The organism is Streptomyces venezuelae ATCC 10712, from assembly GCF_008639165.1.
Classification (GTDB): Bacteria; Actinomycetota; Actinomycetes; order Streptomycetales; family Streptomycetaceae; genus Streptomyces; species Streptomyces venezuelae.
Genome location: NZ_CP029197.1, coordinates 3,574,695 through 3,631,037, shown reverse-complemented (window position 1 = coordinate 3,631,037; position 56,343 = coordinate 3,574,695). Strand labels below are relative to the sequence as shown.

Genomic DNA, 56,343 nt, shown 5'->3' with positions numbered 1-56,343 from the left:
TCGAGGCGTACGGCGTGGACGAGGAGCGGCTCGACCGGCTGCGCCGGGTCCCGGGCGTGCGGGGCGTGGCCGCCGAGGACCGGGGCGCGCTCCAGACCGTGACCGTGCAGACCGGCCGGGGGGCCGCTGAGCTGCACGGACCGGTCCTGGCCGCGCTCCAAGGCGTCCGGCTCGGGCGGGTCACGAGCCGCGAACCGTCCCTGGAGGACGCCTACATCGCGATCGTGGAGGGCGCGGACGCGGCCACGGTCACGGGCACGGCCACGAGCGCGGGCACGCACACAGGCACGAGCGCGGGCACGGTCGGTGGCGGAGCCGGAGCCGTGGAGGGCACGGCGTCGCAAGGGGCTGCCGTATGAGGCGGCTGCCCCGGCTGATCCTCGTCGGAGTCCGTACGCACGTCTCGTACATGTCGCGCTCCCCCATCGAGATCACCTTCGCCGTCCTCGTCCCCCTCGTCTACGCCACCCTCGCCGTCTATCTGTTCCGGGCGGCCGGGGACCCCGACCGCCTGCTCACCGCCTCCGTCGGCGCCGGACTCATGGGCATCTGGGGCTCGGTGCTCTTCGGTTCGGGCGGCGCGGTGCAGAACCAGCGCTGGCTCGGCACCCTGGAGACCCTGGTGGTCGCGCCGACGCCGCTCGCGCTCGTGCTGCTCCCGATCACCCTCGCGACCGCCGTGATCGGCACGTACGCGATGGGCGCGACGCTGCTGTGGGGCGTGCTGCTCTTCGACGTGCCGCTGGACTTCGCCCACCCCGCCCTCTTCCTGCTCGCCGTCCCGGTGTGCGTCCTCGCCCTCGGCATGACCGGGCTGCTGCTCGCCGCCACGTTCGTCCTGCTGCGCAACGCCAACGCGCTCGCCAACCCGCTCGACACCCCCGTCTGGCTGCTGTCCGGGCTGCTCGTGCCGGTCACCGTGCTGCCCGCCTGGACGCACCCGGTCTCCTGGGCGCTGCCCACGACCTGGGGTGCGCGGGCCGTGCACGCGGCGACCTCCGGCGGCGACGTCCTCACCCCGCTGCTCGCCGCCGCGGCCCTCGGGGCCGGGTACGCCCTGGCCGCCGTCCTCGTCCTCGGGCGGGTGGAGCGCCGGGCGCGCGCCGCCGCGACCCTCGCCCTCACGTGAAAGGCCCGACAGACATGTTCCGTTTCCTCGCCACCGCGCGGCTCGTCGTCGTCGGCGGGGCGATCTCCTACCGGGCCCTGTTCAACTGGACGACCCCGCCCATGTTCATCGGAACCCTGCTGGTCGGGCCGCTTCTCCAGGTCTTCTTCTTCGTCTTCCTCGGCCGCGAACTGGGGGTCGCCGACGACCGCTTCCACCTCGTCGGGAACGCCGTCCTCGCGGCTTCCGCCTCCGGTGTGTACGGCGGCACGATGGCCGTCGCCAACGAGCGCAGGTACGGCACCCTCGGCGCGGTCCTGCTCTCGCCCCGGCACCGGATCCCGCTCTGGCTGGGCCGCGCCCTCCCGTACGTGCTCAACGGGCTGTTCGTCAGCGCGTTCGTGCTCACCGCCGCCTCGCTCGTCCTCGGTCTCCCGCTGCCCGCCGGGGCGCTCGCGGGCCTCCTGCTGGTGCTGCTCGTCGCGGCGGGCGCGTGCTCGGCGTTCGGCCTCGCCCTCGGCGCGCTCGGGCTCCGCTTCCGTGACGTGTTCCTGGTGTCGAACGTGGCCAGTTCCGTACTGCTCCTCCTCACCGGCGCGGCCGTCCCCCGGGACACGCTGCCGGGGTGGATGCGGACCGCGGGGGAGCTGCTGCCGCTCACGCACGCGGCGGACGCGGCGCGCGGGCTGACCGCCGGGGCCGGTCTCGACGCCGGGCTGCTGGGGGCGGAGCTGGCGGTGGGCGCCGGGTGGGGGCTGCTCGCGGTCGTCCTGCTCGGTGTCTTCGAGCGGGGCAGCCGGCGCCGGGCCACCCTCGACACGATGTGACGGAAAGGGAGGGGTGGGTCACTACCGGCCATCTTCGTGAAAGCGTACGGGACGCTCCGCGTCGTTCACCCGGAATTCGCACCCAGGACGCCGGAAGGTGCCAGCCTCGGCTCAGGGAGACGAACCACCGCACGTGGACGGAACGGGGTACGGGCATGGAGAGCGGGCCGGCGATCTTCGCGGGGGCGGCGTTCACGCTGTTCGGAGCCGCGCTGCTGCTGTGGACCGCCGTGCGGACACTGCACCGTGAGCCCGTGGCGTACGGGGTCGGACCGCGGGCGGCGGTCGCGGTGACGAGCCTCTTCGGCGCCGTCTTCCTCGTGCTCGGCGTCTGGTGCTTCGGCCGCCTCTGATCCCTCCCGTCCTCTCCCCCCGATCCTGGCGCGCCCCGCCCGACCGGGAGTCCGGGCGGCAGGAATGCCAGGACTCGGGTTACCGTTCGAGTGGCCGTTGCGGGCTTTCGCCGTTTGACACGGGGGCGGGTTGTACCGTCACACTCCGCAGCGACGGGAGCGTCACCGTCCGTGCCGCTGCCGTGCGTGCCAGCGCCGTACGTGCCCAGAGAGTGTCGAACCGGAGAGAAGAGCGAAGTTGTCCCCGACCAGCGAAGCCGCACACGGCGGCCGCCGACTCGTCATCGTCGAGTCGCCTGCCAAGGCGAAGACGATCAAGGGTTACCTCGGCCCCGGCTACGTCGTCGAGGCGAGCGTCGGGCACATCCGGGACCTCCCCAGCGGTGCCGCCGAGGTGCCCGAGAAGTACACCGGTGAGGTGCGCCGCCTCGGGGTCGACGTCGAGCACGACTTCCAGCCCATCTACGTCGTCAACGCCGACAAGAAGGCGCAGGTCAGGAAGCTCAAGGAGCTGCTTGCCGAGTCCGACGAGCTCTTCCTCGCCACCGATGAGGACCGCGAGGGCGAGGCCATCGCGTGGCACCTCCAGGAAGTCCTGAAGCCCAAGGTCCCGGTCCACCGGATGGTCTTCCACGAGATCACCAAGGACGCCATCCGCGAGGCCGTCGCCAACCCGCGCGAGCTGAACCAGCGCATGGTCGACGCCCAGGAGACCCGCCGCATCCTCGACCGGCTGTACGGCTACGAGGTCTCGCCGGTCCTGTGGAAGAAGGTCATGCCGCGCCTCTCGGCCGGCCGTGTCCAGTCCGTCGCCACCCGTCTCGTCGTCGAGCGGGAGCGCGAGCGCATCGCCTTCCGCTCCGCCGAGTACTGGGACCTCACCGGCACCTTCGGCACCGGCCGCTCCGGTGACGCCAGCGACCCGTCCCAGCTGGTCGCCCGCCTCGCGGCGGTCGACGGCAAGCGCGTCGCGCAGGGCCGTGACTTCGGTGCCGACGGCCGTCTGAAGAGCGAGAGCGTGCTCCACCTGGACGAGGCGAACGCCCGCGCCCTGGCCGCCGCGCTCGCCGACACCGCCTTCTCCGTGCGCTCGGTCGAGTCGAAGCCGTACCGCCGCTCCCCGTACGCCCCCTTCCGGACCACCACCCTCCAGCAGGAGGCGAGCCGCAAGCTGGGCTTCGGTGCGAAGGCGACCATGCAGGTGGCGCAGAAGCTGTACGAGAACGGCTTCATCACCTACATGCGTACGGACTCCACGATCCTCTCCGACACCGCCGTCTCGGCGGCGCGGGCGCAGGTCACGCAGCTGTACGGCGCCGACTACCTGCCGGAGAAGCCGCGCGTCTACGCGGGCAAGGTCAAGAACGCGCAGGAGGCGCACGAGGCGATTCGCCCTTCGGGTGATCGTTTCCGCACCCCGGCGGAGACCGGTCTGACCGGCGACCAGTTCCGGCTGTACGAGCTGATCTGGAAGCGGACCGTCGCCTCCCAGATGAAGGACGCGACCGGAAACTCGGTCACGGTGAAGATCGGCGGCCGCGCCGCCGACGGCCGGGACGCCGAGTTCAGCGCCTCCGGCAAGACGATCACCTTCCACGGCTTCATGAAGGCCTACGTCGAAGGCGCCGACGACCCGAACGCGGAGCTCGACGACCGCGAGCGGCGGCTGCCGCAGGTCGCCGAGGGCGACGCGCTGACCGCCGACGAGATCACGGCGGACGGCCACGCGACCAAGCCGCCGGCCCGCTACACCGAGGCCTCGCTGGTCAAGGAGCTCGAAGAGCGCGAGATCGGCCGCCCGTCGACGTACGCGTCGATCATCGGCACGATCCTCGACCGCGGCTACGTCTTCAAGAAGGGCACGGCCCTCGTGCCGTCCTTCCTGAGCTTCGCCGTCGTCAACCTCCTGGAGAAGCACTTCGGGCGGCTCGTCGACTACGACTTCACCGCCAAGATGGAGGACGACCTCGACCGCATCGCGCGCGGCGAGGCCCAGGCCGTGCCGTGGCTGAAGCGTTTCTACTTCGGTGACGCCGGGGGCGGTACGGCCGCCGCCGGCGGCGCCGCGGACGCCGGGAACGGCGACGGCGACCACCTCGGCGGTCTGAAGGAGCTCGTCACCGACCTCGGCGCGATCGACGCCCGCGAGATCTCCTCCTTCCCCGTCGGCAACGACATCGTGCTCCGCGTCGGCCGCTACGGCCCGTACGTCGAGCGCGGCGAGAAGGACGCGGAGGGCCACCAGCGGGCCGACGTCCCCGAGGACCTCGCGCCCGACGAGCTGACCGTCGAGCTCGCCGAGGAGCTGCTGGCCAAGCCGAGCGGCGACTTCGAGCTGGGCGCCGACCCGGTCAGCGGGAACCAGATCGTCGCGAAGGACGGCCGCTACGGCCCGTACGTCACGGAGATCCTGCCCGAGGGCACCCCGAAGACCGGCAAGAACGCGGTGAAGCCGCGCACGGCCTCGCTCTTCAAGTCGATGAGCCTCGACACCGTCACCCTGGAGGACGCGCTCCGGCTGATGTCCCTGCCCCGGGTCGTCGGCGCGGACGCCGAGGGCGTCGAGATCACCGCGCAGAACGGCCGCTACGGCCCGTACCTGAAGAAGGGCACGGACTCGCGGTCGCTCACCGAGGAGGAGCAGCTCTTCACGATCACCCTCGAAGAGGCGCTCGCGATCTACGCCCAGCCGAAGCAGCGGGGCCGGGCCGCGGCCAAGCCGCCGCTGAAGGAGCTGGGCACCGACCCGGTCAGCGAGAAGCCCGTGGTGGTCAAGGACGGCCGCTTCGGTCCGTACGTGACCGACGGCGAGACCAACGCCACCCTGCGGACCGGCGACAGCGTCGAGGACATCACGCCGGAGCGCGGTTACGAGCTGCTCGCCGAGAAGCGGGCCAAGGGACCGGCGAAGAAGGCCGCCAAGAAGGCCCCGGCGAAGAAGACGACCACCGCGAAGAAGACGGCCACGAAGACGGCGGCGAAGAAGACCACCGCCGCCAAGAAGACGGCCGTGAAGAAGACGACGACGGCGAAGAAGACGACCGCGGCGAAGAAGACCGCGGCGGCGAAGCCGGAGTAGCCGGCCTTCGGTACCTGTGTGACGTGAGGGGCGGAGGATGATTCCTCCGCCCCTTCCGTTCCCCCGGCGTCCGTCCTGTCACAGGCTCGTCCGGATGTTCGGGCGGAGGCCGCGGGGTGTCAGGCCGTCCGGATAGGGTGGACGGATGACGCGAGCAGAGCAGCCAGACCGCCTCGGCGATTCCGACGCCGCACTCGTCGCGGATTCCAGGGAGCGTGCCGTACGCGCCCTCTTGCGCCACCAGCCATTGCGCAGGCTGTGGAGCGCCCACGTCGTCGGCAGCACCGGCGACGCCCTCGCGCTCCTCGTCCTCGTCCTGCTCGGCCTCCAGGCGGCCGTCGCGGAGGGTGCGCTCGGCGGGGGCTACCGGGGGGCCGCGTTCGCCGTGGCCGCCGTCGTCGGCGCCCGCCTGCTGGCCTCGGTCCTCTTCGGGGCCGTACTCCTCGGGCCGCTGACCGCCCTCACCGGGACCGGCGGCGCGCTCGACCGGCGCTGGACCATGATCGGCGCCGACGGTGTCCGGATCGCGCTGCTCGTCATCGCGCCGCTCTGGATCGACTGGACCCCCGACAGCGCCCTCTGGTACCTGCTCGGCACCGTCTTCGTCGCCGGAGCCGCCGAGCGGCTCTGGACGATCAGCCGCGAAGGCGCCGCGCCCGCGCTGCTGCCCGCCCCGCCGATCGAGGGCGGCGCCGTACGGCCGCTGCCCGACCACCTCGGCGCGCTGCGGCAGCTCTCCCGCCGCACCGGCTTCCTCGCCGTCCCGGCGGCCGCCGCCGTCCTGCTCCTCGCCACCCTGATCGGCGAGCTGCTCGGCGCCGGACTCGACTGGTTCTCGCTGCACCAGGCCGCCCTCGCCTCGTACGTCGCCGCCGGTCTGTTCGCCGCCTCCGTCACCGTGCTGTACGCGATGACGCTGCCCGGCGGAGAGACGCCCCGGCCCCGCTCGCCCCTGGAGGGCCTGCGCAGGCCGACCACCGAGAAGACCGGCACCGGCACCGCGGGCGCGCCCGAGAAGGGCCGTACCGGCAGTGGAGGCGCGCCGGAGAAGGGCCGTACCGGCAGTGGAGGCGGGCCCGAGAAGGGCCGCACCGGGGCCCTGCCCCTGCTCGTGCTGACCTGCGCCACCGTCGCCGGGGCCATCGCCGCCGCCGCGTCCGTCGCCGTCCTCCACGCGTACGACCTCGGCGGCGGGCCCGTCACGTACGCCCTCCTGATCCTGGCCCTCAGCGGCGCCACCGCCGTCGGCATCCGCACCGCGGTCCACGTCCTGCCCGTGCTCTCCCGGCGCCGGCTGCTCGCCCTCGCGACCGCCGTCACCGGCATCGCCCTGATCGCCATGGGCCTGGTGCCGGACACGGCCACCGTGCTGTTCCTCGCCGTGCTCGCCGGATACGCGGCCGGAGTCGCCGCCAACACCGGCCACACACTCGTCGACCAGGAGACCGAGGAACCCCGCAGGGCCAGGACCACCGAGCACCTCCAGGCCGCCGCCCGGGTCGCCATGGGCCTCGGCGCGCTCGCCGCGCCGCTGCTCGCCGCCGCGATCGGCCCGCACCGCCTCGCCTCCGACGAGCTCGTCCTCGCGCACGGCGGCGCCGCCTTCACCCTCGCGCTGATCGGCGCCCTGCTGCTGCCCGTCGCCGCGCTCGTCCTCGCGAAGACCGACGACCGGGCGGGCGTCCCGCTCCGCCGCGACCTGCGCGACGCGCTGCGCGGCTCCGACCCGGTGCAGGCGCCCTCCCCGACCGGCTTCTTCATCGCCCTGGAAGGCGGCGACGGAGCCGGCAAGTCCACCCAGGTCCAGGCGCTCGCCGAGTGGATCCGTGCCAAGGGCCACGAGGTCGTCGTCACCCGCGAGCCCGGTGCCACCCCCATCGGCAAGCGCCTCCGCTCGATCCTCCTCGACGTGTCGTCGGCGGGGCTCTCGAACCGCGCCGAGGCCCTGCTGTACGCGGCCGACCGCGCCGAGCACGTCGACTCCCTGGTCCGGCCCGCCCTGGAGCGGGGCGCGATCGTCCTCTCCGACCGGTACATCGACTCCTCCGTCGCCTACCAGGGCGCGGGCCGCGATCTGTCCCCGACCGAGATCGCCCGCATCTCCCGCTGGGCGACCGACGGACTCGTCCCCCACCTGACCGTGGTCCTCGACGTCTCCCCGGAGACCGCGCGGGAACGGTTCACCGAGGCACCTGACCGGCTGGAGTCCGAGCCGCCGGAGTTCCACGCGCGCGTACGGGCCGGATTCCTCGCCCTCGCGGCCGCCGACCCCTCCCGCTACCTCGTCGTCGACGCGGGCCAGGAGCCCGAGGCCGTCACCACCGTCGTACGCCACCGGCTCGACCGGATGCTGCCGCTCTCCGAGGCCGAGGTGAAGGCCGTCGAGGAAGCCCGCCGGAAGGCGGAGGAGGAGGCGCGCCGCAAGGCCGAGGAAGAGGCCGCCCGCAAGGCCGAGGAGGAGCGCCTGGAGCGCGAGCGCCAGGAGCAGCTCGCCAAGCTCCGCGCCGAGGAGGAGGAGCGCAAGCGCCGCGAGGAGGAAGAAGCGCGCCGCCTGGAGGCCGAGCGACAGGCCGAGGAGGCCCGGCGCAGGGCCGAGGAGGCCCGCCTCGCCGCCGAGGCCGCGGCCGAGGAGGAGCGCAGGCGCCTCGCCGCCGAGGAGAAGGCCCGCCAGGAGGAGCAGGAGCGGCTCCGCAAGGAGGCCGAGGAGGAGGCCCGCCTCCGGGCCGAGGCCGAGGAGCGCCGCCTGGAGAAGCAGCGCAAGGCGGAGGAGGCGCTGCTCCGCGCCGAGGAGGCCCGCCGGATGGCCGAGGCCGCCGCTGCCGCGAAGGCGGCGGAGGAGGCCGCGGCGAAGGCCGCCGCGGAGAAGCTCGCGGCCGAGGCGGCCGCGAAGGCCGCGGCGGAGCGGGCGGCCGCCGAGCGGGCCGCCGCGGAAGCCGCCGCAGCCCTCCGGGCCGAGGCGGCCAAGGCCGCCGCCGAGCGTGCCGCCGCCGAGAGGAAGGCAGCGGCGGAGGCGAAGGCGGTCGCCGAGGCCAAGGCCGCCCGGGAGAAGGCCGAGGCGGAGGCGAACGCCGCCGCCGAGCGGGCGGCGCGTGCCGCCGAGGCCGCGGCCTTCGAACTCTCGGCCAACGAGGTCACCCAGCCGACCCCGATCGTGAAGCAGGACGGGACGGGCGGGAAGGCAGCCGGGGCTGATGGGGCCGGGAAGCCGGCCGCCGGGTCCGACGAGCCGACCGTCTCGCCCGACGAGGTCACCGTCGCCACCCCGATCGTGAAGCTCCCCGAGCCGGAGGCCGAGACCAGCGTCCTGCCCCGGATCCGCGAGGAGCGGGCCGCCGACGAGACCGCGGTGCTGCCCCCCGTACGGGACACCGAGTCGACCGCCGTGCTCCCTCCCGTACGGGACACCCGGGCGTCCGACCCCACGGACCGGGTCCCGCAGGGCATCTTCCGGGACGCCCGGCAGGAGCCGCAGGGTGCCAACGACCGGACCCGTGAGCTGCCCCAGCTCGACGAGAACGGCCGGCCGCGGCGCCGCTCCGACTGGGCGGAGGAGACGCCGCTCGACGATCTCCCGACGCTCGCGGACGAGCTGTTCGGCCCGCACGACGACGAGGGCCCTCGGCGCCGCCGCTGACGACCTTCCCGCTGGTTGGGGGTGGAGCTAGCTCCACCCCCAACCAGGAAGCCAGCCCCATACCGTCCTGACCTGCACTTTTCTAGCGTTGTCGCCATGAAGACGACGACAACGGCGACCCGGAGCGGCGCCCTCGGCGCCCTGGACGCGGCCCTCTCCCTCGACGGGGTGGGCCGGACGTACGGCGGACGCGGGGCGCCCGCGCTCGACGGGGTGAGCCTGGTCGTGCCGCGCGGCCGGTTCGTGGCGGTGATGGGCCCGTCCGGCTCCGGCAAGTCCACCCTGCTGCGGTGCGCCGCCGGACTCGAACGGCCGACGACCGGCACGGTACGGATCGGCGGCACCGACCTCGCCACCCTGAAGACGGCCGGTCTGACCCGGCTCCGGCGGGACCGGGTCGGCTTCGTCTTCCAGTCGCTGAACCTCGTCTCCGCGCTCGACGTGCGGGAGAACGTCACCCTGCCGCTGCTCCTCGCCGGGGCCCGCGAAGGGCGCGCCCTCGACGCCCGCGCCCTCGCAGGACTCGCGGCCGTCGGGCTCGCCGACCGGGCCGGGGACCGGCCGGAGGACCTCTCCGGCGGTCAGCGCCAGCGGGTGGCCATCGCCCGCGCCCTGGTCAACGAACCCGACATCGTCTTCGCCGACGAGCCGACCGCCGCGCTCGACCCGGTCACGGCCGCCGGGGTGCTCGCCCTGCTGCGGCGCGCGGTCGACGAGCGCGGCACCACGGTCGTCCTCGTCACCCACGACCCGGTGGCCGCCGCCTGGACGGACGAGGCCGTGTTCCTCGACCGGGGACGGCTCGCCGGGCACCTCGACCACCCCGACGAGCACGGCGTACGACGGATGCTGGGCGCGGGGAACGACCACCGGTTCCGCCCGACGGCCACGACGGCCGCCACGGCCCCGGCGGCTGCTACGGCTTCGAACGCTCCGACGGCCCCGGCCCGTACGGCGGTGATCCGGTGAAGCCGCTGCGGAATCCCGCCGTCCGGCTGCTCGCCAGCCGCTCGCTGCGCGCGCACCGCAAGGCGTGGGCCGCGGTCTTCGCCGCCGTCCTCGTCACCTCCACGCTGCTCGGGGCCCTTGCCCTCGCCGTCGGTTCGGCCGGGCTCGGCCACGCGCGCGTGGAGCGGTACGCGGCCGCGCCCGTGGTCGTCGCCGGTGACCAGGAGGTCAGCTGGCGGACGAAGCCGTGGGGCAGCGAGCCGAGGACGGTCACGGCCGGCCTGACCGAGCGGGTACGGGTCCCCGGCGCGGCCGTCGACGTCCTGCGGGCCGTACCGGGCGTCCGCGCCGCGGTGCCGGACCACCTGTTCGTCGTACGGGCCCCGGGGGCGCCCACCTACCCCGGCCGGTCCTGGGACGCCGCCCAGCTCGCCCCGTACCGGCTGACCGGCGGCCGCGAGCCGCGCGCCGCCGACGAGGCCGTCATGGGCGCCGCGTCCGGCGCGCGCCTCGGCGACACCGTCGCCGGACGGAAGGTCGTCGGCATCGCCGACGGGCCCGCCGCGCTGTACGTCACGGCGGCGGAGGCCCGCAGGCTCGCCGGGCACCCGGGCGCCGTCGACGCCGTGGGCGTCCTCGCCGAGCCCGGCGTCCCCGTGGACACCCTCCACGCGCGCGTACGGGCCGCCCTGGACCGGGCCGGACTCAAGGACACCGCTTCGGGGCAGCCGCTCCGCGCGTTCACCGGCGACGGGCGGGGCGCCGCCGAGCACCTCGCCGCGCCGCCCGCGCGCACCGAACTCCTCCAGCTCCTCGCCGCCGTCTCCGGAACGGTCGTCCTCATCGCCGCACTCGTCCTCGCCTCCCTCGTCGGACAGGCGCTCCAGCAGCGCTCCGCCGAGCGGGAGTTGCTGCTCTCGGTCGGCGCGACGCCCCGTCAGATCAGGGCCTCGGCGGGCCGGGAGGTGACCAGGGTCGCGGGTCTCGCGGCGCTGGCCGGCGCGGTCGTGGCCGTACCGGTGTTCCACGGGCTGTGGTCGGCGCTGCGGGGCCGTACCGGAATCGTCCCCGAGGGCCTCGAACTCCCCGCCCCGACCTGGCTGTTCGCGGCCACCCTCGTCGCCGCCGCCGTCGTGGTCGGGATCACCCGCCTCGTCGTCCTCTTCGCGGCCCGGCGGCCCGGCCGCCCGGGCAAGGGCCACGGGCGGCGCGTCACCGGCATCGTGCTGCTCCTGCTCGGCGTGGCGGCGGCGATCACGGCCACCGCCCAGAGCGGCGACGCGGCCGGCGCCGCCGCGGGAGCCGCCACCGTGACCCTGGTCTCCGGGTGCGCGGTGCTCGGCCCCTGGATCGCGGCAGCCGCCATGAAGGTCCTCGACCGGCCCTTCCGCAGGCTCGGGGGCGCGCCCGGACGGCTCACCGCCGCCGCCGCGAACGCCCACTCGCGGCGCCTCGGCGCGGCGCTCGTCCCCGTCGTCCTCGTCACCTCCTTCGCGCTGGTCCAGCTCTCGGCCGGCATGACGATGGAGCGGGCGGCCGAGACCCAGGCACGGGCCGCGACGACCGCGGACCTCGCGCTCTCCGGCACGACGGCGGAGCAGGCGCGGAAGCTGCCCGGAGTCCGGACGGCCACGGACGTCCTGCGGTCCACGGTCGTCCTGGCCCGCTCGGAGGCCGGTGACCCGCGGCTCGACCGGCTGCCGGTCCTCGGCGTGGACGCGGCGGGCCTCGCCGGCACCCTCGACCCCGGTGTCGTCTCCGGCGACCTGGCCGGACTCGCCGCGCCGGGCACGGTCGCGGTCGGCAAGGACCGGGCCGACTCGCTCGACGTGCGGCCCGGTTCCACGGTCGAACTGCGCCTCGGGGACGGCGTGGAGAAGCGGCTCCGGGTGGTGGCCGTCTACGAACGGTCGCTCGCGCTCGGCGAGTTCCTCCTGCCGAAGGGCGAACTGGCCCCGCACATGAGCGACCCGTACCCGGCGCGCGTACTGGCGTCCACCGGGCAGGGCCCTGCGGGCTCCTCCGTGGCCCCCGAGCAGGTGAGCATGCCGGGAGCCGAGCTGAACGGGATCGTCTCCGCCGCGATCGTCGCCGCGATCGGCGGCCTCACCCTCCTCTCCGTCCTCAGCACCCTCGCCCTCATCGGAGCCGGACGGCGCGGCGAACTCCAGCTGCTCGGCCAGGTGGGCGCGTCGGCCGGTCAGCTGCGCCGGATGCTCGGCCTGGAGGCGGGGTTCCTGACCGGCGCGGGGCTGATCGTCGGGGCCGTGGTGGCCGCGCTCCCGCTGACGGCCGTGGCCTGGTCGGTCACCGGCGGGCTGCCCTATCTGCCGCTCCCGGTGGGCGGGTTGATCGCGGGCGCGGTGGCGGTCACGGTGGTCGCGGGCGTGTTCCTGCCGACGTCGAGGGCGCGGAGGGGCGTCTGAGAGCCCTTCTCAGGCGATGACGGCCGTTCTCAGGCGTGGAGGTGGAGGGCTCTTCTCAGGCGTGGAGGGCCCTCCTCAGGCGTGGAGGGCTCGTCTCTCAGGCGTTGAGGTACGCGAGCACGGCGAGGACCCGGCGGTGGCCGCCGCTGTCGGTCGGCGGCAGGCCCAGCTTCAGGAAGACGTTCCCGATGTGCTTGTGCACGGCCCGCTCGGTGACCACCATCGAGCGGGCGATCGTGCCGTTGTCGTGCCCCTGGGCCATCAGTTCGAGGACCTCGCGCTCCCGTGGCGTCAGGGAGTCCAGGGGGTCGTCGCGGCGCCGGGCGAGCAGCTCGGTGACGACCTCCGGGTCCAGGGCCGTACCCCCGGCCGCGACCCGTTCCAGGGCGTCGAGGAACTCGTCCACCCGCCCCACCCGGTCCTTCAGGAGATAGCCCACGCCCCGCGCGCCGCCGCCCAGGAGCTCGGCCGCGTACGTCTCCTCCACGTACTGGGACAGCACGAGGACCGGCAGGTCCGGCAGCCGCTCACGGGCCGCGAGCGCGGCCCGCAGCCCCTCGTCGCGGAAGCCGGGCGGCATCCGTACGTCGAGGACGGCCACGTCCGGGCGCTGTTCCAGGAGCAGCGGCAGGACCTCGGGGCCGGTGGCCGCGACCCCGGCGACCTCGTGGCCCGAGGTGGTCAGCAACAGCACCAGGCCCTCCCGCAGGAGGGCGTTGTCCTCGGCGATCACCACACGCACGGAAGCTCCACTTCGATCACGGTCGGGCCCCCTTCGGGGCTGGTCAGTCGTACGGTCCCGTCGAGCGCGGCGACCCGGCGGCGCATGCCGACGAGCCCGGAGCCGCCGCGCTCACCGGCCTCCGCCCCGCCGCGCCCCTCGTCCGCCACGCGGACGCGGAGGGCGGCCGGTGCGCGGGTGAGGGCGACGGAGGCGCGGGTGGCGCCACTGTGCTTGGCGGCGTTGGTGAGGGCCTCGGCGACGACGAAGTAGGCGGCGGCCTCGACGGCGGCGGGGGCGCGGGGGGCGTCGGCGGTCGGGGCGGGGGGTTCGGTGGTGGGCCGGAGGTCGGCGCTCGGCCGCTCGCCGTCACCGGCCGGGGGCTGTTCCGGATGTACTGCCGGGGAGTCGGCCAGGCCCGTCACGGAGACCGCCACCTCCAGACCGCTGCTCGCGGCAAGCGCCCGTACGGCTCCGGTCAGGCCCCGGTCGGTGAGGATCGGCGGATGGATGCCCCGGACCACGTGCCGCAGCTCGGCCAGCGCCTCCTCGGCCTGGGTCTGCGCGTCGTCCAGGAGTTTCCGCGCGGCCGCGGGATCGGAGTCGTACACCCGTCTCGCCAGACCGATCCGCATGGAGAGTGCCACGAGGCGGGCCTGCGCCCCGTCGTGCAGGTCGCGTTCGATGCGGCGCAGCTCGGCGCCGTGCGCGGCGATCGCGCCCGCCCGGGTGGCGGTCAGCTGCTCGACGCGGGCGGCGAGCGCCGCGTCCCGCGCGGCCGCCGGGGTCGGGGTGAGCAGGGCGCGCGACCACTCGGCCTCCAGGCCGGCGAGCGCGCCGATCAGCGGCAGGGCCACCGGGCGCCGCCCCGCGAGCCCGGCCACCACCCCGTCGACCAGCAGCGCGGGCACCCACAGCAGCAGCGAGACCCACCACAGGACCAGGCCGTAGAGCAGCTGACCAGCCGCCCAGATCAGGTCCCGCGCCGTCCCGGGATCGGTGACGGCCGTGCGTACGCGCGCGGGGAGAGGCCCTTCAAGCGGCAGATACGCCTCCGGAACCGGCGTCCCGGTCAGGGCGGCGGTCCGACGCCGCTCCCAGCCGGCGAGGCGGCGCAGCAGCAGCACGGTCTCGGGGAGCACGCCCGCGCCGATGACCGTCACGGCGAGGACCGCCGTGAAGAGGGCGAGGCCCACGCCCAGACAACAGAGGAGGGCGATGGCCGCCCCGCCCAGGAGATGGAACGACGCCCGGCCGGCCCCCTTGATCGCGTCGCGCATGCGGACAGGTTATGCGGGAGGGCCCGAGGGCCGCGGTGGAGCTGGCTCCACCTCCGGTCCGGGGGCGGGCACCGCTGTGCCCGGCCGAGATCCGGACGAAGATCGAATCGTTCGGTTCCACCCCTTCCTCCCTCCTCCCACTTGGAGATCCCCATGCGTTTCGTGCTCTGGCTGCTGCTCGCGGCGAGCGTCGTCGCCAACGCCTGCGTCAACACCTTCGCCGGACTGACCGGCGCCGCCCAGATCACCGCGAGCGTCGGCACGGGCGTCGTGCTGCTCGGCTCGGCGGTCGGCCTGTGGCTGACCCGCCCGGCGCGCACCGACGCCTGAGCTCCGGCCTCCCCGTACCGAAGTCTGGCGGGTGGTGTCAGTGGACTGCCCCACAATGGAGGACGTACCTGAGGAGGGGCAGACATGGCCGTATGGGACGACCTGGTCGGACAGGCGAAGGTCGAGGAGCAGCTCGCCGCCGCCGCGCGCGACGCCGACGCGCTCGTGACCGCCCATGCCGCCGGGCAGCCCGATCCCGAGGCCTCGAAGATGACCCACGCCTGGCTGTTCACCGGCCCGCCGGGGTCGGGCCGGGCGACGGCGGCGCGGGCGTTCGCCGCCGCGCTGCAGTGCGTGAGCCCCGACCGCGCGCTCGGCGGCGCGCCGGGCTGCGGGTTCTGCGACGGCTGCCACACGACGCTCGTCGGCACCCACGCGGACGTGGAGATCGTCCGTACGGACCTGCTGTCCATCGGTGTGAAGGAGACCCGCGACCTGGTCCGCCGGGCCCAGCTCTCGCCCGCGGGCGGCCGCTGGCAGGTCATCGTCCTGGAGGACGCCGACCGGCTCACCGAGGGCGCGGGCAACGTCCTGCTGAAGGCCGTCGAGGAGCCCGCCCCGCGCACGGTCTGGCTGCTCTGCGCACCCTCCCTCGAGGACGTGCTGCCCACGATCCGCTCCCGCTGCCGGCACCTGACCCTGCGCACGCCGCCGGTGGAGGCCGTCGCCGACGTGCTCGTACGGCGGGACGGCATCGAGCCGGAGGCGGCGCACGCCGCAGCCCGCGCCACCCAGGGCCACATCGACCGGGCCCGGCGGCTCGCCACCGACGAGCGGGCCCGCGCCCGCCGGGCCGTCGTCCTGAAGCTGCCGCTGCGGGTCGGGGACGTCGGCGGCGGCCTCAAGGCCGCCCAGGAGCTGGTCGACGCGGCGGCCGAGGACGCGAAGCAGGTCGCGGAGGAGATCGACGTCAAGGAGACCGACGAGCTGAAGCAGGCTCTCGGCGCCTCGCAGGGCGGGCGGATGCCGCGCGGCACGGCCGGCGCGATGAAGGAGCTGGAGGACCGGCAGAAGCGCCGCAGAACGCGTACGCAGCGCGACAGCCTGGACCTGGCGCTCACCGACCTCACCGGCTTCTACCGTGACGTCCTCGCGCTCCAGCTGCGCGCGCGCAGCCCCCTCGCCAACACGGACGTGCGGGACGCCCTGGAGCGGATCGCCCAGGAGACGACCCCGGAGCGCACCCTCCGACGCATCGAGGCGGTCCTCGCCTGCCGCGAGGCCCTCGACCGGAACGTGGCACCGCTGCTCGCGGTGGAGGCGATGACGATGGCACTGCGGGACTGACCCCGTGCGGCGGAGGACGAGGACGGGACGATTGGACACGGTCCGTACCCGTCCGGATACGCTCCGGGAATGGATTCCAGGCGCTTGCTCCGTACGTCCGCCACGGCCCTCGCGGCCGCCGGGCTGATCCTCTCCGGCTGCTCGGGCGGAAGCGACGCGGCGGCGTCCCGCACCACGCAGGCCGGGGTGGCCTCGCCGGCCGCCTCGCCGGAGGCGCTGAAGAAGTTCTACGGGCAGAAGCCGAAGTGGCGTGACTGCGGCGTCGCGGGCTTCCAGTGCGCCACGCTGCGGGCACCGCTGGACTACGCGAAGCCGGACGGGGAGGAGATCGAGCTCGCCGTCTCCCGGGTCAGGGCCACGGGCCCCGGCAAGCGGCTCGGCTCGCTCCTGGTCAACCCTGGCGGTCCCGGCGGCTCCGCCGTCGGCTACCTCCAGGGGTACGCGGGCGTCGGTTACCCCGCCCCGGTCCGGGCCCGCTACGACATGGTGGCCGTGGACCCGCGGGGCGTCGCCCGGAGCGAGCCCGTCGAGTGTCTGACGGGGCCGCAGATGGACGCGTTCACGCAGGTCGACCAGACGCCGGACGACACCGCCGAGGTCAATGCGCTGAGCGCGGCCTTCAAGGAGTTCTCGGCCGGTTGCGCGAAGAAGTCGGGGACGATCCTGCCGCACGTGTCGACGGTCGAGACGGCCCGCGACATGGACATCCTGCGGGAGGTGCTGGGCGACGAGAAACTGCACTACGTGGGGGCCTCGTACGGCACGTTCCTCGGCGCCACGTACGCCGAGCTGTTCCCGGGCCGGGTCGGCCGCCTCGTCCTCGACGGTGCCATGGACCCGTCGCTGCCCGCCGTCGACCTCAACCGCGACCAGACCGGCGGCTTCGAGACCTCCTTCGCCGCCTTCGCCGCGGACTGCGTCCGCAAGCCGGACTGCCCGCTGGGCACCGAGTCGGTCGAGGCGGCCGGGCAGGCGCTGAAGAAGTTCTTCCGCGACGTGGACGCCGAGCCGGTGCCCACCGGGGAGAGCCGCCCGCTCGGCGAGTCCCTCGCCACCACCGGGGTGATCGCCGCGATGTACGACGAGGGCGCCTGGCCCCAGCTGCGCGAGGCCCTCACCCGGGCGATCGGCGGGGAGGGCTCGGGCCTCCTGGCCCTGGCCGACAGCTACTACGAGCGCGAGGCGGACGGCACGTACGCCAACCTGATGTTCGCCAACGCCGCCGTGAACTGCCTGGACCTGCCGGCCGCCTACGCGGGCCCGGCCGACGTCGTGAAGGCCGTGCCCTCGTTCGAGAAGGCCTCCCCGATCTTCGGCAGGGGCCTCGCCTGGGCGGCCCTCAACTGCACCTCCTGGCCGACCCCGGCCACCGGCGCCCCCCACCGCATCACCGCCGAGGGCGCGGCCCCCATCCTGGTCGTCGGCACCACCCGCGACCCGGCGACCCCGTACAAGTGGGCCCAGTCCCTGGCCGGGCAGCTCTCCTCCGGAACGCTCCTCACCTACGAGGGCGACGGCCACACGGCGTACGGCCGGGGCAGCGACTGCATCGACACGGCGATCAACACCTACCTCCTCGAAGGCACCCCTCCCACCGAAGGAAAGCGCTGCTCATAGGCCCCGCGAGGGGGTGGTCGGAGCACCCCCCGAAACTGTGTAGACTTGGCGTCGCTGCTGCACCCACCATGGGTCAACACAGTGTGCCGCCTTAGCTCAGTTGGCCAGAGCAACGCACTCGTAATGCGTAGGTCTCGGGTTCGAATCCCGAAGGCGGCTCGGATCAGCCCCAGGACTCACTCGCCGTGACCTGGGGCTTTTTCATGCCCGGGGCATGCCGAGCCGCACGACGGAGATGCCGTGGAAGTGCTTGCGTGAGCGACACCGAGTGGGCCGACATCGCGCAGCGGATCGTCGAGGCCGCGGGCACAGCCCCGCCCGGCGACGACCTCGGCTGCCGCTGGATCGCCGTACGCCATGCGGATGACCACGTCCACATCCTCGCCACCACCGTCCGTGAGGACGGACGCCGCCCCAGGCTCCACGACAGCGGCATCCGCGTCGGCGACGCCTGCCGGCAGATCGACGCGGGGCTCGACGCCGGCGATCTCGCAGGCCGCGAGACGGTTACGGCCGTCGAGGAGGACGCCGCCGGGGTCGAGGACGATCGGCTCATGGTCTGGGCCAACGATCGTCGCCGCCCGCTGGCACCAACGAGCCGATCAGTTCCTCGCAGACCGGCAGGACGCCATCCGCCGGTCCCAGCATGCTCTCCAGCTGATCGCTGAGAACTGGACGGCAGTCCAGGACCTCGCCGCCCGACCCGACACCGCCTACGCGCGGGAAGTCGTGGAGGGTCTCGCGCCCGAAGCCCGCTCCATCACCCTCAGCCTGACCACCCTGGCGTGAAGAAGTGCGCTCTCTCCTGGGACTTCCCCGGAGACAACGCACTTCCTCACTGGTGCCTGCTCCTGGACAGGCGCAACCGAGCTTGCTTCACGACAGATGGGTTCTGCTCACCGGCCGTACGGCGGGCAAGCAGGACCCATCGAAGTGTCGCTCAGGAGGACAGCGAGATGACCTGCCAGGCGACCATGCCCATGGCACCGGACGTTGCGGTGATGTCGATCGGCAACTCGGCCGGGGCGTTCTCCACTCGCTGGGCGGCAGGTACTCCGTCGCAGGGGACGGACTGCGGTGCCTTGTCCGCGATGACGACCTTCACGTTCCCCGTGCCGACGCAGGCCACAGAGACCTTGTATGCCTTGCCCTTCTTGAGCGGGGAGAGGTTGTGGACGCCTTCCCGGACCCGCTCCAGTCCGGATTCCACGAACTCCGGATCATCCAGCGAGACCGTCTCCAACGCGGCCTTCGCGCGCTTTCCCTGCTCTTCCTCGTTCTCCCCCTGGGGCGGCTCTGTCGCCGTCGGCTTCTCCGTCGCCGATGCCGACGGCGTGGCCGACGGCTTTGCGTCGTCGGTGCAGCCAGCCGCCAGGAGGGAAATGAGAACGAGGGGCGCGACCGCTGTCAGCGGCTTGCGCAGCATCGTCATGAGTTCGTCTCCCAGTAGCGCCAGCCAACCTCGGAGGAAGGCAGCTTGGCGGTTCCGCTCTTGATGAGCTTCTTGCCACATCGATCCGCGCTGGTCTCGTACTTGGCCCACTTCACGGAGTAACCCCAGGAGCCGTACTGGAGATGCCCGTACTTTCCGGCGGTCACGTTCCTGCGGTATTCGTGCCCCACGGAGACCCCGACTTCGGTGCCGATTGAGGCCGATATGGAGACCTTGGCCTTGGCGACGATGCCGCTGACCTCCACCTCCCCGCCCGCGCTGACTTCTCGCTTGATCGTCCCCGAATTCTCCACCTTGACCACCATGATGCCGCCCGGCCCGTCCTTGAAGGATGTCCCCCGCCAATTGGCGGGCATATGGATGCCGGTCTTCGAGGTGATCTCGATCCACGTACGGCGAGGGTTGTCGCACGCCTGCGTGCCGGCCTCCGCGTTGGTCGAAGTCTCCGGCAGCTGCGCCAACGAGTCATCCTCGGGTGCGGCCTCCTCGACGACCTCCACCGAAGGAACGGCCATGGGATCCGGTTCCCCGCTTGCCGCGTGGGCCGGAGAAGCCAAGCTGCTCAGCAGAGCCAGAGCGAACACCGGGACGACAGTCCCTCGTGCTGTGAAACGCATACTTCCCCCACGTCAAGACTGGTTGTGAGGCCACCCGTTAGGTCAGTGGGGTGGCCGTGCGTAGAGACCGTAACCGTGTTCGCGGGACATGCGTGAGAAAGGAGCCTTCTTCTGAGTAAGAATTGAGGAAGACGAATTTCGGCCGCCACCGATGACAACCGGCCGTCTGAGCACGGGAGACCTTGGACCGGAAGACCCTTACCTGGCCCACCACTTGATCCCTCAGGATCAGAGCGAGACGCCGGCCCCGAGGGCGATCGCTTACGTCAGTGCCTTCCGGACCGCCTCGGTCAGCGAAGTCGCACGCACGTCGTCGGAGCCGCTGATGATGCGGTTCATCACGTAACCGAAGGCGATGCTGTGCTCGGGGTCGGCGAAGTCGAGAGAGCCACCGCGGCCGGTGTGGCCGAAGGCGTTCGGGCCCGTCATGAGGTTGCCCTCGGTGGGAAGCATGTAGCCGGTGCTGAATCGGCTCGGGGTCACCATCGCCTCGTCCTTCCCGCTGGCCTGTTCCCTTGTCGCCGAGGCCAAGGTCTCAGGGGCGAGCAGGCGCACGCCGTTGACTTCGCCGATCAGTGCGGCGTACATACGGGCGAGTGCCCTTGCGGTGCGGCTGTAGCCGAGTTCGATGAGGCATCGTTCGGCACCAGCCGGGATGATCTTGCGGCCCTCGTCATGCGTAGGTCTCGGGTTCGAATCCCGAAGGCGGCTCGGATCAGCCCCAGGACTCACTCGCCGTGACCTGGGGCTTTTTCATGCTCCTAGGGGGGCTAGAGCTGGAGGTTCAGGCGGGTCAGGTGGGGCTTGTCCGCCAGGGCGTCTACAGCGGTGATGTGGTCCTCGAGGACCGTGAAGGTGAAGACCGTCTCCGGGTCGCCCTCCGGGGGGCATGCCAGGCCGGCCGCGCCGTCCACCAGGGCTTTTCTCGCCGTACTCACCCGGTTGGCCAGGGTCTCGGAGACCGCGCCCGGGCCGTGGGCGGGCGGTAGGCCTTCGCGTACGGCCGTGGCGTCGGAGCGGAGCACCACTTCCGGGTCGAGGAGGTCGTGGAGGGCGGCGGCGTCGCCGTTCCGTGCGGCCGTCAGGAAGGCCTCGACGACGGCCCGCTGGCGGTGGAGGTCCGGGGTCGGCATCTCCTCGGTCTCTCGCAGCCGGTAGCGGGCGCGGCCCGCGAGTTGGCGGGTGGCCGCCGGGGTGCGGTCCAGCACCGGGGCGATCTCCTCGTACGGCACCGAGAACTCGTCGTGCAGGACGTACGCGAGTCGTTCCGGGGGTGTCAGCGCGTCCAAGGGGTCCTCCCCGGTGCCTTCCCGGCGGTCCTGGCCCGCGGCCCAGGGGTCCCACGGGTCCCAGGGGTGTTCGCGGTGGGTCTCGCGGGAGCGGAGCCGGGCCAGGCAGGCGCGGGCGACGGCCGCCGTGGGGTCCGGACGGCCCGAGGCGTCGCGGGCCGCCTCCTCGGCCTCCTCCCGGCTGCCGAGAAGGCGGTACGCCATCGGGAGGGTTTCGGCGACAGCGTTCTCATCCACGGGACGTGCCCTCCGTCGGGCCGGGACTCAGTCGCCGTGGCCCGTGCCCCCGCTGCCGAAGCCGCCGCTGGAGATGCCACCCCACTTGCGCTTCTCCTCGGTCGGCGGCTCGGGCGAGGGCTCCGACCTGTCCTTCAGCTGGTAGGGCATGAGCCGGTGCTCGCCGTCCGTCTGGGGCATCTCCGCCGGCCTGCGGTACTCGGACATCTCGCCGGGGAGCCGGTCGGTCTCGGGACGCTGCGGCTGTTCCTCCGGCTCGGGCGTCTTGGACTCGCGGTCACGGACCCGGAAGCCCAGCCAGACCGCCGCGATCAGCACGGCGACGATGACGAGTCCGCCGATGAACTGTCCGAGGCCTGACTGCCAGACTCCCGCGGCCAGGTTCTGGGCTGCGCTGAGAGTGTTCATACTCCAGGGTTACCCGATTCCTCCCTGTTTGGACGCTTCGGGCGGCAGGACGTCGAAGATTTCCGCCGCGCCCCCCGGATTTCCCGGGGATTCCGCTGAAACATTTGCCCGCCCCCGCCGCGTCAATGAGGTGTACGGCGACCACGCCATGTGACCGCCAGGGGGAGGAGGGACATGAGAAAGTCCCGCGCGGACGAGTTCCTGGAGTTCGCCGCCGCACGCACCGGCCAGCTGTTCCGCTCGGCGTGCCTGCTGACCAGCGGAGACACCCATCTTGCCGAGGACCTCACACAGGAGACACTCGGCCGAATGTACGCCATGTGGGGGCGCATGGCCAGGATCGGGAACCCGGCCGCGTACGCCCAGACCGTGCTCGTCCGCACGTTCCTCAGCCACCAGCGGCGCCGCTCGGCCACCGAGCGCCCCCTGGGCGAGCTGCCCGACCGCGCGCCCGACGACATCGGGGACCCGGCACTCCGGATCGCGCTGCTCGACGCACTCGCCGGGCTCGCGCCCAAGGACCGGGCGGTCGTGGTGCTGCGGTACTGGGAGGACCGCAGCATCGAGGAGACCGCCGACGCCCTGCACGTCAGCTCCGCCGCGGTGCGCACCCGCTCCGTACGGGCGCTCGCCAAGCTGCGGGAACGGCTCGGCGGCAGCATCACCGAGTTCGCCGCGCGCTGACCACCGCGGCACACCCCCTCTTCCACCCGCGCAGTTTCTGCGCACACCCCAGGCTTTCGCCATCCAACGACCGGAGACGGTGAATTCGACATGTCCCAGCACGATGGTTCCCAGCACGAGCGCTTCGAGGAGGAGCTCGGTGCCGTCCTGCGCCGCACCGGTGACGGCTTCGCCGCCGGCGACCGGCGCGAGCTGGTCGCGGGCGGACTCCAGCGCGGCCGCCGCCGGCTGCTCCGCCGCCGCCTCGCGGTGACCGGGGGCGTCCTCGCGCTCGCCGCCGTCGGCGTCGGCGGGGTCTACGGCGGCTCGCTGCTCTCCGCCGGGGACGCGGCGAACGCCTCCGTGGCGGCGCCCCCGAAGCCCCTCACCAACACCACCCCCGCCAGCTCCACCACCCCCAAGGCCGGCCTGGGGGAGAAGGGCGACCACGTCCCGCAGATCCCCGTCAAGGACATCGCGGCCGTCCTCAAGAAGAACACCCCGCAGGGCACCTGGGCGTTCGACTCCCTCGACGGCAACGGCCAGTCCGTCGCCGGCGTCTTCGACGACGGACACGGCAAGGCGGCCGTCACCGTCGGCCTCTACCGCGCCGGCGCCGTGGAGGCGGGCGAGGACCAGGTCGACTGCCCCGACAAGGTCGCCGTCCCCTACGACTCCTGCACCGAGCAGAACCTGCCGAACGGCTCCCGGCTCATGATCCTCCAGGGGTACGAGTACCCCGACAAGCGCGAGGAGACCAAGAACTGGCGGGCGGTCCTGCTCACCAAGGACGGCTTCCTCGTCGACGCGAGCGAGTACAACGCCGCCGCCGAGAAGGGTTCCCCGGTCACCCGCGAGAACCCGCCGTTCAGCCCCGCTCAGCTGAAGACCCTCGTCACGAGCCGTGACTGGCGGCCGCTGCTCGTGAAGCTGCCCCGCTACACGGAGCCGGCCGTCGACCCGGGCACGTCCGGACTGCCCCCGGAGCCGAGCGGCCCCGCCATGCAGGCCACCCTGCGCTCGCTCCTGCCGAAGGGCCTCAAGGTCGTCGACAAGAACCAGGACAGCGGGTACGCGCACATGGTCGTCGACGACGGCAAGGGCAAGAGCCTCGTCGGGGTCAACGTCCAGCCGGACATGTCCGACGTGGCCGACGAGCTGTTCGGCAGCGGGGACGTCACGACGCTCCCCGACGGCCGCAGGGTCAAGCTGACCCAGCAGCCCGGCGAGAAGGGCGGCGCCGGTGTCGTCTGGTGGAGCGTCGACACCATCACCCCTGAGGGCTTCCGGGTCGTCGTGTCCGCCTTCAACTCCGGCGCCCAGCACGAGGCCGCGACGCGCCCGGAGCCCGCGCTGACGATGGCGCAGCTGAAGGCCATCGCGCTGAGCCTCAAGTGGCAGAACGTGCCGATGCGGTAAGCCCCCACACGGGCCTCGGCTGCGGCTTCAGCAGGGGCATGAAGGTGTGAGGGGACGACGGGGCTCGCGCGCGCGGGCCCCGTCGGCCTGCGCCCCGCGCGCGCCCCGCGGCTACTTCGCGTCCGCGTACCGCTCCACCGTCGCCGTCGTGAACGGAAACCGCACCGGTGTCTCCCCGAACGCGATCCGGCCCGCCTCGTCCCCGGCCGCGCGGATCGCCGCCGTGACCGCCTCCGCCTCCTCCGCCGGGCAGTGCACGATCACCTCGTCGTGCTGGAAGAACACCAGCTCCGCCCGCATCCCCGCGAGGGACCGCCGCAGCGCCGCCAGCATCAGCAGCGCCCAGTCGGCGGCGCTTCCCTGCACCACGAAGTTACGGGTGAACCGGCCGCGCGCCCGTGCGTTCCCCGAGGCGTAGCCCGGGACGAACTCGCCTTCCTCCGCCGGCTGCTCGCCGCCCTCCTGCGGCAGCCCCGCCTCCTCGGCCTCGCCGGCGCCCACCGCCCGGGGGCTCGTTCTGCCCAGCCAGGTCCGGACGAGGCGGCCCTCCTCGCCCGCCTTCGCCGCCTCGTCGACATACGCGACCGCGCGCGGGAAGCGGCGCCGCAGCGCGGCCAGGTTCTTCAGGCCGTCGCCGCTGGTCTGCCCGTAGATCGCGCCCAGGAGCGCGATCTTGGCGTGGTCGCGGTCGCCGGAGAACGCCCGGTCCGACAGCCGGGTGTACAGGTCGTCCGGGTGCCCCGCGACCTCCATCAGGCCCGGGTCGCGGGAGATCGCGGCCAGCACCCGCGGCTCCATCTGGTCGGCGTCGGCCACCACCAGACGCCAGCCGTCGTCCGCGACCACCGCGCGCCGGATCACCTTCGGGATCTGCAGGGCCCCGCCGCCGTTGGTCGTCCAGCGGCCGCTGACCGTGCCCCCCGGCAGGTACTCCGGGCGGAACCGGCCGTCCCGCACCCAGTCCTGCAGCCACGACCAGCCGTGCGCCGTCCAGATCCGATACAGCTTCTTGTACGCGATGAGCGGCTCCACCGCCGGGTGGTCAAGCTCCGCCAGCTCCCAGCGGCGGGTGGACTTCAGCCGCACCCCGGCCTGCGCGAAGGCCTTCACCACGTCGGCGGGGAGGTCCGGGCGGACGCGGCGGCCGAAGGCGGCCGACACCTGGTCCGCGAGCTCGGCGAGGCGGCGCGGCTCGCCCCCGCCCGCGTACCGCTCGCCGAGCAGTTCGTTCAGCAGGTCCCGGTGCACGTCCGCGCGCCACGGCAGCCCCGCCCGGTGCATCTCGGCGGCCACCAGCATCCCCGCCGACTCGGCGGCCGTGAGGAGTCGCATCCTGCCCGGGTGCTCCGCCCGGTCGTGGCGGCGCAGCTGCTCCGCGTACACCGTGAGGAGGCCGTCGAAGGGCACGGACACCACGGGGCGCGGCTCGAAGAGCGAGTCCTGCGAACCGGGCTCGGCGGTGCGCTGCGGCGGATCGGGCGGCACCGGGGCGTTCCGCAGGCGGGCCCAGGCCGCCGCGGCCGAACGGGGCTCGCCGAGCCGCCCCTCGTGCCCGAGGAGCAGCTGCTCGGCGTCCTCGATGTCGTAGCACCGCTCGACGCGGACGCCGGCGGCGAGCAGCCGGGGGTACACCTCGGCCGTCGACCGCCACACCCAGCGGGACACCTCGGGTCTGGCCCGTACCGCCGCCACCAGATCCGGCTCGCGCCGCACGTCACCGGCGGGCAGCCCGTCCGGGCCGAGGGGGACGAGCAGTGCTCCGTCCCCCTCCGCCTCGGCCGCCAGCGCCCACCTCTCGCTCATGGGTGCGAGTCTGGCACCCGCCACTGACAGCGGCGGGGTGACGCGGCGGGACGCCCGGCGGCCGCCGCGCCCGCGGGCGTCCTGTGGCCGCGCCGGTCCTGCGGGTGCCCTGCGGTCTCCGCGCCGTGGGTGCCCCGGCTGCCGCGTCCGTGCCCGCCGCGCCCCCGCCCCGGCGGCGTACGCCCCCCGCCTCCGCTACGCCGCCGCGTGGAACAGGGCCGCCGCCTCGCCGCGGGAGCCGACGCCCAGTTTGTTCAGGATGTTGGCCACGTGGAACTTCACCGTCGACTCGCTGATGTGCAGCGTCTCGGCGATCCGGCGGTTGCGGTGGCCGAGCGCCAGGTGCCGCAGGACCTCCACCTCCCGCTCGCCGAGGTCCGCCAGCGGGTGGGCCGCCTCCGCCGGGGCGTCCGGGGTCGCCAGCGGGATCACGGCCGTGATCGTCGTCCCCCAGCTGGGCACCGCGTCCATGTCCAGCCGCCCGCCGAGCACGTCGAGCCGGTCCTTGATCGTGCCCGCGCCCAGGTCGCAGGGGGCGAGCGCGCCCGCGCCGTCGTCCCGAACCGTGGCCCGCAGCTCGTGCTCGGTCAGCTGCCAGCCGACGTGGATCCGGCTGACCGATTTCTGTTCGAGCACGATCAGGAGCAGTGCGCGGACGATGGCCCGCGCGCTGTGCGCCACGTCCGCCGCGAGCGAGCGGTCCGAGTCCGGCGCCCCCAGGTCGAGCCGGATCTGGCTGTGCCGCAGCATGGGCCGCAGCTCGCCGGCGAGCCGCTCGAACGCGTCCTGCACGGGCTCCTCCGCGAGCGCCCGGTCACGCCGCTGGGCGGCCCGCATCTCGATGAGCGCGGCGGCGGCCAGGTCGGTGGCGGTGGCCCGGGCGGTCGTGTCGTCCAGGGCGCGGCTGCGCAGCACCCCGAGGACCCCGGAGAGCGCCGCCGCGTGGGTGGCGGTCAGCTCCGAGATGACCCGGGCGCGGGTGTCCGCGGCGGCCCGCGAGCGGGCGAGCGCGCCCGGCAGCGCCTCCGTGGCGAACCGGTCGAAGTGCGCGGCCACCAGGTCCCACAGGGCCTGGGCCACGCCGAGTTCGGCCTCGCCCACCGGATCGGCGCCGTCCTCCCGTACGAGCACGAGGACCGCCCCGCGCCGGGTCGCGTCGCTGGTGACGGCGACGATCTCGCGCTCCCGGCCGCCGATCGTCGCCACGCCCTGCCAGGGGCTCCCGGGCACGCCCGCCGCGAGCAGCGGCACCAGTTCGGATGCGGTGAGCAGCTCCGTACCGCCGAGTGCCTTGAACGGCGAGTGGGCGCAGTGGGTGGAGAGTTCGGCCGCGTCCACGTGCGGGACGAGCGGGGCGAGGGCCGCCGAGACCCTGGGAAGGATCTCTCCGAGCGGCTGCCGGATGATCTCGTACGCGGTGGTGAGGGTGGGCGCGTCCATGCGGTCGAGCGTACGCGGGGGAGGACAGGTGACGGCCAGTCTTTCGGCCAGGTGGGACTGGCCGTTGGGCGGGCGGGGGGAGGGTGGCGCGGGGCGCAGTCTGGATCACGTCGAGAGCGTTGGCGAGGCGTGATGGAGGCCGAGATGGAAGCGACCGTGTACGAGGAGTTCGGGGGCCCCGAGGTGCTGCGGCACACGAGCGGACTCGCCGTACCGCAGCCCGGCCCCGGCGAGGTCCGGGTGAAGGTGGCAGCCGTCGGCGTCAACCCGGTGGACTGGAAGCGCCGTTACGGCTGGGTCGAGGAGTTCTACCCCACCACCTTCCCCGCCGTCCCCGGCCTGGAGTTCGCCGGCACCGTCGACCAGCTCGGCGAGGGCGTCACCGGCCTGGCCGTCGGCGACGAGGTCCTCGGCTGGACGAAGACCGGCGCCTACGCCGAGTACGCCATCGCCGACATCGTCGTGCCCAAGCCGGCCGGGCTGCCCTGGGGGATCGCCGCGAGCCTCCCGGTGGCCGGCGAGACGGCCCAACGGGTCCTCGACCTGCTCGGCGTACGGGCGGGCGAGACGCTGTTCCTGCACGGTGCGGCGGGGGTCGTCGGCTCGGTGGGCGTCCAGCTCGCCGTCGCGGCCGGGGTCACGGTGATCGGCAGCGCGTCCGAGTCCAACCACGCCTACCTGCGCGAACTCGGGGCGATCCCGGTCGCGTACGGCGAGGGCCTCGCCGACCGGGTGCGGGCCGCCGCCCCCGACGGCGTCCACGCCGTCTTCGACGCGGCCGGGCACGGTGTCCTGCCGGTCGCGATCGAGCTCCTGGGCGGGGGCGACGCGGCGAAGAAGCGGATCGTCACGATCGCCGACGTGGACGCCGAGAAGTACGGGATCACGTTCTCCGGGGTCATAGGGGAGGCCGACGCCGTACGGGCCGGACTCACGGAGCACGCGCGCGGGGCCGCCGCCGGGACCCTCAAGGTCCGGCTCGCCGAAACGCTTCCGCTGAAGGAGGCGGCCCGCGCCCAGGAACTGAGCGAATCGGGGCACGCGCGCGGGAAGCTGATCCTGATCCCGTGACACCCTGCCGAGCGGCGGGCGGATGAGACGATCCGGCCGCCCCGAAGGCTGGTTCCGACCGTGGAAGGCGACGACGATGTACGCGATACCTCTGGGAGACGAGGGCGGGGAGCTGCGCCCGCTCGAACCGTGGCAGGCCGAGGAGTTCCTCGCGCACATGGACCGGGGCCGCGAGTTCATCGGCGCGCGCAACGGACTCCCCGACGTGGTCACCGACCTGGAGTCGAGCCGGGCGTTCCTCCGCCTGTATGCGGAGAAGGCCGCCGCCGACACGGGACGCATCCACGGCATCTGGTTCGACGGCACCCTCGTCGGCGCGGTGATCCTCCGGAAGCTGGACGCCGAGGACGGCACGGCCGAGGCGGGCTGCTGGCTCGAACCGGCCGGTGCCGGCAAGGGGTTGGTGACCCGGGCCGCGCGGCTGCTCATCGACTGGGCGATCGAGGTACGCGGCGTCCATCGGGTCGAGTGGGTGGTCTCCTCGGACAACGAGCCGAGCATCGCGGTGGCCCGCCGCCTCGGCATGTCCAAGGACGGCGTCCTGCGGGCGAGCTACCCCTACCGGGGCAGGCGCCACGACGAGGAGGTCTGGTCGGTCCTCGCGCCGGAATGGCGTGCGGCGAAGTCGGCGTAATCGGCGTAGTCGGCGTAGTCGGCCTAGCTCGCGGGGGCCGGCGGGGCGGGCCCGAGGTGGGCTGGGCCGGGGCGACACGGGGGTGCGCCCCGGCCCTCGCTTGCCCCGGGACCCGGCCAGGGGGTCTCGGGCTACGGCCGTTCGGCTGGCGGGGTCGGCCCCGGCGGTTCGGGGGCCGTCATCGTTGGGCGGGGGTCGCTCTCCGGTGCGCCGGGTGCGCTTTCCGGCGCGTGGGGGTCGCCTTCCGGTGCGTGGGGGACGAAGACGCTCAGTTGGTACGTCGTCGGGTGCGTCGACCGGCCGCAGAGCATGTCGACCCTGATCGCGTCCCAGTCGAGGTCCGGCTCCTCCGTCCGGAGGCGGCCGAGTTCCGCCCGCCACTCCGACTCGTCCCTCGTCGCGTAGCGGAGCTCCCAGCGCCCGGCCTCCGGGCCGAAACGGTCCGCCTGGCCCGAGCGCTCCCGCTCCCGCTGTCTCTTCCGCTTCCGCTGTCCCGGCACGGGACCAAGAATCACCGTCCGGCAGAACGCGCCGCAAGGCCTTCCGCGCGGGTGGACGGGGCGGGTGGACGGGGCGGTGACCCGGCTCCGACCCCGGTCACCGCCCCGTCCGTCCCACCATCGCCGCTCAGCGCGTCAGCCGCCACGCGGGGAGGGCCGACGCGGCGATCGCGACCGTCGCGCACACGCCCGCCGACGCGCCCACCGTGGTCCACGGGAGCGCCAGGGCCACCGGTGCCGAGAGGGCCGCGAGGCCCGCTCCCAGGGTGCCGAGGACCAGCGCGGTGACCGCGAGGCCGAGCAGCGTGCCGATCGCGACGGCCAGCGTCGCCTCGCCCGTCACGACCCGCAGGATCTGGGCCCGGGTCGCTCCGGCGAGCCGTAGCGAGGCCAGCTCCCCGCGGCGTACGGAGGTCGCCATGAGCAGGGTGTTGGCCAGGCCGATCACCGTGTAGACGAGGGCGACGCCGAGGACGAGCACCATGCCGAGCCGGGCCTGCGGGCTGCCGCTCGCCGGGCGCTCGGCCTCGGCCCATGCGGCCGCCGTCCTGACGGTGCCGCCGCTCGCCTCCAGGGCCTGTACCGTCGCCGTACCGCCGCCGCTGGCGTCGATCCGGTCGGGGGCGGAGCCGGGGGCGTTCGCCCGGGTGACGTACGGGCCGTTGTCGCCGGTGCCGAGGGCGAGGACGGCCGCGATCCGGAGCCGTACCGGACCGGTCCCGTCGGCGCGCCAGACCTCGACGGTCTCGCCGACCCGGCGCCGCTCGAACTCCTCGTTGACAACGATCGAGCGGTCGTCGAGGTCCCGCAGGTCGCCCGCGACCACGGGCAGCCGGGCGAGCTCGGCGAACGCCGCCGGGTCGGTGACCGCGCGGGCTCCGTACTTCACGACGGCCGCGTCCCCGTCCCGTACGAACAGGGAGGTCGGCCCGGTGGGGGAGACGACCGCCCCGGGCGGCACGGCAACCGGTCGCGGCCCGCCCGTGCGGTCGGGTTCGTCGACGCCCGTGACCACGTACTGCGCGGCCGTCTGCTCCCTCGCCTCCGTCCCCTTCGCGCGCGTGACGCTCGTCGCCGAGCCGAACAGCGTCCCCGCGAGCGCCACCGTCACCAGGACCGGGGCGGCGACGGCGGCGGTACGGCGTACGGAGGCCGCGCTGTTCTCCCGTACCAGCGTTCCCACGGCTCCCCGCAGCCTCAGCAGCCGGGCCGCCGGCCGGACCAGCAGCGGGGAGAGCAGGGCGACGCCGGTGATCAGGAGCATCGGAAGGGTCGTGTACGTCTTCCGTTTGAGCAGCGCCGACGGGTCCGTGACGCACGTCCAGACCAGCAGTCCGACGCCGGCCAGGAGCAGTCCCGTGCCGAGCACCGCGCGGCCGAGGGGCAGGGCGTCCGCGTCCACGTCGGCCTCGCGGAGCGCGGCCGTCGGGCCGACCTTCCCGGCGCGCCGGGACGCGGCGATGGCCCCCGCGAGGGCGACGGTCACGCCCGTCCAGAACGCGGTGTGGAAGGGCCAGACCGGGCCGCCGACCGTGAACCACTCCGGCGCGAGGCCGCCGTCGACGAGGGTACGGGCGAGCAGCGGCGCCCCCAGGGCGCCGAGCGCGCAGCCGGCGGCGGAGGCGACCACGCCGAGTGCCGCCGCCTCGGCGAGCAGGAGCCGGCGGATCTGGCCGGGGGTGGCTCCGGCGGTCCGCAGCAGCCCGAACTCGCGGCGGCGCAGGGCGACGGCGAACGCGAAGGTGGAGGCGACGACGAAGACGGAGACGAAGGCGGTGACGCCGCCGGAGGTGCCGAGGAGGGCGTTGAGGCCGACGAGCGCGTCGGCGTCCCGGTCGGCGTCGTGGTCGGCGCGCCGCCGCTCGTCGCCGGTGAGGACCTGGGCACGGGCGCCGACGAGGGCGCGGACGTCGGCGGCGGGGGCGTCGACGCCGACGGCGTCGGGGTGGTCGGGGTGGCCGGGGCGGTGGGGCCCGCGGCGGTCGGCGGGTTCCTCGGAGGTGGTGACGGTCCAGCGGGCGCGGAGTTCGCGGAGGAGTCGGCTGTCCACAGGCTGTGGACGGTCGAGCCGCCGTTCGACGGACACGGTCTCGGGCCCGCGCCGCACGTCGAGCGTCAGTCGGTCCTGACCTTGCACGACGACGGGGGAGGACGCGAACCGCTGAGGTGACCGCTCGGGCGCGTGAAAGGTCGCGGACAGGCCGAGACCCATGGTGGCGAGCAGCCCGACGCCGAGCGCGAGCGCGACGAACCCACCGAGGAACGACGCCCAGCGGGCCCGGAGGGAGGAGAGGGCGACGATCAGCATGAGCCACTCCGGGTGGGCACGGGGGCGGCGGGCGTGGGGTCGGTCGGTGCTCGGCAGCCGTCGGTCGGTCGGGTTCCCGCCGTCTCCAGTGCCGTCATCCGGGCCGCCACCGACTCCACCGTCGGGGACCGCAGTTCGGCCGTCACCCGGCCGTCGACCAGGAAGACCACGCGGTCCGCGCGGGCCGCCGCGACCGGGTCGTGCGTGACCATCACGATCGTCTGGCCGTCCCGGTCGACCAGTTCCCGCAGCATGTCGAGCACCTCGCGGCTCGTCGTCGAGTCGAGCGCGCCCGTCGGCTCGTCACCGAAGAGGACGGCCGGCCGGGTGATCAACGCGCGGGCGATGGCGACCCGTTGCTGCTGTCCGCCGGACAACTCGCCGGGCCTGTGCCGTTCCCGCCCCGCCAGCCCCACCCGCGCCAGCGCCTCCCGTACCTCCGTACGCGACGGGCGGCGCCCGGCGAGCCTCAGGGGCAGCGCCACGTTCTGAGCTGCCGTCAGGGAGGGCAGCAGGTTGAACGACTGGAAGACGAAGCCGATTCGGTCCCGCCGCAGCAGGGTCAACCGCCGCTCGCTCAGGCCTTCGAGGGCGGTCCCGCCGACCTCCACCCGCCCGGCGGTGGGCCGGTCGAGCCCGGCCGCGCACTGGAGCAGCGTCGACTTGCCGGAGCCCGAGGGGCCCATGACGGCGGTGAACGTCCCGGCGAGGAAGTCGAGGTCGACGCCGTCCAGCGCCCGGACGTCCCGATGGTGCCGGGTGAGCCCCCGGAGCCGTACGGCAGGCGGGGACGCGGCGGCGGGGGAGTGGGCGAGGGCGGGCGGCGGGGCTGTCGAGGTCATGCCTCAAGCGAACCGTTTCCGCCCTCGCCGATCACGACCACTGAGGGGCGTACGGGGGGTATGCCTGGCCCTACCCCCCCCGGGGCCTCCCACCTTTCGCCCCCCTTACCCCTCCCGGACGGTCTTCACGAACACGTCCAGCGCGTCGAGCGGTTCGCGGCCGCCGAGCAGCGTCCGCAGGTCGCTCGCGATCCCCGTACCGTCCATGAAGCCGTGGGCGATCGCCGAGTACGTGCTCGCCAGCATCGGCACCTGGAACGGCACCGCCCCGGACGCGGCGATCGCGGCGCGGGCCTCGGCGAGCGTCCCCGGGGCGTACGTGGCGCCCAGCGCCTCCGCGAGCTCGGCGCCGCCCAGGGCGCGCTCGCCGACCAGCTCGTACACCCGGTTCCGGTGCGCCCCCGGGTCCGTCGCGACCGCGACCGCGACGTCGGCGAGGTCCGCGCGGGCGACGGCGGCGAGGCGGCCCTCGCCGAGGGGGCCGGTGATCCGGTTCTCGGCGTCGGGCGCCGCGATCCAGGTGAGGAACTCGGCGTAGAGGCCGTTGCGGAGGATCGTCCAGTCGAGCGTGGGGGAGTTCCGCAGCCGCCGCTCGGTCCAGCGGTGGGCCAGCGCGTACGTGAGGTGGTCGCCGTCGCCGGAGAGGCTCGTGTAGACGACATGGCTCACGCCCGCCGCCTCCGCCGCCGATATCGCGGCCTCGTGACGGGCGACGACCGTGTCGTCCTCCCCGTACCCGGCGGAGATGAGCAGCAGTGTCTCCACCTCGGTGAGGGCCTCCGGCAGGGTCTCGGGCGCGTCGAAGTCGAGGCGGCGGGTGCCGGGCAGCCCCGCGCGCGTACCGAGGACGACGTCCTCGCGGCCGGCGAGCCGTTCGGCGACGAGCGCGCCGAGAGCGCCGGAGACACCGGTGACGAGCAGCATGATTCCCCCCGGGGGACCTCGGGCCTGGGCCCTGGGGCCGTGGTGACGACGTGATGGCTGAGACCATCGTGAGGGGGCGGAGAAGATCGCGTAAGGAGGCACATTGATGTCCGAGGGGCACACGGAGGTAACCACCGAACCCTTGGTGAGCTGCGCGGAGGAGTGCGGGGTACGGGACGTCCAGGACCGGCTCGGCGACAAGTGGACCGTGCACGTGGTCGTCGAGCTCGCGCCGGGACCCAAGCGGTTCAGGGAACTCCAGCGGCTCGTCACCGGGATCTCGCAGCGGATGCTGACCCTGACGCTGCGCCGCCTCGAACGCGACGGGCTGGTCTCGCGGACGGTGTACCCGACGACGCCTCCGCAGGTGGAGTACGCGCTGACGGAGACCGGGCACAGCATGACCCACCTGATCAAGCAGCTCGTCGACTGGTCGCTCGACCACCGCGCGGTGATCGCCCGGTCGCGCGAGGCATGGGACGCGAGGACGGCGTGAGTACGAGCAATTCGAGCGGAACGGGCGGCGCGGGCCGGGCAGGCGGCGCCGGTAGGACGGGCGGCGCGGGCCGGGCAGGCGGCGCCGGTAGTACGGGCGGCGCGGGCCGGGCTGGTGGCGCCGGTGGTACGGGCGGCGCGGGCCGGGCACGTGGCACCGGCGGCACCCTCGACCGGGCCTTCGAGGCGTTGTACGCCACCGACGACGGCTCCCTCGACACCGCCGCCTCGCTGCTCGCCGCCGACCGGGGCGCCGACGCGGAGCTGACCCGGCGCGGCGAGGAGTTCGTGCGGACCCTGTGGGCGCGCGGCTGGCAGCCGGCGGACGTCGTGCGGATCGCGCGCCGTGACCTGTCGGAGGACCACCTGCGGGTCCTGACCGGGCTGATCCGGACCGAGACGGCCCGCTACGAGCGGCTGCCGCACCGCTGGCAGGGGCAGCTCGACGCGCTGGACGAGCAGTCCGGCCGTCGCCCCTCGGACCGTTTCTCGTACGCGACGACGGTCCTGGAGCTGTACCGGCTCCTGGTCCGGCTGCCGAGGCTCGACGCGGTGGGCCCGGTCCCCGGTGAGGCGCTGCCGCCGCCGACGGCCGGGGAGCCGCGCATGCTCGGCCGGATCAGGGCGCTGCTCGCGAAGGCCGAGGCGACCGGCTACCCGGAGGAGGCGGAGGCGCTCACCGCGAAGGCGCAGGAGCTGATGGCCCGCCACAGTCTGGACGAGGCGACGCTCGCGGCGGGGACGCCCTCGCCGGAGACGCCCGGCGCGATCCGGATCGGGGTGGAACCGCCGTACGAGCAGGCCAAGGCGATCCTGCTCGACGCGGTGGCGACCGCGAACCACTGCCGGGCGGTGTGGAACGAGGCGTACGGCTTCTCCACGGTGGTCGGCTTCGAGGCGGACCTCGACCCGGTCGAACTGCTCTACACCTCGCTGCTCGTGCAGGGGACGGCGGCCATGACCCGGGCGGAGGCGGAGCAGCGGGCCGGCGGCCGCAAGCGCACGAAGTCCTTCCGGCAGTCGTTCCTGCTCGCGTACGCGAACCGGCTCGGCGCGCGGCTCGCGGCGACCTCCCGGCGGGTCGAGGCCGAGGCCCCGACGCTCCTTCCGGCGCTCGCCTCCCGCGACCTGGCGGTCACGAACCGCACGGACGAACTCTTCCCGGAGACCCGGACCACGCGCGTGCGTGCCGCCTGGGACGAGGAGGGCTGGACGCACGGCGCGTCGGCGGCGGACAGGGCGGGCCTGGGACCGCACCGGAAGGGGATCGACGAGCGGGGGGCGCGGTGATCGGCCTCCGGCCTGGGGTCGGCGGTGATCGGCCGTCGCCCTGGGGTCGGCGGTGATCGGCCGCCGCCCCAGGGCTCGCGGTGATCGGCCCCCGCCCCAGGGCTCGCGGTGATCGGCCGCCGCCCTAGGGTGAGCCGATGCGCGCACACCACATTGACCGGCCCTCAGATCTCGACGTGGTCCGGGAGTCCTACGACCGGGTGGCGGACAACTACGCCGACATGGTGGTGACGACCGGCATCGGAGACATCCGTCGTCATCCGTGGCACAAGGCGTCGATCGACGCCTTCGCCGACGCGGTGGGCGGGCTCGGGCCCGTGCTCGACGTCGGCTGCGGTCCCGGCACCGTGACCGCCTACCTCGCCGAACGCGGCCTCGACGTGTCCGGCGTCGATCTCTCCCCCCGCATGATCGAGAACGCCCGCCGCCTCCACCCGCAGTGCCGCTTCGACGTCGCCTCCGCCACCGACCTCGACCTGGCCGAGGCGTCACTGGGAGGCGTGCTCGGGTGGTGGTCGCTCTTCAACCTCCCCCGTGACGTGCTTCCCCAGGTGCTCGCCCGCTTCGCGCGCGCCTTGAAGCCGGGCGGCCACTTCATCACCGCGACGCACGTCGGTGACGAGGACGTGCGGCGCACGGAGGCCTACGGGGGCGTGCCCGTGCGGTGGACCACGCACAAGTGGCGGCCTGAGCGGTTCGTGGACCTCATCGAGCGGGCCGGGCTGCGGACGGTCGCCGAACTCCGGCTGCCCCCGGAGGAGTACAGCGGTCCGGGTTTGGTGGTCATGGCCCAGCGCCCGGCCTGAGGGGTGGGTGAGGGGCGCCCGAGGCGGGTGGCCGGCGGGGACAGATGGGGCAAATGCCCGTAATCGTGGTGATCGCGGATACGCTCGGGCCATGAGCTGGCTCCGGGCGTTGAAGGAGACCGCCCGCTCCGGGCTCACCGTCGAGCGGCGGCGGCTCGATCCCGTCATCGCCGCCCGCGCGGCCCTCGGCCTCGCCCTGGTCGTCGGCTTCTCCCTCGCCGTCTTCGGCCCGGCCGTCGCCGCCTCCTCGGCCTTCGGCGCCTTCCAGGCGGCGATCGCCACCTTCCAGCGCTCCTGGCGCCCCCGTCCCACCCTCGCGATGGCCTCCGGCGCCAGCCTCGCCGTGTCGACCTTCATCGGCTATCTCGTCGGCGCGCACGAGGGCCTCTTCCTCGCGTTGCTGCTCCTGTGGACGTTCCTGTCGGGGCTCGCCTGGGCCGCCGGTCCCACGGCCGGCATCATCGCCTCCTCCAACGTGGCGATCATGCTGGTGACCGTCACCCTGCCGACCTCCGTCGCCACGGCCGCCGGGCACGCCGCCATGATCTTCGCGGGCGGGGTCGTCCAGGCCGCCCTGGTCGTCCTCCTCCCGGTGCGCCGCTGGGGCGCCCAGCGCGACGCCCTCGCCGACGCGCTCGCCGCCGAGGCCGACTACGCCCGCCGCCTCCGGCACGACCCGGTCGCGCCGTTCGACCCGCTGCCCCTCATGACCGCGCGGAACGCCGCAGCCGTGACGCCCGGGCAGGCCCGTCGCCGTCCGTCGGAGCTCCACGGCGCGCGGGGGCTCGCGGAGCGCATCCGGCCGGTGCTCGCCTCCCTCGCCGACCCGGCGGTGGGCGTCCCGGAGGAAGGCCCGGCACGCGCGCGCGTGCGGGAGCTTCTCGCGGCGGCGGCCGCCGTCCTGGACGCCGCCGCGCACGCGATCCGGCACGGCGAGCCGGTCGTCCTTTCGCCGCCCGCCGTCGCGGCCCTGCGCACCCCCGACACCGGCGCGATCCTCCACGGCCCGTCCCGCCGCGCCGCCCTCCGGCTCGTCGCCCTGCTCGGCGACGTCGTCGAGACGGCGGAACCGAGAACGGAGACCTCGGGACCCGACGCGGAGACCGGCGCAGTGGCCGGCGGGGAGGCCGGCACGGTGGCTGGCGGGGAGGTCGGCGGCGAGGCCGGCACGGTGGCCGACGGGGAGGCCAACGCGGAGACCGGCGCAGTAGCCGGCGGGGAGGCCGGCACGGGCGCCCGCAGGCAGGCGGACGCGGAGGCCGGCACGGTGGCCGGTAGGAAGGCCGGCGCGGATGCCGGCGGGGAGGCCGGCACGGTCTCCGGTGGGATCGCGGGCGGGATCGCCGGCGGGGTCCGGCCGCTCCCCCTGGCCCGCTCCCGCCCCACCCTCCTCCGCCTCGCACCCATCGTCGTGGCGAAGGCGCGCGCCGAGTTGCGCCGGGACTCCCCGATCCTGCGGCACGCGATCCGCGTGTCGGCGGTCACCGCCGCCGGCTACCTCCTGGGCGCGGTCCTCCCCTTCGGCCACGGCTACTGGGCGCCGATGGCCTCGGTGATGGTGATGCGCCCGGACTTCTCGCAGACGTACGCGCGCTCGGTGGCCCGGTTCGGCGGCACCCTGGTCGGGGTGGCCCTGGCCACGGCGGTCGTGCAGTCGGCCCACCCGGGCACGTACCTGTCGGCGGGGCTCGCGGTGCTGTGCGCCTTCGCGATGTACCTGCTGATGCGCACCGGGTACGCGGCGGGCCAGGTCTTCGTCGCCGCGTACGTCGTGTTCCTGCTCGGCATGGAGGGCGTGGGCGTCACCCAGACCGTACGGGACCGGGTGATGCTGACCCTGATCGGCGGGCTCCTCGCGATGCTCGCGTACGCCGTCTACCCGGCCTGGGAGACGCCCCGGCTGCGCGGCAGGCTCGCCGACTGGCTGGCTTCCGTCGGCCGGTACGCGGCGGCCGTCACCGCGCGGTACGCCGACCCGGCCGGGCCCGCGAGCCCCGACGTACGCGAGGCGCTCCTGAACACCCGAGCGGCCCGCGTGGCGTGGCAGGAGGCGGTGGAGCGCGCCACGCACGAGCCCGTGCGGCACCGGGGCCTCTCGCACGCGGCGGTCGAGCAGGCCGACCACGCGCTCGCCGAGTTCGGGCGGGTGGCGATGCTCATGGAGGCGCACCTCCCGGAGCGCGGGGCTCCGCCCGTCCCGGCCGCCGCCGCCCTCGCGGAGTCGCTGCGCCGGGCGACCGAACGGGGCGCCAAGGAGGTACGGGAGCGCAGGGCGCCGCAGTGGGACGACCTGCGCGAGACGGTCGACGGCTGGTCCGACGACCCGCCGGACCACTTCCTGCTGCACAAGGGCGCGGTGCTCCTCCTCCAGGCGCTGGACGAGGTCACGACGGCCCTGACGGATTCCCGGCGACCGCGTTAGACGAGTTTCGCGAGCATGTCATCCGGGGCGGGGTCGGGAGGAGTTGGTAGGGGGAGAGGGCCGTGGACGCAGGCGGTCCCTCCACCGGCACTCGTCTCAGGAGCACGTGGATGAAGAAGTACTGGCTGGCGGCCGCGGGCGTCGTGGCCGCCGTGGCGATCGCGGCACCGTCGGCCGTCGGAGCGTCCGCGCAGACGCCCACCGCGACCCGCCCGGCCGCCCCGGCCAAGCCCGCCGCCCAGGCGAAGCCTGCAACCCCGGCCAAGCCCGCCGCCCCGGCCCCCGTGGTCGCTCCTGCCAAGGCGGCCGTGCCCGCCCCGAACCCGGTCCGCACCGTCCGCGCCGGCCAGCGCGTGGACGCCGGGCAGGGGTACACCGTGTGGCTGACCCGCGACGGCAAGCACTGGAGCGGCCCGGACGGCTACGAGAACTTCCGCAGCGTCGTCGACGGCAACATCGACCGTTCCCAGCCCGGCGTGAGCCACCAGAGCGAGGGGGACGCGACGGGCGTCTTCCACTCCGGCCTCTTCTACGGGACCCGTAACGTGGGCCGGGTCGAACTGACCGACTCCGCCGGCCGCAAGACCGTCGCCACCCTCCTCGCCCTGCCGGGCCGCCCCGACTGGGGCGTCTGGTACGCGAGCACCGGGCCGGTCGACGGGAACGGCGGCGGCAGCCACGGCGTCTCCCTCTACGACCGCGGGGGCAAGCTCCTGGCCGAGCTCCCCCGCTTCGACTTCCCGGCCGGCCGAGGCTGACCTCGGCCGACCGTGGCGGAGACGTGGCGGGGCCCGGCACGGGGCTGGCCCCGCCACACCACCCTCACACCCCTGACGCCGACCGACTCCGACCCATCGCGAGGTCCGACACCGTGACGTACGAGTCCGCCGCCGACGACGACGGCTTCGCCGAGTACGCCGTCGCAGCCTGGCCGCGTCTGGTGCGGACGGCCCAACTCCTCACCGGGGACTTCCACGAGGCGGAGGACCTGGTGCAGACGACCCTCGCCAAGGTGTACGGGCGCTGGCGGCGGGTGCCACGCGGAGAGATCGACCTCTATGTGCGCCGGTCGCTGATCAACAACAACCTCAGCCGGATCCGCCGGAAGCGGGTCGTCCATCTGCTGACCCCGGTCCTGCCGGAGTCGCTCCGCCACACCTCGGCGGGTCATGCCGAGGCGGTCGAGCAACGCACCTCGATCCTGGAGGCGTTAGCCGATCTGACGGCCCGCCAGCGCGCGGTCATGGTGCTCCGGTACTGGGAGGACCTGACCGAGCTGGAGATCGCGAGCGTGCTCAACTGCTCGATCGGCACGGTCAAGACCCATGCCCGGCGGGGCCTTGCGGCGCTTCGCGCCCACCCCAGGCTCGCCACCACCGCCGCCAACGCCGCCGCCCCCGTTTTTCCGCCGCCTCTGCCCGCACCTTCCGGAGCCCGCCGATGACCCCCGCCAGCCCGGCCACGCCCCCCGACCGAGCCCCCGACTCCGGCTCCGGCGACGAAGGCTCCGACGCGACCGGCCCCACCAGCGACGACGGCTCTGACGCGGCCGACCCCACCGGCGACGACGGCTCGTACGCGACCGGCCCCACCGGCGACGACGGCTCCGACGCCGCCGACCTGGCCACCGCCGCCGACCTCCGCGCGGCGTTCGCACGGGCCGCGTTCGACGTGACCCCCGGTCCCGTCCCGCTGGCCGCCGTGCGGAGGGCGGGCCGGGCGCGCCGGAGGCGGCGTACGACGGCCTTCTCGGCGCTCTCGGTGCTGGGCGTCGCGACGGCCGTGGCGGCGGTCGTCGTCCTGACCCCCGTACGGCCGGCCCCGCTCTCCTCGGGCCCGGAGCCCGTCGCCGTACCGCCGACGGGCGTCCCGTCGGCCGCCGCCGCCAGTTCGGCGCCGGCGGTGCGGACGAGCCAGCAGCCGCCTCCGCCGCCCGCGCCGACGCCGATCAAGGTGGTGGCCTCCGGTGAGCGGGTGGCCGCAGGGAAGGGCTGGAAGGTCTGGCTGACGAAGGAGGGCAAGCACTGGACGGGGCCGGACGGCTACGAGAACTCCCGCAGCGTCACCGACGGCAACATCGACCTGGGCAGCCCGGGCGTGAGTCACCAGAGCGAGGGGGACGCGAAGGGGGTCTTCCACTCGGGGGTCTACTACGGGACCCGGACGGCGGGCCGCGTCGAGCTGAGGAACGCGGCGGGGCGCACGATCGTTGCCACCCTGCTCGAACTGCCGGGGAAGCCCGGCTGGGGGGTCTGGTACGCGCACGGCGGGGCGAAGGACGGGGAGATGAGTCCGGTGCTGTACGACCGGTCGGGCGTCCGGCTCGCCGAGCTGCCGCTGATGCCCGCCGGCGACCCGGGGAGCGGAGATCAGAACCCGTAGGGTGAGGGGCGGACGCGGCCCGTACTCGCTGGTAGCACGCTGAGTCGCGTAGCCGCTACGCAACCCCCCGTGCACGTGCATCTGCTCATGCATCGGCATATGAACACAGCTATGATCCGAGGAAGTTGACACCTGCACCAAGCAACTCGGGGAGCTACCAGTGCATCATGCGCATCGTGCGTACAACGGCATGGCGGCCACGGAGCTGCGAGGCGTCGTGTGGCAGAAGAGCAGGCACAGCAACTCCCAGGGATCCTGCGTGGAGTTCGCCAAACTTCCGGGGGGAAACGTTGCCGTCCGCAACTCGCGCCACCCCGACGGACCCGCCCTCGTCTACACACCCGCGGAGATAGAGGCGCTCCTCCTCGGCGTCAAGGACGGGGAGTTCGACCACCTGGTGTGAGACCCGCGTACGTGCGCGTGCCTCCGGAGACGTACACGCGCGCGTGCCTACGGAGACGCGTACGCGCGCGTGCCTACGCCAGAAGGGCCCCGGCGGTGATCACCGCCGGGGCCCTTCCATGTTCCGTACGCGCCGCCCGGGGCGACGCGGCTACTCCGGGCCGATCCGGAACAGCGCCCACACCACCTTGCCGCGCAGGGTGCCGGCGAGTGGATGCCATCCCCAGCTGTCGCTGAACGAGTCGACGAGGAACAGCCCGCGTCCCGACTCGGCGGCGAAGTCCTCCTCGCCCCCGCGCGCCTCCGGGCTCTGCCGGCTCGGGTCGCGCACGGCGCACACGAGGCGCGAGGACCAGCGCATCAGGTGCAGCCGGACCGGCGGGTTCTGGCCTTCCTCCTGGGGCGCGTCCGCGGGCACCGCGTGGCGCAGTGCGTTGGTGACGAGCTCGGAGACGACCAGGGCCACGTCGTCGAAGCGTTCGGTCAGTTCCCAGCGGTCGAGGGTCGCACTGGTGAACTTCCGGGCTCCGCGCACGGCTTCGTACCGCGCGGGAAGCGCGCAGGAGGCGGAGGTGGAGACGGCGCCGGGATCGATCGGCGGAAGGCCCTGCCGTAACGGCTCGAGCACGGTCGATCCATTCGTCCCCATGCGAGGCACTCCCGGGAATCGCGACTGTGGTGCGACAACACGACAACACGAACGAGTACGCGGCTGCGCGGGGTCCATGGTTCCGAATGCGACCACTGGATGCAAGGGCAGATGCACGTGCACGCGCCGGACCTGTCCGCCCCCGTGCCTAATCTGTGCATAAGTCGTCCGGCCCTGGAGGGGAACTTTCCACGTCTGCCCGGAAGTCGCCGTCTTTCCGTAATCGAATGTGTACGCGCTGAAGCGTTTGGTGGCAGAATCCGGGGCTCGACGGGGGCTCGACACCGTAAGGGGAGGCTGGAGCCGTGACCGCAGGCGAATCGGGCGGAGCGAGCGGGAGTGTGGTGCGACGCATCCTGCTGGGCTCCCAGCTGAGGCGGTTGCGCGAGTCGCGCGGGATCACCCGCGAGGCGGCCGGCTACTCCATCCGCGCGTCCGAATCCAAGATCAGCCGCATGGAGTTGGGACGGGTGAGCTTCAAGGCCAGGGACGTCGAGGATCTGCTCACGCTGTACGGCGTCGGGGACGAGGCCGAGCGCGGCTCGCTCCTCGGGCTCGCCCGTGAGGCCAACGTCGCGGGCTGGTGGCACAGCTTCGGCGACGTCCTGCCCGGCTGGTTCCAGACGTACATCGGTCTGGAAGGCGCCGCCTCCCTCATCCGCGTCTACGAAGTGCAGTTCGTCCACGGCCTGTTGCAGACCGAGGCGTACGCACAGGCCGTCGTCACCCGGGGCATGCCCGACGCGCCCGCCGCCGAGATCGACCGCCGGGTCGCGCTCCGGCTCGAACGGCAGAAGGTGCTCGTCTCCGAGCGCGCCCCGCAGTTCCACGCGGTGCTCGACGAGGCGGCGCTACGCCGCCCCTACGGCGACCGGTCCGTCATGCGCGGCCAGTTGAGGCATCTCATCGAGGTCTCCGAACATCCGGGCGTCACTCTCCAGATCATGCCCTTCAGCTTCGGCGGACATGCCGGCGAGAGCGGCGCCTTCACCATGCTGAGCTTCCCCGAGTCCGACCTCTCCGACATCGTCTACCTGGAGCAGCTCACCAGCGCCCTCTACCTCGACAAGCGCGAGGAGGTCGCCCAGTACCAGCGGGTCATGGAGCGGCTCCAGAAGGAAGGTCCGGATCCGGCCGAAAGCCGTGATCTTCTCCGTGGACTCCTCCAACTCATCTAACACATCAGTACGATGACGTGACATCAGTTCCGACGTCACTTCTGTCATCCGTGCGGAAGTAGAGCGGGTAGAGGGGTCTCGATCCATGTCGCACTTCACCGACCTGGCCCACCAGTACATCGACGGCGAGTGGAAGCCGGGCAGCGGCTCGTGGGACATCATCGACTTCAACCCGTACACGGGGGAGAAGCTCGCGTCGATCACCGTCGCGACCGCCGGTGAGGTCGACCGCGCCTACCGCGCGGCCGAGCGCGCCCAGGCCGAGTGGGCCGAGACCAACCCGTACACCCGCCGTCTCGTCTTCGAGCGCGCCCTGCGGATCGTCGAGGACCGCGAGGACGAGATCTCCGAGACGATCGTCGCCGAGCTCGGCGGCACCCGCCTCAAGGCCGCCTTCGAACTGCACCTCGCCAAGGAGTTCCTGCGCGAGGCGGTCCAGCTGGCGCTGCGCCCCGAGGGCCGCATCCTGCCGTCGCCGGTCGACGGCAAGGAGAACCGCGTCTACCGCGTCCCGGTCGGCGTCGTCGGCGTCATCTCCCCGTTCAACTTCCCCTTCCTCCTGTCGATCAAGTCGGTCGCGCCCGCACTCGCCCTCGGCAACGCGGTCGTCCTCAAGCCGCACCAGAACACCCCGATCTGCGGCGGCACCCTCGTCGCCAAGGTCCTGGAGGAGGCCGGCCTCCCGGCCGGACTGCTGAACGTCGTCGTCACCGACATCGCCGAGATCGGCGACGCGCTCCTGACCCACCCGATCCCGAAGGTCATCTCCTTCACCGGCTCCGACAAGGTCGGCCGGCACGTCGCCACGGTCTGCGCGCAGAACTTCAAGCACGCCGTGCTCGAACTCGGCGGCAACAGCGCCCTGATCGTCCTCGACGACGCCGACGTCGACTACGCCGTGGACGCGGCCGTCTTCAGCCGCTTCGTCCACCAGGGCCAGGTCTGCATGGCCGCCAACCGCATCCTCGTGGACCGGACGGTCGAGGAGGAGTTCACCGAGAAGTTCGTGGCGAAGGTGAAGACCCTGCGCGTCGGCGACCCGGCCGACCCCGCCACCCACATCGGCCCGCTCATCAACTCCCAGCAGGCGGAGGCCGTCTCCACGCTCGTCGACCAGACGGTGGCCGCCGGCGCGACCGCGCTCCTGCACGGCACGGTCGAGGGCAACCTCGTCTCCCCGTCCGTCCTCACCGGCTTCGCGCCCGACGCCCCGGTCCTCGGCCAGGAGATCTTCGGCCCGGTCGCCCTGATCGTCCCCTTCGACGGCGAGGAGGAGGCCGTCCGGATCGCCAACGACACCCCGTACGGGCTCAGCGGCGCCGTCCACACCGGGGACGTCGAGCGGGGGGTGCGGATCGCCAAGCGCATCCACACCGGCATGATCCACATCAACGACGGAACCGTGCACGACGAGCCGATCGTGCCCTTCGGCGGCGAGAAGCACTCGGGCATCGGCCGGCTCAACGGCGAGGCGATGGTGGAGAGCTTCACCACCCAGAAGTGGATCTCGATCCAGCACGGCCGCAGCCGCTTCCCGTTCTGATCCCTGATTCTCCGCGGTTCCTTCCCGGCGCGCACTTGCGGACCGTAGTTGTCCGCAAGTCTCCGTAGCGTGGTCCGTGTCGAGAAGGCGCAACTACGGAAGGCGGACATCATGGTGGCTCTCGTCCCCACGGAGACGTACGGCGACGAGCGCGGCGCGCTCCTCAACTTCATCGAGGCACAGCGCGCCGCGATCCGCCGCTCGCTCCTCGGACTCACCGAGGAGCAGGCGGCCTCGCGGCCCAGCGCCAGCGAGCTCAGCCTCTCCGGCCTGCTCAAGCACGTCGCCGAGGTCGAGCTCAACTGGCTCCGGCTCGCCCAGCAGCGGCCGAACGAGCGCCAGCGCACCCAGGACACCTGGGACGAGGCCTTCCGGCTCATGGACGGCGAGACCATCCCGGAGATCGTGGAGTTCTGGGCGGGCGTGGCGAAGGAGACCGAGGAGTACGTCCGCTCGGTGCCGAACCTCGACGACACGTTCCCGCTGCCCCCGGCGCCCTGGTTCCCCGCCGGCGGACGGGTCTCGATCCGCTGGATGCTGCTCCACCTGGTGCAGGAGGCCGGCCGGCACGCCGGGCACGCGGACATCATCCGCGAGTCCCTGGACGGCAAGGGGTCCTTCGAGCTGATCGCCGCGGAGCAGGGGCAGGGCTGATCCCGCCCGGCCCCCGCCGCCGCGCGTACCCTGGTCAAAATTGACTAGGAGGTACGGCGATGTCGGCGATCCGGCTGCTCGTCCTGGGCGCGGTGAAGCAGCACGGCCGCGCCCACGGCTACCAGGTGCGCAACGACCTGGAGTACTGGGGCGCGCACGAGTGGTCCCATGCCAAGCCCGGCTCGATCTACCACGCGCTGAAGCAGATGGCGAAGCAGGGGCTGCTGCACGCGCACGAGGTGGCGCCGAGTGCGGTCGGCGGGCCGCCGCGCGTCGAGTACGAGCTGACCGAGCGCGGTCTCGAGGAGTACTTCGCGCTGCTCCGCGAGGCGCTGACCACGTACGACCAGCGGGTGGACGTCCTGTCGGCGGGCATCGGCTTCATCGTGGACCTGCCGCGCGCGGAGGCCGCCGAGCTGCTGCGGCAGCGGGTGCGGGCGCTGGAGGAGTGGCGGACCGCGGTCACCGAGTACTACACGCCGGAGGGCGGCCCCGGCCAGCTCGGGCACATCGGCGAGATCATGCACATGTGGGTCCACTCGGCGGACGCCGGCAAGGAGTGGACGCTGGGTCTGATCGAACGGATCGAGGGCGGGGCGTACGTGTTCGCGGGCGAGGGGGATCCGTTCGTGGGCGTCCTCGCCGAGGGCGAGGAGAACCCCTTCGCGACCTGAGCGCGGGAAGAGCATGGCGCATCAGCAGCGCTAATCAAGTTTGACTAAGTCTGCGCGAGGGCATAACTTGCTCCGTCGGCGGCGAGTAATCAAAGTTGACTACTGCTGTGGTCAAATTTGACTACATGGATTTCGGGAGGAAATCGACATGGCGGCGACACAGGACGCGATCCTCGTGGAGGGCGCACGCAAGCGGTACGGAGAGAAGGAAGCCCTGGCAGGCCTCGACCTCACCGTCCGGCGCGGCACGGTCCACGGCCTGCTCGGGCCCAACGGTGCCGGCAAAACCACGACCGTACGGATCCTCGCCACCCTCCTCCGGCACGACGAGGGCCTGGTGCGGGTGGCGGGCCACGACGTACGGACCGGGGCGCGGGAGGTGCGGCGGCGGATCGGGCTGCTCGGACAGCACGCGGCCCTCGACGAGGAGCTGGGCGGCCGGCAGAACCTGGAGATGTTCGGCCGGCTCCACCACCTGGGCGCGCGACGGGCCGGGACGCGGGCCGAGGAGCTCCTGGAGCGCTTCGGCCTCACCGACACCGGCCACAAGCCCGTCAAGCAGTTCAGCGGCGGCATGCGGCGGCGGCTCGACCTGGCGGCCTCGCTGATCACGGAGCCCGAGGTGCTCTTCCTCGACGAACCGACGACCGGACTCGATCCACGCGGGCGTGGCGAGGTCTGGGAGTCGGTGCGCTCGCTCGTGGGCGGGGGCACCACGGTCCTGCTGACCACGCAGTACCTGGAGGAGGCGGATCAGCTGGCCGACCGGATCTCCGTCGTGGACCGGGGCCGGGTCGTCGCGGACGGCACCCCCGACGAGCTCAAGGCGCTGGTCGGGGTGGACCGCATCGACGTGGTCGTACGGGACGGGGCCCGGCTCGACGAGGCGGCCGCGCTGCTGCCCTTCGCGCGGGCCGAGGTGACCGTGGACGGCGACCGGCGCCGGCTCAGCGCACCGGTGGCGGACCGGATGGCCTCGCTCACCGAGACGGTGCGGGTGCTGGGGGAGGCGGGGATCGAGGCGGAGGACATCGCGCTGCGGCGGCCGACGCTGGACGAGGTCTTCCTCCGCCTGACGGGCGGCGGGGACACGCCGGACGGCCAGGACGCGACGGGCGGGCCGGACGGGACGGGGGAGCCGGGCACCAAGGGGGCGCCGGGTGGGACGGAGGCGCCGGGTGGGCGCCAGGGACGGGAGGTGACGGCATGAGTGCCGCGTACGTGGTGAGCGACTGCTGGACGATGACCCGCCGGGAACTGGCGCACTGGGCGCGCCAGCCGGTACAGGTCCTCGTCGGGCTCGTGTTCCCGGTGATGATGCTGCTGATGTTCGGCTACCTGGTCGGCGGCGGACGGAGCGTCGACGGGGACTACGTCGACTTCCTGGTGCCCGGGATGCTCACCCTGACCATGGTGTTCGGGCTCGAAGGCACCATGACGGCGGTGACGCAGGACCTGAACAAGGGCGTGATCGACCGGTTCCGGTCCATGCCGATGAGCGACGGCGCGGTGCTGGTGGGGCGGGCCGCCGCCGACATGCTGCAGTCGACGGTGGGGCTGCTCGTGATGGTCGGGGTGGGGTACGCGATCGGCTGGCGGGCCCACGGGGGCCTGGGGAGCACGCTGGGAGCGCTGGGGCTGCTGCTCCTGCTGCGCTTCGCGATGCTCTGGATCGGCATCTTCCTCGCGCTGGTCGCGGGTCGAGCGGAGCTGGTGCAGGCGGTGCAGATCCTGGTGTGGCCGGTCGGCTTCCTCTCCAACGCGTTCGCCTCGCCTGACTCGATGCCGGGCTGGCTCGGGACCTTCGTGGAGTGGAACCCGATGTCGGCGACGGCGACGGCGGTCCGCGAGCTCTTCGGCAACCCGGGCGGCGAGCCGGGGCACGTCTGGGCGGCGACCGTGTGGCCGCTGGTGCTGCTGGGGCTCTTCTTCCCGCTGGCGGTACGGAAGTTCGGGCGGCTGGGGAAGTAGCGGCGCGGAGGTGGGAACCCGGGGGCGGTGAGCGGTGTATTGAAAGCAGCGGTTCACCGCGGACCGCCCGAGGGAGGACAGGGGGACGAGCGATGCGCGGGCCGATGGGAGTGGCGGGCGCCGTCGTGGCGCTGGTGCTGATGGTGGTGACCGGGTGCACGGACTCGGGGGCGAAGCCCGGTGGGGGAGCGGGGAGTTCGGGGAGCCAGGGAGGCCCGGGAGGTTCGGGAGGCTCGGGTGCCTCGGGGACTCCCCGGCCCCCGACGGTCTCGGGGGCCCCGTCTCCGGCGGCCCCCGGTGCCCCGCCCGCGGGGGCGTTCGGGGCGCCGCCCCGGATACCGTCCGCGCCCGCGCTGCCCGGCTGGGCGCACAGTCTGGGCTTCGCGCGGGACGGCAGCGGGTTCGCGCTGCTCGCCGAGTGCGTGGGTGATCAGGCGGCCCCGGAGAGCGGCTTCTGCCGGCAGCACGTGGCCGTGCTGGACGCCGGGGCGCGGGAGTGGGTGCTGCGGCGGTCGCCGCTGCCCCGGGTCCTGGGGACGGAGGGCGTCTCGTCGAACCTCCTGTCGCTGGGTCCCGGCCGGGCGCTGGTCGAGGAGGGCGGGCCCGGTCCGGCCGCGCGGACCTGGTTCACCCAGGACGGCGGCCGGAGTTGGCGGCCGGGCGAGCAGCGCACGGTCGGTACGACCCCGGACATACCCGAGGGGGCGGTGCTCGCCACCGACTGCGCGGACCCTGCCGAGGCACTGCCCGACGCCTGCGAGCGGGAGCGTCTCGTGGTGGTCTCGCCGCGGGACGGGCGGCGCCGGGCGCTGGCCCGGGGGCCTCTGCTGGGGGCGCACCCCCGGCCCCAGGGGCAGCCGGAGCCCGACGGTTCCTGGTGGGTCTCGGGCACGGACCCGCTGTCGGGCCGGGCGGCGGTCGCCTTCTCCCGGGACGGCGGTCGTAGCTGGACGGTGAGCCGGCTGCCGAGCCCGGCCATGGACTCCGGGTGGTACACGGCGGTGGCGGTGGGGAAGGACGCGGTGTACGCGGCGGAGATGGGGGATCTGAGCGGTGGCGGCGAGCCCGTCAAGAACCCGATGCGGGCCCTGCACCGTTCCGTGGACGGCGGCAGGACCTGGCAGCGGATGTGGACGACGGGGCCGAGCGAGGAGCCCCGCACGCTGCTCGGCCTGCCGGTGCCGGGGCCGGGTGGCCGGGTGGAGATCGGCGCGGAGCTCTCGGGGTACCGGAGTGAGGACGGCGGCCGTACGTTCGTCCGGCTCAACGACGGCACGCACCACACCCGCCGCACCCCGCTCGGGCTGCTGCGTGAGGCCTCACGCTGTCAGTACGCGCTGACCGCGGACGGGGTGCGCTGGTCGGAGTTCCGGCTGGCCTGCGACGACCTGGGGCCCGGCTGAGAGGCACCCCCTAGTGGTGGAAGGAGGTCGCGGCGTCCTTGTCGTGGGTGAACGGGCCGGACTGGCGGCGCAGTTCGGGCAGTAGCCGGCTCAGGTCCTCGATGAGGAGCCCGGCGAGGTCGGCGGAGAAGCCGTTGCGGCAGACCACGCGCAGGACGGACAGGTCCTCGCGGTTCTCGGGGAACGTGTAAGCGGGGACGAGCCAGCCGTGTTCGCGCAGGCGCCGGGAGACGTCGAAGACGTTGAAGTTGGTGACGTCGGATGCGGTGGTGAAGGCGAAGACGGGCAGCTGGTTGCCGAGGGTGAGGAGCCGGAAGTCGCCCATGGCCTCGATCCGTTCGGCGAGGCCGCGGGCGATGTCCCGGGAGGTCTGCTGCACCGCCCGGTAGCCCTCCCGGCCGAGCCTCAGGAACGTGTAGTACTGCGCGACGACCTGGGCGCCCGGCCGGGAGAAGTTGAGGGCGAAGGTGGGCATGTCGCCGCCCAGGTAGTTGACGCGGAAGACGAGCTCCTCGGGGAGTTCGGCGGCGGAGCGCCACAGGGCCCAGCCGACGCCCGGGTAGACCAGGCCGTACTTGTGACCGGAGGTGTTGATCGAGGAGACGCGGGGGAGCCGGAAGTCCCAGACCAGGTCCTCGTCGAGGAAGGGGGCGATCATGGCGCCGGAGGCGCCGTCGACGTGGACGGGGATGTCGAGTCCGGTGCGTTCCTGGAGGGCGTCCAGGGCGGCGCAGATCTCGGCGACGGGTTCGTAGGAGCCGTCGAAGGTCGAGCCGAGGACGGCGACGACTCCGATGGTGTTCTCGTCGCAGAGCGCGGCGGCGGACTCGGCGTCGAGGTGGAAGCGGTCGCCCTCCATGGGGACGAGGCGGGGCTCGACCTCCCAGAAGTTGCAGAACTTCTCCCAGCAGACCTGGACGTTGACCCCCATGACCAGGTTGGGGCGGGCGGAGCCCGGGTAGCGGTCGGCGTTCCGCTTGGTCCAGCGGCGTTTCAGGGCCATGCCGGCGAGCATGCAGGCCTCGCTGGAGCCGGTGGTGGAGCAGCCGACGGCCGCGCCCGGGTCGGGGGCATGCCAGAGGTCGGCGAGCATGGCGACGCAGCGGCGCTCCAGTTCGGCGGTGCGCGGGTACTCGTCCTTGTCGATCATGTTCTTGTCGCGGCACTCGCTCATGAGCACGCCCGCCTGGGGTTCCATCCAGGTGGTGACGAAGGTGGCGAGGTTGAGCCGGGAGTTGCCGTCGAGCATCAGCTCGTCGTGGACGAGCTGGTAGGCGCTCATCGGGGGGAGCGGGCCGTCGGGCATCCGGTGGTGGGGCGGGGCCTCGGTCATACCGCCGACCGGGTTGGCGGCCTCCCCGAAGAAGGGGTTGAGGGCGAGCCGGCGCTCGCGCCCGGCGGGGGAGGCGGCGGGACCCTGGTGGAGCGGCATGGGGACTCCTTCTGGTTCTCCGGCTGGATCTCCGGGGAGGGGGGGGCGGGGAGAAGAGGGGGCGGGACGGGGGAGGGGGAGGGCGGGGGAAGCGAGGGGCGGAGAGGGGAAGGGGGCGGGGTCAGTGCAGGGCGTTGCCCTGTTCGTCGAGTTCGAGCTGGGGCCGGCCGGTGACGACCAGCCAGGCGGGGAGGGAGGCCAGGCAGAGCAGGGCGAGCATCGCGGGGGAGTCGGCGATGACGGCGGCGACGAAGAGGCTGATCCAGCCCTGCCGGGTGGTGGCGAGCAGGACGCCGAGGACGCCGGAGGAGACGGCGACGGCCGGGTGGACCTCGGGGACGAGGGCCTGGGCGAGCATGCCGAAGGCCGCGCCGACGAAGACGGCGGGGAAGATGCGGCCGCCCCGGAAGCCGCAGGAGGCGGCGACGAGGAGGGCGGCGAGTTTGACCACGGCCAGCTTGGCGAGTTCGCCGGAGGACCAGCCGCCGATCGAGGAGGTGAGCTCCTCGACCTCGTCCAGGCCCTTGAAGAGGGTCAGGTGCCCGCCGAGGGCGCCCAGGAGGCCGAGCACGAGGCCGCCGGCGGGCAGCATCAGCATGGGGTGGCGCAGCCGCCGGAAGGCGGCGTGGACGGAGGGGAAGAGGTAGCAGGCGGCGAGACCGAAGAGGGCCGCGACCGAGGCGATCGCCAGGGCGGCGAGGAGGTCGTCCCAGCCGGGGTCGGTGAGCGGCGGGAGGTCCATGTCGAAGCTGGGCTCGGCGAGCAGCTGGGTGGTCATCGAGCCGGCCCCGGCGGCGACGAGCGGGGCGAAGAGCCGGTCCCAGAGGGAGCCACGGCCGGGGCGGCCCACGAGGGCCTCGGAGATGACGAGGGCGGCGGCCACCGGCGTACCGAAGAGGGCGCCGATGGTGGCGGCGGAGGCGAGCGAGACCCAGAAGGCGCCGGGCAGGGTGGGCGCGGCCTTGCGGCCGAGCCAGAAGGCGAGGGCGATGTTGGCGGCGATGATCGGGTTCTCGGGGCCGAGGCTGACTCCGCCGGCGAGGGTGAGCGTGCTCGCGAGCAGGAGTCCGGGGACGATCCCGGGGGCGAGCGGTGGGCCGCCGAGGCCCATGGCGGCCGGGTCGGGCCCGGCGTGCCCGGGGACCTTCCAGATGACGAGGCCGACGGCGATACCAGCAGCGGTGAGCACGCTGATGATCCAGAGGGAGGAGTGGCCGCCGATGTCGAGGGCGTCGGGGAGGTCGTTCCACAGGACGTGCTGGAACTTCTCCGCGAGGGCGCTGATGCCCAGGAAGAGCAGGGCGGCTCCCACTCCGACCGCGAGCGCGGGAAGCACCTGGGGCAGCAGGACCCGGAGCGGGGCCTCGTCGGTGGGCGGTGACGGCGTGGGCGGAGCATGATCGGTGGCCACCGCCCCACCATAAGTGAGCAAATGCCGCAGAACATTCCGAAATTAGGCTCGAACGGACGTGCCGGGCCCGTAGGCCCGGCGGCCCGCGGGTCCGCTCACGCGCGCGGGGCGAGCACTACGGCTGTGCCGTATGCGCAGACTTCCGTGCCTACATCAGCCGCTTCCGTCACGTCGAAGCGGAACATGAGGACGGCGTTCGCGCCGCGCACCTGAGCCTGTTCCACCAGGCGTTCCATCGCCTGGTTGCGGGTCTGCACCAGGGTCTTCGTCAGACCCTTCAGCTCCCCGCCGATCATCGATTTGAGCCCCGCGCCGATCTGGCTGCCCAGATGGCGGGAGCGGACGGTGAGTCCGAAGACCTCACCGATCACCTGGCGGACCTCGAAGCCCGGCACGTCGTTCGTCGTGACGACCAGCACCTCGGGGTGCGGCCCCTGGCCGCCTCCGTACTCGTCGATGCCCATCGGCATGCACCTCCTGAGCCCTCAGCCTCAGGGGCGCGGGCCCCGTTCGCATCCCGTGGGCTCCGGGTGGAACCGGTCGCGTTCAGCTCACGTTGATAGCTTGGGGCCAGCCGTCCCCCCATGTCCCCCCGACCGCAGGAGCCCGGAACCCGTGAACACGCTTGCCCTCGGACCGAGCTGGTTGGACCCGGACTATCTGATCGGGACCTTTGGTCTGATCGGTGTCCTGGTCATCGTCTTCGCCGAGTCCGGCCTCCTCATCGGGTTCTTCCTGCCCGGCGACTCGCTGCTCTTCACCACCGGCCTGCTGGTGACCACCGGAAAGCTGGACACGCCGCTCTGGCTGGTCTGCACCCTGGTGGTGGCCGCCGCGATCATCGGTGACCAGGTCGGGTACCTGTTCGGCCGGAAGGTCGGCCCGGCGCTCTTCAAGCGACCGGACTCCAAGCTGTTCAAGCAGGAGAACGTCGAGAAGGCGCACGAGTTCTTCGAGAAGCACGGCCCGAAGTCGCTGATCCTGGCCCGCTTCGTGCCCATCGTGCGGACGTTCACGCCGATCATCGCGGGCGTCAGCCGGATGAACTACCGCTCGTTCATCACGTTCAACATCATCGGCGGTGTGCTCTGGGGCGCGGGCGTGACCCTGCTCGGCGCCTCCCTCGGCAAGATCGACTTCGTGCACAAGCACATCGAGATGATCCTCGTCGGGATCGTCCTGATCTCCGTGATCCCGATCGTGATCGAGTTCCTGCGCGCCCGCTCCCAGTCGAAGAAGGCGCAGGCCCGCGGCGACGACCACGACGCCCCCGGCACCCCGAACCCGCAGGGCTCCCGCCGCCGCCACGCCAAGCGCTGAGGCCCGGCGCCGGGCCCGTACGGCCCCGGCGCCCGTTCCGTACGGGCCAGGGACCCCGTCGCGTACGAGCCCCGGCCCCTAGAAGCCCCTGGTGCGCTTCGCCGCCCGGCGGGCGGCGGCGGCGCCGGGGGCCTGCATGAAGAGCCGGGCCAGCTCGCTCCCCAGGTTCACGCCGATCGCGATCGCCAGGGCCAGGGCCGACGCCTTCGCGAGGGAGGCGAAGCCCTGGTCCAGGTTGTTCTGGGCGATCGCCAGCACTCCGAAGTACGTCGCCGAACCGGGCAGCAGCGGGCCGATCGCCGCCGTCACGTACGGCAGCGACGAGGTGTGCTCGTACCGGGCGATCAGCTGCCCGAAGAGCCCCACGAGCCCCGCCGCCACCGCCGTCGCCATGACCGCCGAGCCCTCGGCGGTCACCGCGATCGACGCGTACACCACCCACGCCACCCCGCCGTTCAGCGTCGCGAAGAGCACCGTCGCCCGCGACTGCTGCAGAAGGATGGCGAAGGTCGCGCACAGCACCATCGAGGCCAGCGTCTGCGTCACCGGCCGCTCCACCGCCTTCAGCGTCCCCTCGGGGTTCAGCTGGGCGTCGAACTGCACGGCGATGTACAGCACCGACAGCACGCCCACCACGATCGCGACGAAGAAGTACGCGACCTCCAGGAGCCGGGCCGAGGCCGTGATGTAGAAACCGGTCAGACCGTCCTGCACGGCCGCCACGAGCGCCCGCCCCGGGATCAGCGCGAACAGGCCACCGGTGATCACCGCCGACGGCCGCAGATCCGCGTGCAGCAGCGTCAGCAGCACCCCCATCGCGGCCGGCGGCATCGCCGCCACCAGGAACTGGTAGAACTCCGGCAGCCCGCGCCCCGCGCACAGCCACGCCAGCCGGTCGCCGAGCACCGCGCCCAGCGCCGCCACGAAGAAGACGGTGGGGCCGCCGCCCAGCAGCACCGAGGCCGCCCCGGCGAGCACGCCCGCCGCCGCCGTGAGCACCCATCCGGGGTACGGGTGCCGGTTGCGCCGTATCTCCGCGAGCCGCCGGTACGCCTCCTCGGGCGTCACCTCGTGCGCCCGCGCGTTGATGTCGGCGAGCAGCGTGTACACCGACGCGAGCCGCGTGTAGTCCGTGCCCCGGCGCCGTACCGTCCGGTTCGCCGTGAGCGGCGCGTCCACCAGCGAGGGCTGGAACGTGACCGAGAGCAGGGTGAACGTCACCGTCGGCTCGACCCGGTCGAGACCGTACGAGCGGCAGATCGCGAACATCGCCGCCTCGACGTCCTCCGCGCCCTCACCGCCCGCGAGCAGCAGCTCGCCGATGCGCAGCGTCAGGTCGAGCACGCGCGGCACGGAGGGGCCGGTCTCGTCCTCCTTGCGCACCGCCTCGGGCACCGGCCGGTCACCCACGGGCAGCCGCAGCATGGTCCGCATCCGGTCCTGCCACGGAGCGTTGTGCGGGAGCCGTACCAGGGGCACCCCGTACGCGGGGGTGAAGGCGGGCGGGGAGTTCTTGGCCGAGTACGTGGCCGGCGTCGCGAACGCCGAACCCTCCGGCTCGGCCGGCGGTTCGGTCGAGAGACCCGGCGGAAGGGCGAACTCGGAGGTCGGGTGCTCCTCCTCGGGCGGTGCGGGCTGCTCCACCCCGGCGGGCGGCACGAACGCGCTCCGCGCCTCGTCCGACTGCGGTTTCCGGTCCTCCGGGTCGACCTCGGGACCGTTCTTCGAGCCGTCCGGCTCCGCCACCACTGTGTCCGCCTCACTTCCTCGGGAACCGTGGATTCCAGTATGAGTGTGCGACGGATGTGCGAAAGGCGGTGCACCCCTTGGGTGCACCGCCTTCACGCGATCGGTACAGAACCCGTCACGGGTTCAGAACAGACCCGGCTCAGTGGCCGCCCTGCTCCTTGGCGCGCGCGTACGACTTCTCGATCTCGGCCTCGGCCTCGGCGCGGCCGACCCAGTCCGCACCCTCGACCGACTTGCCCGGCTCCAGGTCCTTGTAGACCTCGAAGAAGTGCTGGATCTCCAGGCGGTCGAACTCCGCCACGTGGTGGATGTCCCGCAGGTGCTCCATGCGCGGGTCCGTCGCCGGGACGCACAGCAGCTTGTCGTCGCCGCCGGCCTCGTCCGTCATGCGGAACATGCCGATGGCGCGGCACTTGATCAGGCAGCCCGGGAAGGTGGGCTCGTCGAGGATCACGAGCGCGTCCAGCGGGTCGCCGTCCTCACCGAGGGTGTTCTCGACGTAGCCGTAGTCGGTCGGGTAGGCCGTCGACGTGAACAGGCGACGGTCCAGACGGATGCGGCCGGTCTCGTGGTCGACCTCGTACTTGTTACGCGATCCCTTGGGGATCTCGATGAGAACGTCGAACTCCACGGGTGGCTCCTCCTGAATCAAACACAAGTGAATGCTCGCGACGACGCGCGGTGGTTAAGTGTCCCTCACGCACGTGTGTGATCGCGAAAGGGGCTGGTCAGCAATGCCCGAGCCGAGGGTGTGGCAGCTCACGGCGGGCTCCGCCGTCCTCGGACTGGCCCTGGCCGCCGTGGCGGTGACCGCGGCCGGGCCGTGGGACTCCGGTCAGCGTACGGCCGAGCGGGCCCGCGCCGCCGCCCCGGCGGCAGGTGGCGCACATCACGCCCCGCCCGCCGCCCCCGCCCCGCCGCGGCGCCCCGCGCCCGCGCCGAGCGCCCCCGGCGTCCTCACCGCCCTGCACGCCCCCGCCCCGGCCGGACGTCCGGCCGACCTCGCCGCCGTCCTCGTGCCCCTCCTCGCCGACCCCGGCCTCGGCCCGCTGCGCACCGCGTCCGTCGTCGACACCGCGACCGGGAAGCAGCTGTACGGCGAAGGGGCCGGCACCCCCATGACACCCGCCTCCACCGTCAAGATCGCCACCAGCGCGGCCGCGCTCTCCGCCCTCGGCCCCGACCACCGCATCCCCACCACCGTCACCGCCGCCCCCGACGGCCGGACGGTCACCCTCACCGGCGGCGGCGACCCCACCCTCGACCCGGCCCGGCTGAAGGCGCTCGCCACCGACACAGCCCGGGCCCTCACCGCCCGCGGCCACACCTCCGTACGCCTCACGT

The 56,343-nt window shown here is 73.4% G+C and carries 50 protein-coding genes, 1 tRNA gene and 2 pseudogenes (2 of these 53 running past the window's edge); 34 read left to right on the top strand and 19 right to left on the bottom strand.

Translation table 11 applies throughout. The features are described 5' to 3' along the window. The 8 genes from DEJ43_RS16515 to DEJ43_RS16480 form a co-directional block, all read left to right on the top strand. Positions 1-359 carry the final stretch of an ABC transporter ATP-binding protein gene (locus DEJ43_RS16515; RefSeq protein WP_015034514.1) on the top strand. It extends 733 nt beyond the left edge of the window, so 359 of the gene's 1,092 nt are visible here — the last part of the coding sequence; its start codon lies beyond the left edge, outside the window; the stop codon is at positions 357-359. Further along, positions 356-1,129 (top strand): ABC transporter permease, encoded by a 774-nt coding sequence (locus DEJ43_RS16510; RefSeq protein WP_015034513.1) that lies wholly within the window; start codon positions 356-358, stop codon positions 1,127-1,129. The genes DEJ43_RS16515 and DEJ43_RS16510 overlap by 4 nt, the downstream gene beginning before the upstream one ends. 14 nt (positions 1,130-1,143) lie before the next feature. Continuing rightward, the gene (locus tag DEJ43_RS16505; RefSeq protein WP_051025891.1) at positions 1,144-1,935 is read left to right on the top strand and encodes an ABC transporter permease; all 792 of its coding nucleotides are present in this window, start codon (positions 1,144-1,146) and stop codon (positions 1,933-1,935) included. 155 nt (positions 1,936-2,090) lie between these two features. Continuing rightward, the gene (locus tag DEJ43_RS16500) at positions 2,091-2,288 is read left to right on the top strand and encodes a hypothetical protein (RefSeq protein WP_041662547.1); all 198 of its coding nucleotides are present in this window, start codon (positions 2,091-2,093) and stop codon (positions 2,286-2,288) included. Between the two features lie 238 nt (positions 2,289-2,526). Then, positions 2,527-5,367, top strand: coding sequence for a type I DNA topoisomerase (gene topA / locus DEJ43_RS16495; RefSeq protein WP_041662546.1), 2,841 nt, complete (start codon positions 2,527-2,529; stop codon positions 5,365-5,367). A 145-nt stretch (positions 5,368-5,512) separates the two neighbouring features. Continuing rightward, complete coding sequence (gene tmk / locus DEJ43_RS16490) at positions 5,513-9,001, top strand: dTMP kinase (protein ID WP_015034509.1); 3,489 nt, start codon at positions 5,513-5,515, stop codon at positions 8,999-9,001. Between the two features lie 96 nt (positions 9,002-9,097). After that, a complete protein-coding gene (locus tag DEJ43_RS16485) occupies positions 9,098-9,970 on the top strand; it encodes an ABC transporter ATP-binding protein (RefSeq protein ID WP_015034508.1) in 873 nt (290 codons plus the stop codon). Next, complete coding sequence (locus tag DEJ43_RS16480) at positions 9,967-12,375, top strand: FtsX-like permease family protein (protein WP_015034507.1); 2,409 nt, start codon at positions 9,967-9,969, stop codon at positions 12,373-12,375. The genes DEJ43_RS16485 and DEJ43_RS16480 overlap by 4 nt, the downstream gene beginning before the upstream one ends. 97 nt (positions 12,376-12,472) lie before the next feature. Here the strand turns inward: DEJ43_RS16480 and DEJ43_RS16475 are convergent, their stop codons facing one another. After that, positions 12,473-13,117, bottom strand: a complete 645-nt coding sequence (locus tag DEJ43_RS16475) for a response regulator (protein ID WP_015034506.1) — start codon at positions 13,115-13,117, stop codon at positions 12,473-12,475. Next, the gene (locus DEJ43_RS16470; protein ID WP_015034505.1) at positions 13,105-14,376 is read right to left on the bottom strand and encodes a sensor histidine kinase; all 1,272 of its coding nucleotides are present in this window, start codon (positions 14,374-14,376) and stop codon (positions 13,105-13,107) included. The genes DEJ43_RS16475 and DEJ43_RS16470 overlap by 13 nt, the downstream gene beginning before the upstream one ends. A gap of 153 nt (positions 14,377-14,529) precedes the next feature. Between DEJ43_RS16470 and DEJ43_RS37485 the strand changes: the two genes are divergently transcribed. The 5 genes and pseudogenes from DEJ43_RS37485 to DEJ43_RS16450 all read left to right on the top strand — a co-directional run. Then, the gene (locus tag DEJ43_RS37485) at positions 14,530-14,706 is read left to right on the top strand and encodes a hypothetical protein (RefSeq protein WP_015034504.1); all 177 of its coding nucleotides are present in this window, start codon (positions 14,530-14,532) and stop codon (positions 14,704-14,706) included. 84 nt (positions 14,707-14,790) lie between these two features. Beyond that, the gene (locus DEJ43_RS16465) at positions 14,791-15,993 is read left to right on the top strand and encodes a DNA polymerase III subunit delta' (RefSeq protein WP_015034503.1); all 1,203 of its coding nucleotides are present in this window, start codon (positions 14,791-14,793) and stop codon (positions 15,991-15,993) included. Between the two features lie 69 nt (positions 15,994-16,062). Next, the gene (locus DEJ43_RS16460; RefSeq protein ID WP_015034502.1) at positions 16,063-17,610 is read left to right on the top strand and encodes an alpha/beta hydrolase; all 1,548 of its coding nucleotides are present in this window, start codon (positions 16,063-16,065) and stop codon (positions 17,608-17,610) included. Positions 17,611-17,695: 85 nt separating this feature from the next. Then, a tRNA-Thr gene (locus tag DEJ43_RS16455) sits at positions 17,696-17,769 on the top strand. Positions 17,770-17,864: 95 nt separating this feature from the next. Continuing rightward, positions 17,865-18,075 (top strand): annotated as a pseudogene (locus DEJ43_RS16450) (mobilization protein); the annotation flags it as partial. Positions 18,076-18,550: 475 nt separating this feature from the next. Here the strand turns inward: DEJ43_RS16450 and DEJ43_RS16445 are convergent. From DEJ43_RS16445 to DEJ43_RS16425, 5 genes and pseudogenes are all read right to left on the bottom strand, one after another. After that, positions 18,551-19,042: a hypothetical protein gene (locus DEJ43_RS16445; protein WP_015034499.1), complete on the bottom strand. Its 492-nt coding sequence runs from the start codon at positions 19,040-19,042 to the stop codon at positions 18,551-18,553. After that, on the bottom strand, positions 19,039-19,578 hold the full coding sequence (locus DEJ43_RS16440) for a hypothetical protein (protein WP_015034498.1): 540 nt from the start codon (positions 19,576-19,578) through the stop codon (positions 19,039-19,041). Before DEJ43_RS16440 ends, DEJ43_RS16445 begins: the two co-directional genes overlap by 4 nt. Positions 19,579-19,941: 363 nt before the next feature. Beyond that, positions 19,942-20,289 (bottom strand): annotated as a pseudogene (locus DEJ43_RS16435) (serine hydrolase); the annotation flags it as partial. Between the two features lie 161 nt (positions 20,290-20,450). Continuing rightward, positions 20,451-21,206, bottom strand: coding sequence for a sigma factor-like helix-turn-helix DNA-binding protein (locus tag DEJ43_RS16430; RefSeq protein ID WP_015034496.1), 756 nt, complete (start codon positions 21,204-21,206; stop codon positions 20,451-20,453). A 27-nt stretch (positions 21,207-21,233) separates the two neighbouring features. After that, complete coding sequence (locus tag DEJ43_RS16425) at positions 21,234-21,614, bottom strand: DUF6479 family protein (RefSeq protein ID WP_015034495.1); 381 nt, start codon at positions 21,612-21,614, stop codon at positions 21,234-21,236. A 174-nt stretch (positions 21,615-21,788) separates the two neighbouring features. Between DEJ43_RS16425 and DEJ43_RS16420 the strand changes: the two genes are divergently transcribed. Together DEJ43_RS16420 and DEJ43_RS16415 are read left to right on the top strand one after the other, a co-directional pair. Continuing rightward, positions 21,789-22,298 carry a SigE family RNA polymerase sigma factor gene (locus tag DEJ43_RS16420; protein WP_015034494.1) on the top strand — a complete coding sequence of 170 codons (510 nt, stop codon included), beginning with the start codon at positions 21,789-21,791 and terminating at the stop codon, positions 22,296-22,298. A 90-nt stretch (positions 22,299-22,388) separates the two neighbouring features. After that, positions 22,389-23,696: a hypothetical protein gene (locus tag DEJ43_RS16415; RefSeq protein WP_015034493.1), complete on the top strand. Its 1,308-nt coding sequence runs from the start codon at positions 22,389-22,391 to the stop codon at positions 23,694-23,696. A gap of 111 nt (positions 23,697-23,807) precedes the next feature. On the opposite strand, the gene DEJ43_RS16410 is transcribed toward DEJ43_RS16415, so the two are convergent. Both DEJ43_RS16410 and DEJ43_RS16405 read right to left on the bottom strand, forming a co-directional pair. Further along, on the bottom strand, positions 23,808-25,499 hold the full coding sequence (locus DEJ43_RS16410; protein WP_041662544.1) for a bifunctional 3'-5' exonuclease/DNA polymerase: 1,692 nt from the start codon (positions 25,497-25,499) through the stop codon (positions 23,808-23,810). 195 nt (positions 25,500-25,694) lie between these two features. Then, positions 25,695-26,939 carry a helix-turn-helix transcriptional regulator gene (locus tag DEJ43_RS16405; protein ID WP_015034491.1) on the bottom strand — a complete coding sequence of 415 codons (1,245 nt, stop codon included), beginning with the start codon at positions 26,937-26,939 and terminating at the stop codon, positions 25,695-25,697. Between the two features lie 144 nt (positions 26,940-27,083). Here DEJ43_RS16405 and DEJ43_RS16400 point away from each other — a divergent pair, with 144 nt between their 5' ends. Next, complete coding sequence (locus tag DEJ43_RS16400; RefSeq protein ID WP_015034490.1) at positions 27,084-28,010, top strand: NADP-dependent oxidoreductase; 927 nt, start codon at positions 27,084-27,086, stop codon at positions 28,008-28,010. Positions 28,011-28,086: 76 nt separating this feature from the next. Continuing rightward, on the top strand, positions 28,087-28,644 hold the full coding sequence (locus DEJ43_RS16395; RefSeq protein ID WP_015034489.1) for a GNAT family N-acetyltransferase: 558 nt from the start codon (positions 28,087-28,089) through the stop codon (positions 28,642-28,644). 131 nt (positions 28,645-28,775) lie between these two features. Here DEJ43_RS16395 and DEJ43_RS16390 read toward each other — a convergent pair whose 3' ends face one another. The 4 genes from DEJ43_RS16390 to DEJ43_RS16375 all read right to left on the bottom strand — a co-directional run bounded on the left by DEJ43_RS16390 (position 28,776) and on the right by DEJ43_RS16375 (position 33,218). Beyond that, positions 28,776-29,144: a hypothetical protein gene (locus tag DEJ43_RS16390; protein ID WP_069202162.1), complete on the bottom strand. Its 369-nt coding sequence runs from the start codon at positions 29,142-29,144 to the stop codon at positions 28,776-28,778. A 127-nt stretch (positions 29,145-29,271) separates the two neighbouring features. Beyond that, a complete protein-coding gene (locus DEJ43_RS16385) occupies positions 29,272-31,452 on the bottom strand; it encodes an FtsX-like permease family protein (RefSeq protein ID WP_015034487.1) in 2,181 nt (726 codons plus the stop codon). Next, positions 31,446-32,294 carry an ABC transporter ATP-binding protein gene (locus tag DEJ43_RS16380; protein ID WP_015034486.1) on the bottom strand — a complete coding sequence of 283 codons (849 nt, stop codon included), beginning with the start codon at positions 32,292-32,294 and terminating at the stop codon, positions 31,446-31,448. Before DEJ43_RS16380 ends, DEJ43_RS16385 begins: the two co-directional genes overlap by 7 nt. 105 nt (positions 32,295-32,399) lie before the next feature. Then, positions 32,400-33,218, bottom strand: a complete 819-nt coding sequence (locus DEJ43_RS16375) for an NAD(P)H-binding protein (RefSeq protein WP_015034485.1) — start codon at positions 33,216-33,218, stop codon at positions 32,400-32,402. A 106-nt stretch (positions 33,219-33,324) separates the two neighbouring features. Between DEJ43_RS16375 and DEJ43_RS16370 the strand changes: the two genes are divergently transcribed. From DEJ43_RS16370 to DEJ43_RS16335, 8 genes are all read left to right on the top strand, one after another. Beyond that, the gene (locus DEJ43_RS16370; RefSeq protein ID WP_015034484.1) at positions 33,325-33,714 is read left to right on the top strand and encodes a winged helix-turn-helix transcriptional regulator; all 390 of its coding nucleotides are present in this window, start codon (positions 33,325-33,327) and stop codon (positions 33,712-33,714) included. After that, entirely contained in the window at positions 33,711-35,003 is a 1,293-nt protein-coding gene (locus DEJ43_RS16365; RefSeq protein WP_015034483.1) for a DUF2786 domain-containing protein, read from the top strand. The genes DEJ43_RS16370 and DEJ43_RS16365 overlap by 4 nt, the downstream gene beginning before the upstream one ends. A gap of 137 nt (positions 35,004-35,140) precedes the next feature. Beyond that, positions 35,141-35,809 (top strand): class I SAM-dependent methyltransferase, encoded by a 669-nt coding sequence (locus DEJ43_RS16360; protein ID WP_015034482.1) that lies wholly within the window; start codon positions 35,141-35,143, stop codon positions 35,807-35,809. Between the two features lie 91 nt (positions 35,810-35,900). Further along, a complete protein-coding gene (locus tag DEJ43_RS16355) occupies positions 35,901-38,231 on the top strand; it encodes an FUSC family protein (protein WP_015034481.1) in 2,331 nt (776 codons plus the stop codon). Positions 38,232-38,341: 110 nt separating this feature from the next. Next, positions 38,342-38,989, top strand: coding sequence for a hypothetical protein (locus DEJ43_RS16350; protein WP_051025889.1), 648 nt, complete (start codon positions 38,342-38,344; stop codon positions 38,987-38,989). Positions 38,990-39,102: 113 nt separating this feature from the next. Next, positions 39,103-39,675, top strand: coding sequence for a SigE family RNA polymerase sigma factor (locus DEJ43_RS16345; protein ID WP_015034479.1), 573 nt, complete (start codon positions 39,103-39,105; stop codon positions 39,673-39,675). Beyond that, positions 39,672-40,613 (top strand): hypothetical protein, encoded by a 942-nt coding sequence (locus DEJ43_RS16340; protein WP_015034478.1) that lies wholly within the window; start codon positions 39,672-39,674, stop codon positions 40,611-40,613. Before DEJ43_RS16345 ends, DEJ43_RS16340 begins: the two co-directional genes overlap by 4 nt. A 190-nt stretch (positions 40,614-40,803) precedes the next feature. Then, positions 40,804-41,016 (top strand): DUF397 domain-containing protein, encoded by a 213-nt coding sequence (locus tag DEJ43_RS16335; protein ID WP_030219358.1) that lies wholly within the window; start codon positions 40,804-40,806, stop codon positions 41,014-41,016. 150 nt (positions 41,017-41,166) lie between these two features. Here the strand turns inward: DEJ43_RS16335 and DEJ43_RS16330 are convergent, their stop codons facing one another. Then, positions 41,167-41,664, bottom strand: coding sequence for an ATP-binding protein (locus tag DEJ43_RS16330; protein WP_015034476.1), 498 nt, complete (start codon positions 41,662-41,664; stop codon positions 41,167-41,169). A 305-nt stretch (positions 41,665-41,969) separates the two neighbouring features. Here DEJ43_RS16330 and DEJ43_RS16325 point away from each other — a divergent pair, with 305 nt between their 5' ends. The 7 genes from DEJ43_RS16325 (at position 41,970) to DEJ43_RS16295 (ending at position 49,087) form a co-directional block, all read left to right on the top strand. Further along, positions 41,970-42,842, top strand: a complete 873-nt coding sequence (locus tag DEJ43_RS16325) for a helix-turn-helix domain-containing protein (protein WP_015034474.1) — start codon at positions 41,970-41,972, stop codon at positions 42,840-42,842. 85 nt (positions 42,843-42,927) lie between these two features. Further along, positions 42,928-44,385: an aldehyde dehydrogenase family protein gene (locus tag DEJ43_RS16320; protein WP_015034473.1), complete on the top strand. Its 1,458-nt coding sequence runs from the start codon at positions 42,928-42,930 to the stop codon at positions 44,383-44,385. Positions 44,386-44,496: 111 nt separating this feature from the next. Continuing rightward, a complete protein-coding gene (locus tag DEJ43_RS16315; RefSeq protein WP_041662542.1) occupies positions 44,497-45,039 on the top strand; it encodes a DinB family protein in 543 nt (180 codons plus the stop codon). Between the two features lie 59 nt (positions 45,040-45,098). Continuing rightward, complete coding sequence (locus DEJ43_RS16310) at positions 45,099-45,713, top strand: PadR family transcriptional regulator (RefSeq protein WP_015034471.1); 615 nt, start codon at positions 45,099-45,101, stop codon at positions 45,711-45,713. A gap of 148 nt (positions 45,714-45,861) precedes the next feature. After that, entirely contained in the window at positions 45,862-46,923 is a 1,062-nt protein-coding gene (locus DEJ43_RS16305; RefSeq protein WP_015034470.1) for a daunorubicin/doxorubicin resistance ABC transporter ATP-binding protein DrrA, read from the top strand. Beyond that, entirely contained in the window at positions 46,920-47,684 is a 765-nt protein-coding gene (locus DEJ43_RS16300; protein WP_015034469.1) for an ABC transporter permease, read from the top strand. The genes DEJ43_RS16305 and DEJ43_RS16300 overlap by 4 nt, the downstream gene beginning before the upstream one ends. Before the next feature lie 92 nt (positions 47,685-47,776). Beyond that, positions 47,777-49,087 (top strand): WD40/YVTN/BNR-like repeat-containing protein, encoded by a 1,311-nt coding sequence (locus DEJ43_RS16295; protein ID WP_015034468.1) that lies wholly within the window; start codon positions 47,777-47,779, stop codon positions 49,085-49,087. Between the two features lie 10 nt (positions 49,088-49,097). On the opposite strand, the gene gad is transcribed toward DEJ43_RS16295, so the two are convergent. The 3 genes from gad to DEJ43_RS16280 form a co-directional block, all read right to left on the bottom strand. Next, positions 49,098-50,519 (bottom strand): glutamate decarboxylase, encoded by a 1,422-nt coding sequence (gad, locus tag DEJ43_RS16290; RefSeq protein ID WP_015034467.1) that lies wholly within the window; start codon positions 50,517-50,519, stop codon positions 49,098-49,100. 121 nt (positions 50,520-50,640) lie between these two features. After that, positions 50,641-51,930 (bottom strand): ion channel protein, encoded by a 1,290-nt coding sequence (locus DEJ43_RS16285; RefSeq protein WP_015034466.1) that lies wholly within the window; start codon positions 51,928-51,930, stop codon positions 50,641-50,643. Positions 51,931-52,025: 95 nt separating this feature from the next. Beyond that, positions 52,026-52,394 carry a YbjQ family protein gene (locus tag DEJ43_RS16280; protein ID WP_015034465.1) on the bottom strand — a complete coding sequence of 123 codons (369 nt, stop codon included), beginning with the start codon at positions 52,392-52,394 and terminating at the stop codon, positions 52,026-52,028. A 151-nt stretch (positions 52,395-52,545) separates the two neighbouring features. Here DEJ43_RS16280 and DEJ43_RS16275 point away from each other — a divergent pair, with 151 nt between their 5' ends. Further along, on the top strand, positions 52,546-53,250 hold the full coding sequence (locus DEJ43_RS16275) for a DedA family protein (RefSeq protein WP_015034464.1): 705 nt from the start codon (positions 52,546-52,548) through the stop codon (positions 53,248-53,250). A 78-nt stretch (positions 53,251-53,328) separates the two neighbouring features. Here the strand turns inward: DEJ43_RS16275 and DEJ43_RS16270 are convergent, their stop codons facing one another. Beyond that, positions 53,329-54,999, bottom strand: coding sequence for a threonine/serine exporter family protein (locus DEJ43_RS16270; protein ID WP_015034463.1), 1,671 nt, complete (start codon positions 54,997-54,999; stop codon positions 53,329-53,331). Between the two features lie 139 nt (positions 55,000-55,138). Beyond that, the gene (locus tag DEJ43_RS16265) at positions 55,139-55,630 is read right to left on the bottom strand and encodes an inorganic diphosphatase (protein ID WP_015034462.1); all 492 of its coding nucleotides are present in this window, start codon (positions 55,628-55,630) and stop codon (positions 55,139-55,141) included. A gap of 103 nt (positions 55,631-55,733) precedes the next feature. Between DEJ43_RS16265 and dacB the strand changes: the two genes are divergently transcribed. Continuing rightward, on the top strand, positions 55,734-56,343 hold the beginning of the coding sequence (dacB, locus tag DEJ43_RS16260) for a D-alanyl-D-alanine carboxypeptidase/D-alanyl-D-alanine endopeptidase (protein WP_015034461.1). The gene runs 794 nt beyond the window's last position; only the first 610 of its 1,404 coding nucleotides appear in the window; its start codon is at positions 55,734-55,736; its stop codon lies off the right edge, out of view.

Excerpts from the sequence above, each read along its gene's own strand:
- gad (WP_015034467.1), bottom strand. The coding sequence starts at position 50,519 with ATGCCGCTCCACCAGGGTCCCGCCGCCTCCCCCGCCGGGCGCGAGCGC.
- DEJ43_RS16385 (WP_015034487.1), bottom strand. The coding sequence starts at position 31,452 with ATGCTGATCGTCGCCCTCTCCTCCCTCCGGGCCCGCTGGGCGTCGTTC.
- DEJ43_RS16315 (WP_041662542.1), top strand. The coding sequence starts at position 44,497 with ATGGTGGCTCTCGTCCCCACGGAGACGTACGGCGACGAGCGCGGCGCG.
- DEJ43_RS16380 (WP_015034486.1), bottom strand. The coding sequence starts at position 32,294 with ATGACCTCGACAGCCCCGCCGCCCGCCCTCGCCCACTCCCCCGCCGCC.
- DEJ43_RS16335 (WP_030219358.1), top strand. The coding sequence starts at position 40,804 with ATGGCGGCCACGGAGCTGCGAGGCGTCGTGTGGCAGAAGAGCAGGCAC.
- DEJ43_RS16375 (WP_015034485.1), bottom strand. The coding sequence starts at position 33,218 with ATGCTGCTCGTCACCGGTGTCTCCGGCGCTCTCGGCGCGCTCGTCGCC.
- tmk (WP_015034509.1), top strand. The coding sequence starts at position 5,513 with ATGACGCGAGCAGAGCAGCCAGACCGCCTCGGCGATTCCGACGCCGCA.
- DEJ43_RS16465 (WP_015034503.1), top strand. The coding sequence starts at position 14,791 with ATGGCCGTATGGGACGACCTGGTCGGACAGGCGAAGGTCGAGGAGCAG.
- DEJ43_RS16505 (WP_051025891.1), top strand. The coding sequence starts at position 1,144 with ATGTTCCGTTTCCTCGCCACCGCGCGGCTCGTCGTCGTCGGCGGGGCG.
- DEJ43_RS16350 (WP_051025889.1), top strand. The coding sequence starts at position 38,342 with ATGAAGAAGTACTGGCTGGCGGCCGCGGGCGTCGTGGCCGCCGTGGCG.
- DEJ43_RS16470 (WP_015034505.1), bottom strand. The coding sequence starts at position 14,376 with ATGCGCGACGCGATCAAGGGGGCCGGCCGGGCGTCGTTCCATCTCCTG.
- DEJ43_RS16355 (WP_015034481.1), top strand. The coding sequence starts at position 35,901 with ATGAGCTGGCTCCGGGCGTTGAAGGAGACCGCCCGCTCCGGGCTCACC.
- DEJ43_RS37485 (WP_015034504.1), top strand. The coding sequence starts at position 14,530 with ATGCGTTTCGTGCTCTGGCTGCTGCTCGCGGCGAGCGTCGTCGCCAAC.
- DEJ43_RS16400 (WP_015034490.1), top strand. The coding sequence starts at position 27,084 with ATGGAAGCGACCGTGTACGAGGAGTTCGGGGGCCCCGAGGTGCTGCGG.
- DEJ43_RS16300 (WP_015034469.1), top strand. The coding sequence starts at position 46,920 with ATGAGTGCCGCGTACGTGGTGAGCGACTGCTGGACGATGACCCGCCGG.
- DEJ43_RS16280 (WP_015034465.1), bottom strand. The coding sequence starts at position 52,394 with ATGGGCATCGACGAGTACGGAGGCGGCCAGGGGCCGCACCCCGAGGTG.
- DEJ43_RS16370 (WP_015034484.1), top strand. The coding sequence starts at position 33,325 with ATGTCCGAGGGGCACACGGAGGTAACCACCGAACCCTTGGTGAGCTGC.
- DEJ43_RS16340 (WP_015034478.1), top strand. The coding sequence starts at position 39,672 with ATGACCCCCGCCAGCCCGGCCACGCCCCCCGACCGAGCCCCCGACTCC.
- DEJ43_RS16320 (WP_015034473.1), top strand. The coding sequence starts at position 42,928 with ATGTCGCACTTCACCGACCTGGCCCACCAGTACATCGACGGCGAGTGG.
- DEJ43_RS16360 (WP_015034482.1), top strand. The coding sequence starts at position 35,141 with ATGCGCGCACACCACATTGACCGGCCCTCAGATCTCGACGTGGTCCGG.
- DEJ43_RS16440 (WP_015034498.1), bottom strand. The coding sequence starts at position 19,578 with ATGGCCGTTCCTTCGGTGGAGGTCGTCGAGGAGGCCGCACCCGAGGAT.
- DEJ43_RS16330 (WP_015034476.1), bottom strand. The coding sequence starts at position 41,664 with ATGGGGACGAATGGATCGACCGTGCTCGAGCCGTTACGGCAGGGCCTT.
- DEJ43_RS16405 (WP_015034491.1), bottom strand. The coding sequence starts at position 26,939 with ATGGACGCGCCCACCCTCACCACCGCGTACGAGATCATCCGGCAGCCG.
- DEJ43_RS16500 (WP_041662547.1), top strand. The coding sequence starts at position 2,091 with ATGGAGAGCGGGCCGGCGATCTTCGCGGGGGCGGCGTTCACGCTGTTC.
- DEJ43_RS16420 (WP_015034494.1), top strand. The coding sequence starts at position 21,789 with ATGAGAAAGTCCCGCGCGGACGAGTTCCTGGAGTTCGCCGCCGCACGC.
- DEJ43_RS16395 (WP_015034489.1), top strand. The coding sequence starts at position 28,087 with ATGTACGCGATACCTCTGGGAGACGAGGGCGGGGAGCTGCGCCCGCTC.
- DEJ43_RS16310 (WP_015034471.1), top strand. The coding sequence starts at position 45,099 with ATGTCGGCGATCCGGCTGCTCGTCCTGGGCGCGGTGAAGCAGCACGGC.
- DEJ43_RS16410 (WP_041662544.1), bottom strand. The coding sequence starts at position 25,499 with ATGAGCGAGAGGTGGGCGCTGGCGGCCGAGGCGGAGGGGGACGGAGCA.
- DEJ43_RS16425 (WP_015034495.1), bottom strand. The coding sequence starts at position 21,614 with ATGAACACTCTCAGCGCAGCCCAGAACCTGGCCGCGGGAGTCTGGCAG.
- DEJ43_RS16485 (WP_015034508.1), top strand. The coding sequence starts at position 9,098 with ATGAAGACGACGACAACGGCGACCCGGAGCGGCGCCCTCGGCGCCCTG.
- DEJ43_RS16305 (WP_015034470.1), top strand. The coding sequence starts at position 45,862 with ATGGCGGCGACACAGGACGCGATCCTCGTGGAGGGCGCACGCAAGCGG.
- DEJ43_RS16415 (WP_015034493.1), top strand. The coding sequence starts at position 22,389 with ATGTCCCAGCACGATGGTTCCCAGCACGAGCGCTTCGAGGAGGAGCTC.
- DEJ43_RS16510 (WP_015034513.1), top strand. The coding sequence starts at position 356 with ATGAGGCGGCTGCCCCGGCTGATCCTCGTCGGAGTCCGTACGCACGTC.
- DEJ43_RS16460 (WP_015034502.1), top strand. The coding sequence starts at position 16,063 with ATGGATTCCAGGCGCTTGCTCCGTACGTCCGCCACGGCCCTCGCGGCC.
- DEJ43_RS16295 (WP_015034468.1), top strand. The coding sequence starts at position 47,777 with ATGCGCGGGCCGATGGGAGTGGCGGGCGCCGTCGTGGCGCTGGTGCTG.
- DEJ43_RS16445 (WP_015034499.1), bottom strand. The coding sequence starts at position 19,042 with ATGACGATGCTGCGCAAGCCGCTGACAGCGGTCGCGCCCCTCGTTCTC.